The organism is Amycolatopsis sp., from assembly GCF_036008905.1.
Taxonomy (GTDB): Bacteria; Actinomycetota; Actinomycetes; order Mycobacteriales; family Pseudonocardiaceae; genus Amycolatopsis.
Window position 1 is genome coordinate 1 of record NZ_DASYMU010000156.1, and the last position, 57428, is coordinate 57428.

The window sequence follows — 57428 nt, forward strand, 5'->3', positions numbered from 1 at the left end:
GACCACGGAGGCTGGTGGCGCTCGCCTGGGTGCGGTGCGCGGGGCGGCGGCCGGGCAGGCTAGTTTGCTCGGGTGAGTCTCCTCGATGATGTGGCCGAGCGCGACGGCTGGCGGTGCTGGGTGTGCGACGAACCGGTCGACCCCGACATGTCGGTGAACGACCCGCGGGGGCCCAGCGTCGACAGCCGGACCGCCGACCGGAAGGCCAAGGTCGCCGAGCGGCTCGCGCACCGCGGGTGCAACACCCGCAAGGGCGCGGTCAAGGTGGTCATCGCCTGGCCGGACCGCCTGTACGTGGTTGAACCCGCGCCGCTGATCACCGTTGCCGGGAGGCTGGAGCGCAAGGGGGGCCGCGAGATGGTGGCCCGTTGTCCGACCAAGCAGGACGCCCAAGAGGCGGCGGATTGGCTGGTGGACCGGTTCTCCCGACTGGTACCAGGGCTGCCGGTGACCGCCAACATCGAGGCGGGCGGCGGCCAGTTCCTCGTCACCCTGGCCACCGGCCGCCGCTGACCGGGGATCACCAAGCGCACACTCGCGTCGAGCTGTCGCCCACATCGATCTCACCGCACCGCTAGCTGCTGTTGGCTCTCGCCGTCCGCGTTCACGACGCTGGAGCGGTTCGGCTGCGCGATACTTCGGCATGACACTTGACCGCGAATGCTGTGGTGGGCCGACGGCGTCGACCCACCACAGCATCTAGGTGGCGGTTCTCGGGGTGGAAGTCAGCGGGCCGCTGAATCTGGGCTCGGTTGCCTGTGAGCCACCGGGTTTGGGCTGACGGAGGAACAGTGTCAGCAGAGCGGACAGCAGGGCGATACAGCCCGCGAGCATGTACGCACCGCTATAGCCCCAAGCGCTGACGATCCCGGCCGCGAGCCCGCCACCGCCGACCCCGCCCACGAGTTTGGCGCTGTACACCAGGCCGTAGTTCGACGCGTTGTGGTTCTCCCCGAAGTAGTCCGGGACCAGCGACGCGAACAGCGGATAGAACGCGCCGCCGCCGACCCCGGTCAGGAACGCGAAGATGAGGAACAGTGTCTGGTTGTGCGTGTTGCCCGAGTAGAGCACGCCGAACTGCGCGACCGCGGCGATCACGAGCACCCAGGTGAGCGTCTGCCTCCTGCCGATTCTGTCGGACACCCAGCCGACGACCGCCCGGCCGGTCCCGTTGACGATGGACAGCACCCCGGCCGAGGACGCGGCGATGAACGGCCCGAAGTGGCTGGCCTTCGCGAACGGCACCTGGAAGTTGATCCCGAACAACGACACCCCGCCGATGATCACCAGGCACACCCACATCAGCGGAAGCATCCCGGTCCGGATCGCCTCCATCGGCGAGTGCTGCTTGGCCGCCGGCGGGTTCTTGGCGAGACTGGCGTTCTTCTTGGTGTTGCGGACCCAGTCGACCGGGTCGACTTCCTTCGGCCACCAGTTCTTGGGCGGGTCACGGAAAAGGAACCCGCAGATCCCGACGACCACCAGCATGTACAGCCCGACCAGGTCGAGGATCATCGTGTAGTTGCCGGGGTGCAGCAGCGAGGAGAAGATGTAGATGAACGGCACCGCGCCGTAGGCGAACCCGCCGTTGACGAATCCGGTGCGGGCGCCGCGTTTCTCCGGAAACCACTTGCCCACCATGTTGATACAGGTGGCGTAGACGAGCCCGGCCCCAGTACCGCCGAGAACGGAGTAGCCGATGAACGCCACGAGCAGGTTTCCACTGGTCGCGATGGTGAAGTAGCCGATTCCACTCAGGACGGCGCCGGCGAGCATCGCCGCGCGGGCGGAAACGATGTTCTTCTCCCGCAGCCGGCCGGCGGGGAAGGCAACCGCCGCCTGGAACACCGCCCAGATGCTCGCGAGCCAGAACGCATCGGTGAGGGTCCAGCCGTTCTTGTCCTCGAGGGTGCTGACCACCGCACCCCAGCCGTATTCGAAGACGCTGACCGCGAACATCGCGGCCCAGGGCAACCAGACCATCCAGGTCCGGGATCGCCCCATCAGGTCATGCGGGGTTTCGCCGACGCGGTAGACGCGGCCGTTGTGATCAGTGAGTTCTTGATATGCGGGTGATGCCACGGTCATAGGAGACTCTTTCGTCGTCGTTGACGGTGCTGCGCTGGGTCCTCCATCACGTTCGATCTCCGCCCGGCGCGGTCAACCGCACCTCGACGCCGTTTCCCCCGGTGTTCTCGCCCCGGTCCGTTCGGTTTACGAAGACATTCGGCCCTCCTTCGAGAAATTGGTCAGACCACGCCCGCGGTGCGCAGTTCGGTGACGTCGTGGGCGCTGTAGCCGAGCTCCGCCAGTACCTCGGAACTGTGTTCACCCAGCAACGGCGCGGGCACGACGTCCACCGGGGAGTCCGACAGTTTCAGCGGGCAGCCCACGGTTTTGAACCGGCCCCGCTCCGGGTGGTCGACTTCGACGACCAGCGACGGGTCCTCGATCAGCTCCCTTGTGGACAGGACCGGACCGCAGGGGATGTTGACGGCGTTGAGCTTCCGCATGGCCTCCCACTTGGAGCGCCGCTCGGTCCACGCTTCGATCAGCTCGAACACCTTGTCCAGTTTGGACAGTCGCGCCTCGGGCGTCCGCCACTCCGGGTCCCCGGCCAGCTCCGGATGTCCGATCAGTTTCGCGATCTTCGCCCAGCCGACAGGTTGGAGGATCAAGTAGACGTAGTCGTCCGGCCCACCGGGTGAGCACCGCACCGCCGACCCCGGCTGCCCGCCGCCGGAAGCGTTGCCGGAGCGGGGAACGGTGTCGGCGAAGGTATCGTTGGGGTACTCCCCCAGCTCGCCGTACGCCAGGCGCTGCTGGTCGCGCAGCTTCACCCGGCACAGGTTGAGCACCGCCTCCTGCATGGTGACGTGGACGCGCTGGCCCCGTCCGGTCACCGTGCGCTGGTAGAGCGCGGCCAGGATCGCCGCCACCAGATGGATCCCGGTGCCGGAGTCGCCGATCTGCGCCCCGGTCGCGGTGGGTGGTCCGTCCGCGAAACCCGTGGTGCTCATCGAGCCGCCCATCGCCTGGGCGATGACCTCGTACGCCTTGAGGCCCGCGTACCGGCCCGGTCCGAAGCCCTTGATCGAGGCGTAGACCAACTTCGGGTTCAGTTCCGCCAGTTTCTCCCAGTGAAAACCCAGGCGGTCGACCACGCCGGGGCCGAAGTTCTCGACCAGCACGTCCGCTTTGCCCACCAGTTTGATGAACACTTCCTTGCCCTGCGGGCTTTTGAGGTCGAGGGTGAGGCTGCGCTTGTTGGAGTTCAGCATCGTGAAGTACAGGCTGTCCACCTCGGGCAGATCACGTAGCTGGGTGCGGGTTACGTCCCCGCGCCCCGGCGTCTCCACCTTGATCACGTCGGCGCCGAGCCAGGCGAGGATCTGCGTCGACGACGGGCCGGACTGGACATGCGTCAGGTCTAGGACACGAACGCCCGCCAAGGCCTTTTCCATGGAACGTCCTCCTGCACACAGAAGAGAGTTGGGTTCCGACGATCGTAGATTGCATACCGTATGGAGTAGACACATCGTGACTCTCCTAGCCCCTGATGTCCAGAGGCAGCGAACAACATTTATCGCGGCATTCCAGTCAACCGGACATTCCACGCCGAAGAATTGTCCGAGGGCGGAATGGACATCCAGGAAGTCGCCGCAACAAACCCGGACGCCCTGTCACAGAACAGTCGTCCACCAGTGAATTCGGACGAAACCCGCCACGTTTTGTCCGAAAGAGAATACCGACGCCGCGAAACAGACCCGTTGTCCGACCCCGATCAACACGCAGGGCGACAGAGCGCTCCCGCCCACCCCAATAAAGTGACATGGCCCCATCCGCGGGGAACACAGCTACAGGAACGGGAAACACGGCTACGCCACCGGGCAGCACGCCCTGCTCCCCGGTGGCGTAGGGATCGGGTTTGCGGAACGTTTCTGCTGGTCAGGTGGGGGTCGTGAGGGGCTACGAGTGTTCTAACACCCGTAGCCACTCACGACCCTGCCGCGGGGGTACGAGCGTTTTGCCGGGTTGATCCCTATGATTCCGCCATGGCGCTCGAATTGTTCGCGGGAATCCCGGTGGCCGACTACGCGGCGGCCCTCCAGTGGTACGAACGGCTTCTTGGCTCCCCGCCGACGTACGTGGTGAGCGACACGGAGGCCCTGTGGGAACTCGCGGAACATCGGTCGGTGTTCATCGAGCACCGGCCCGAGCACGCGGGCCACGCGATGCTCACGGTTTTCATCGACGACTTCGACACGCGCGTCACACAGATCACCGAGCGGGGACTCGAACCCGCGGAGCTGGAGACCTACTCCAACGGCGTGCGCAAGGCCACCTACCGCGATCCCGAAGGAAACGAGATCGGGTTCGGCGGCGCGCCCTTGTAATCGTTGTCCCCCAAGGATTCGCGAGCCAACAGTGCCGTGAGGTCGGCGTGCGTGCTGCCCAGGCCGCCGAGCACGCCGACGCCGACCTCGGACACAGGGAGGTGAGTCAGTCGATCCGGGACAATCGGATCACGGGGAGTACCCGGTCGGTCTTTTCCTGGTACTGCGCATATCGTCGCTGGCTTGCGACAATGCGCCGCCACGCCTGCTCCCGACGTTCACCGTCGAGCTGTTCGGCCATTACCTTGTGCCGCCGTCCATCGACTTCGACAGCGACCCGGTCTGGATGGGCCGCGAGGTTGTGGTACCACGCCGGATTGGTCGCAGAGCCGCCCAGCGAGGCGACGACCAGCCATGCCTCGTCAGGCCCGTTGCCGGGAAAGTACGCGAGCGGGGTCTGCCGTTCCTTGCCTGATTTGGCGCCGATCGTCTGCAGGTAGAGAATGTCCATTCCTTGAAAAGTGTTTCCAGTACGCCGATGCAGCTTGACCATCGTGCGCTGAAACGGCCGCATCAACGTCGCCAGCGCGCGGGCTTTCGAACCGTGTGTCCCAGGTTCGGTCTTTTCGAAGTTCATGTTCGTTCCTTTCTGACATTCGCGGACAATGCGAAAGGGATAACGCCCTCACCCCCCGGCGGCGACCAGGCGGTAGCGGGCCATCATGCAGTCGTCCTCGTGGTCGAGGATGTGGCAGTGCCATACATATCCTTGTAACTCGTGGTGCCCGGATGATCGGAACTTGGCGTCCGGGTCGAACCCGAGTTCGTCCGCCGTCGGAAATCGCACCAGGACACGGGTGACCATGTTCGGCGGGCACGAGACTGTGTCCTTCGCACCCGATTCCCACGGCTGGGGCGCCTGTGGCCGGCCCAGGAGAAATCGTTCGGGCGACGGCGCCCAGGTGGTGCCCATCGGCGGCCGAGGGTTGGCGAGCGAGTAGCCGAGCACGTCGAAGGCTTGGCGGTTGAGCAGGCGCAAGTTGACCAGATGCAGATGGACTGGATGGTCCTCGATCGTCGAGTTGACGATCTCCCATAGCTCCGTGGTGCCCTGACTGGGCATCGCGATCGGCTCGTCGTGGAAGCACAGGTTGTTCAGCGACATGCCTGTCGGTGGCCATCGGTCGAGCTTGAGGTCCTGGGTGAGCGTGACGACCCGCGTACGGCTGGGCGCGTCCAATCGTGGAAGCGCCGCAGGTTGTCTTGCGCCTCCGCGTAGGCGTGCCGGCGGCAGGGTCGTATGGCCGCGCATCCCGGTGCCGACGAACCGCACGACGTCGTGAAGCACTTGAGCGCCGGTCGCCAGGGTGATCAATGCGGCCTCTTCGTGATCATTGGTCAATTGGACGTGATCGCCCTTGCGCAGACCGGAGAAGTCGACGACGAGGTCGATTCGCTCACCGGGGGCGAGCTTTATCGACGTTGTGAGCACTGGAGTGTCCAGTAAGCCACCGTCATTTCCGATGACCCAGAACGGCATCCGGTTATTGAAGGACAGCCGGTAACTGCGGAAGTTGGACGCGTTGAGAGTGCGGAACCGGTAGAGGCCACTGGCGACATTGCAATATGGCGAAACCTTCCCGTTGACTGTCAGACGGTCGCCGATCTGGCCGCCATCCCAGTGACCTTGGGGAACAAGGGCGACTGTGCGGTAGTTCAGCGATCCGTCGTCGTGGAACCGGCGGTCGGCCAGAATCAGCGGAATCTCGAACTCGCCACTGGGCAGGCCCCAGGTGTTCGCTGAGTCACCGGTGTCGAAGCCGTCTCTCAGCAGGTACATCCCCGCGAGGCCGGCGTAGACGTTCAGCCGGGTAATCCCCATACCGTGGTCGTGGTACCACAGGTTGGCCGCCTGTTGCCGGTTTCGATGCAGGTAGGTCCTCGACGTACCGGGCAAGAAGACGTCCTCCGGATGTCCGTCCATATCGGGCGGGGTGACGGCTCCATGCAGGTGTACCGATACATGCGGCTTGGCGCGGGTCTCCTCGGAGGCGCCGTCCAGGCTCGGATCCACGTCAGCGGCGAACAGGTGCCTCCCGAGCTTGTTACGGAAGGTCAACTCGACCGGTTCATCGGTTTGTGCCTCGATCGTGGGACCGAGGTACTCCGCACCGCCGTACGACCACGTCGGAGCAGTGCCGAGATCGCGATGGAAACGATGGGTTGCGGCGGCTATCGCCATCGTTCGGTCACCGCGAACGGTCGGTGGCAACGGAAGTTCGTCTAGGTAAGGGACGAGGTCGGGCGAGGGAAAGGTCCGCGGATCAACCTGCCGTGAAGTGCTGGCCCGGCCCACGGTCGCGGGGCCGCTTCCGTTGAGGACCAGCAGACCGAGGCCGACTGCCAGCAGTCGACGCCGTGACATGTCATGTGACATCACCATTCGATTCCAGCAGGCCCGGTGGGGCCGCCGGCCACCCTTCTTCAATAAGTGATCGAGTGCTATCACTTACGACGGTAGCATACCTAATAGACGACTATCACTTGATATGGTTGCGGAGTGGAACCTACGTCAGGACTACCTCTCCGGGCCGACGCGGCACGCAACGTCCAGCGCATCGTCGAAGCTGCACATGCCGTATTCGGCCGAGGTGGCCTCACCGTGCCGATGGACGAGATCGCCGCCGAAGCCGGGGTCGGGATCGCCACGCTCTACCGCCGGTTCCCGAACAAGGAATCCCTGGTTAAGGCGGTCCTCGATCAACGATTCACCGATCTGATCGTTCCAGCCCTGGAACGTGCACGACGGGAGACCGACACAAGAAAGGCGGTACTCCTCGCACTGGAGGCAGCCGTGTCCTGCGCGTCCCGGGAACAACACACCATCGCCGCCGCGTCCAACATCGGGGCGATGACGATGGACCTGGCGTGGCGGTTCTTCGAACCGGTGGGCGACTTGATCCGGCGCGGCCAGGAGCAAGGCGTCTTCCGGGACGATCTGGTCGCTCAGGACGTGCCGAGAATCGTGTTGATGCTCGTGGGCACGCTGCCGTCGTTCGAGGCGGGATCAGACGGGTGGCGGCGTTACGTCGAACTGGTGATGGACGCACTCGCTCCAACAGGAACGACGGCTGAGCTACCGCCGCCGATGCCGGTGCGAGATCACTCCCCGCATCTCTAGGCCTACGCCGAAGACGGTCAGTTTGTCGGCGTCCTGCTCGGCAAGCATCTCGCGGGCCGTGGCCAGGGACTCACTCGACCGGGGCGGAATAATAAGCGGGGTAAAGTCCGTTTATGCTCGTGTGCGGCGACACCGCCGACACGCCACCGGGACCGTCCCGGGAGCCCCGCACCGACCTGGAGAAGCAACTGATGAGCCTGTTCCGTCTGGACGCCAGCATCCTGCCCGGCACCTCGACCAGCGCCGAGCTGGCCGACCTGCTGGAAGCTGAATGGTCCACCGCCCACCCCGGCGAGCCGGTCGTCCGGCGCCACCTCGGCATCGATCCACTGCCGGCCGACGCCTGGATGCTCGCGACCACCGCCGGCTTCACGCCCGACGGCGAACGTACCCCAGCCCAGATCGACGCCCTGGCGCTGGCCGCCGATCTGACGGCGGAACTGACCGACGCTGATGCCGTCCTGCTGGCGATCCCGCTCTACAACTTCGGCGTCTCCCAGCACGTCAAGACCTGGATCGACCTGGTCGGCGCCGCGGCCGGACCCGCCGCCGCCGGCCTGCTGAAGGACAAGCCCACAGCGCTGGTCACCGTCCGCGGCGGCGGTTACGGACCCGGCACGCCCCGCGAGGGCTGGGATCACTCCACCCCCTACCTCCGGCGCATCCTCGGCGACTTCTGGCAGGCCGACCTCACCGTGGTCGAACGGGAACTCACCCTCGCCGCCACCACCCCTGGCATGGAAGGCCTCAAGGACCTGGCCGCCCAACAGCACACCGAGGCCCAGGAGGCCGCCCGCCACACCGGCCGCACCCTGGCCGCCAAATAGCTGATCAGATCAAATGCGGAGAGGGCTGCCGCGGACAAGACACACCCGGGATCTGCTCGCCGACCGTGACCGGATCGGACTCCTCGCGGAAGCCCCCTTTATCGGGTGTACACAACAGGACAGCTGCGTACCGACATCGTCGTCGGAGATCCGATGGTGGCCCTCTCCCAGCCGACACGGCGGCACACACCAGCCACCGATTTGATCCACACGAACAACAGCCCAGAAAGCCAAGCCCTCACCCAGTCTTCCGGTATTGCAGGACGCTGCCGAAAGGGTGGTGAACGTTCTCCCGGAATACTGCGTGGAATTGGTGCGTCAGCTCACCACAACCGTGACCCGGCGACGGTAACCGCCGCCAATTGCACGCGGATCGGCCGGCCCTGGTCCGGTGGCACCGCGACTTCCGTCAGGTCCGGCAGCCAGCGGAAAATCCGTCAGCGCCCGACCAGGACTCGTCGGATTCGTCGGCGGATTAAGCTGAAAAGAAGGCGACTCGATCTCAGCCGCCCGCGAAAGGCGGAAGCACGTCGACCGTCGCGCCCGGGGAACCCGCGCGCACCTGTCAGGTGCGGCAATCTCGTTCACCAGAAAGCTGCAGCTCCGCAGTACGGAGCCCAGCCCGCTCCCGTGCCGCCCGCCCAACGCGGACACGTGGACCTGCTCAAACAGAGGGCGTTTCTCAACTTTGGCCCCGCGGTTTAGGGGAACCTTGCGCTGAGAGGTGTCCGTGGTGGGACATGCCGTCGATCAGGGCTGCGATCAGGCGGGTGAGAGTGGGTTCGAAGTCGATACCGATGTGAGCCATGGCGGGTTCTTCGGCGTAGAGGCGGGTGAGGGTTTCGGCGGGGTGGCCCGCCTGCCACAGCGGTGCAGTCATCGCGATGACCCCGATGATCAAGTCGCTCGCCTGGTCTTGGTTGAGTGTGCTGGCTGCGGCAATTGCGTCGACGAGGGTTCCTACAGCGCTGATGGTGACGCTTTTGAAGGCGTGCACACGCTCGAAGGAGACCTCGCGTTCGAGGTTGAGTGTGACATGGGTCAGCAGGTCGCAGAAGAGTCGGCGCTCGGCGAGCGTGGCCGTCAGGATGCGGGCCAGTTCGCCCGAGGTGACGTCTTGGCGGCCTGCCAGTCGCGTGGCGATGTCGTGAGCCCAGTCGCGGTATCCCTCTTCGGTGAGGGTGAGCAGGATTTCTTCGCGTGAGGCGTAGTAGCGGCGTACGGCTGAGGCATGCACGCCGGCCTGGGTGGCGATCGCCGTCAGGGTGACCGCGCGCACGCCGTCCCTGGTGCCCAAGGTGCGGGCCGCCGCCACGAGGTCGGCCGCTCGCTGTTCTTTGTGGTGGCGGGAGTAGGCCCGTTGGAAGGTTTTCGTATCTGGCATGCATCGATGATAGCAACGCAATGCCCCTGCGTTGGACAACGCACGGGCATTGCGTTAGTGTCGGTGGTGTCGACGTTCGCCGATGGACAGCACGAACTTCACGTCCGCGGTCATGCCGGAGCAGGTACGGAATGTATGCATCCCGCGTCCGAGAAGGCCGAACGGCTGGGCCGTATCAACGGTGGCCGGTGTCTACGCGACAAGCGCAAACCTCGAAAGCAAGAGAAAAGAAAACCACCATGACGTTGGAATCTGATGTCCGCTACCTGCTGGATCGGTTCGCGATTCAAGATGTGATTGCCAAGTACGGCCTGGGGCAGGACCTGCATCAGGGCGACAACGAGGACCAAAACATGCTGGCCCAGTGGGCGGAAGTCTTCGCCCCAGACGCCGTTATCGACGCCTCCGACGTAGGGCTGAGCGCCGAAATCGGCCTGGCAGAGTTCGTCGACTTCATGCGCGGCAAGGACCGCAAGCGCGACCAGGGGCTCGGCAGGTTGTTCGGCTTGTGGCAGCACCGTGAGGGCCATGCGACGGTCACGGTCGACGGCGACACCGCGACCGCCATCTCGCCCTTCTTCCATACGCACGAGACGCGCGACGGCACCGCCAACGTCATTCACACCGGCCTGTGGCACGACCGGCTGGAAAGGCGTGCGCAGGGGTGGCGGATCGTTCACCGCCGTCTGGAGGACGGCTTCTTCAACACCTTCCAGCGCATCGCCAACCCTCACGACCTCGTCGAGCGCAACCCCGCAGACCGATAGCCGAACCGGCGCCGAGGCACGGACCACCCCGAACTCCCGGAAAACACCAAGGAATCAGTATGAAGACCGTCAATCAACACTTCATCAATGGCCGTTTCGTCGACTCGCACGGCCAGGAGACCGTCGACATCCACAACCCCGCGACCGGTGAACTCATCGGCCGCTCGACCTACGGCGACGAGGTGGACGCCGAGCGGGCCATCGCCGCGGCCAAGGCCGCGTTCCCCGCGTGGTCCGTCACGACCCTCGACGAGCGCCGGGAGTACCTCCAGCGCCTCGCCGACGCGCTCACCGAGCGTATCGACGAACTGGCGGCGATGACCGTCACCGAATACGGCGCCACTCCCCTCTTCGCCGGTGCCATCGACGGCCAGGCCCGTGACTTCTTCCTGCTCGCCCAGGACCTGCTCACGCCGGAAAACTTCCAGGAGACCCACAACACGGCCACCATCACCAAGGTGCCAGTCGGTGTCGCCGGCCTGCTGACGCCGTGGAACGGCAACCCCTGGTTCGTCTGCGGCAAGGCCGCATCCGCGCTCGCCGCCGGCTGCACCGTGGTGATCAAGCCCAGCGAACTGAGCATGCTCCAGGCACAGATCGTCATGGAATGCTTCGCGAAGGCCGGCCTGCCCGCCGGTGTGATCAACGTCGTCAACGGCCTGGGCGCGGTCGTCGGCAACACCATCGTCCACAGCCCCGACGTCCAGAAGCTCTCCTTCACCGGTTCGACCAAGGTCGGCAAGCAGATCGGCCGCGACGCGACCGAGACGATGAAGCGGGTCACGCTGGAGCTCGGCGGCAAGTCGCCGACGATCATTCTCGACGACGCCGACCTGAAGAACGCGGTCGAGTTCGCCCTGAACGCCGGTTTTATGAACACCGGACAGGCGTGCATCGCCGGAAGCCGCATCCTCGTTCCCGAGAGCCGACTCGACGAAGCAAAGCAAGCGCTCAAGGCCGGCGTCGAAGCCCTCACGATCGGCGACCCGATCCAGCCCATGGTGTCCACCGGGCACTACGAACGTGTCCAGAGCTACATCCGCAAGGGTATCGAAGAGGGCGCCGAGCTTCTGGTCGGCGGCGAGGGCAAGCCGGCGGGCTTCGAGGCGGGCAACTACGTCAAGCCCACCGTCTTCGTCGGTGTCACCAACGACATGACGATCGCCCAGGAAGAGATCTTCGGCCCCGTCCTGTCGGTCATCACCTACCGCGACGATGACGAGGCCGTCGCGATCGCCAACGACGTCGATTACGGCCTGCACGCCTACGTCTACGGCGAGGACAAGAAGCGCGCCCGTACGGTCGCGAACCGCCTGCTCGCCGGCCGAGTGATGATCAACGAGATGGTCGACGACCCGACCAGCCCCTTCGGCGGATTCAAGATGTCCGGCATCGGACGTGAGTTCGGTCTCCACGGCCTTCAGGCGTACCTCGAAACCCGCACCGTCTACGCCACCTGAAGCAGCGCACAGCGGTGCTGGTCGCAGCCATCGACAAGCGCGGCCGCGACCAGCACCGTCTCGTAGGTGGCGTCCTACACGAGGAGTCAGCCGACGTCAGCAGCGACAGTGGTACCCGGATCGCGCCCGGCCGGCGAGTCTCCGCCTGATGCCGGGAACGCGTGACAGCTCACCGTTCGGCTGTCTCTCCTGCGAACGGGCGGGTCGTCTGCGCAGATGTCCGTCGCCAGTGGGCACTGTGGCCGGAACGGGCAGCCGGCTGTCGGGACCGGCGCAGTCACGGCCGGGGCGCCGGCCTGACGCCGATTGCGTTGCTCAACGGGATCAGGGACCGGCCTTGCCGCCAGCAGACGCTGCGTGTACGGATGCTGCGGATCGTCACAGATCTCGGCGGCACTGCCGCTTTCCATCACCTTTCCCGCGTACAGGACCACCACTCGATCAGAGACGTGCCGAACAACTGCCATGTCGTGCGAGATGAACAGGAGCGCGATGTTCAACTCCTGTTGCAGGGATCGCAGCAGATTGAGGATCTGAGCCTGCACCGACAGATCGAGCGCGCTGACCGCCTCGTCGCAGATGATCAGCTTCGGCTCCAGCAGAAGTGCCCGTGCGATCGCGATCCGCTGGCGCTGACCGCCGGAAAAGCCACCCGGATACCGGTCGGCATCGGCAGCGGTGAGACCGACGCGCACGAGCGCCTCACCAACCTTGTCCGCACGCTCTTTCCGGCCGAGCTTCTGATGCGCGAGGAGCGGCTCCTCGAGCGTCTTTCCAATGGTGCGCATCGGGTTGAGCGAACCGAACGGATCCTGGAAGACGACCTGGATGTGCTGGGTGAGGGCACGCCGGCGGGCAGCACCGGCGTGCGTGATGTCCTCACCTTCGAACACGATGCGACCGGCGGTGGGCCGCACGACCCCGAGGATCGCGTTCCCGAATGTCGACTTGCCCGAGCCGCTCTCACCCACGATTCCGACCGTCTCGCCGGCCGCGATGTCGAGGTCGACGCCCTCGACGGCGACGAAAGGAGGTTTGCCCCTCCCCCGCGAGTATCCGACCGTGAGACCGCGGGTCGTGAGCAACGACGTAGCTGGGGTGGTCATCGGCCCGCCAATAGCTGCTCGGTCCGGATGCAACGCGACGCGCGGTCGTCCGGCAGGGGGGTGAGGAGGATCGGTTCACTGGCGCACGCGTCCGTGGCCAACGCGCACCGAGGTTCGAAATGGCATCCGCCGGGCCACCGGCCCGGCTCGGGAACCCGGCCCGCGATGGTGGGCAGCGGTTCCCCGGCCTTGACCAGTTGCGGGTTCGATGCCAGCAACGCGGCGGAATAGGGGTGGCCGGCGGCGGTGTAGATCTGCTCGACGGTGGCGGACTCGACGATCTCACCGGCGTACATGACCAATGTCCGGTCGCAGACGTCGGCGAGCACTCCCCAATCGTGGGTCACGATGATGAGCGCCATGCCGAGCTGCCGCCGCAGATCACGGAGCAGCGCGAGGATCTCGGCCTGAACGGTGACGTCCAGTGCGGAGGTCGGCTCGTCGGCGATGAGCAGCTTCGGCTCGGCCGCGATCGCCATGGCGATCCCGATCCGCTGTGCCATCCCGCCGGAGAGCTCGTGTGCGCGGCGCGACAGGATCACCGCAGGATCAGGAAAGCGCACCATGCGCAGCAGCTCCGCCGCCCGTTCGTCAGCCTGTTTCCTGGCGAGGCCGGAGTGCCTGATGATGACCTCGCGCAGCTGGCTGCCCACGGTGTACGCCGGGTCGAGACTGCTGATGGCGTCCTGGGAGATGAGCGCGATCCCCGATCCGCGGATCTGCGACAGCTCCTTCTCCGTCAGGTGTGTCAGATCTTTGCCGTCGAAGTGCACCGCGCCGGCCGTGACACGTCCACCGGCCGGAAGCAGGCCGAGGATCGCCTTGGCGGTGGTGCTCTTGCCACAGCCCGATTCGCCGACTATCCCGATCGACTCCCCCGGTTCGATCGTGAAGTTGACGTCTCTCAGCACGGGGACGTCGACACCACCTCGGCGGAGCGTGACGTCGAGGCCGCGCACCTGGAGGAGACCGCTGCCCGGTTCGGCGGAGGAGGCGGGGTGGCTGGGCGCCGGCGCCCGCAGGGCGACCACCGGGACGGAGCGGCCGACGGTCGCGTCGCGGATCGCGTCGCCGAGGAGGCTGAAAGCCAGCACCGTGATCGCGATCACGGTGCCCGCCGGGACCAGCAGCCACGGAGCCTGGGAGCTGACGCGGGCGGCCTGGCTGACCATGTTCCCCCAGCTGGGGCCGCTGGAGTCCGGTCTGAGCAGGCCGAGGAAGGACAGACCGCTCTCGATCACGAGCGCGCTGGCGCAGAACAACGAGGTCTGCACGATGATGGGGCCCGCCAGGCTCGGCACGATGTGCCGGCGCATGATCGTCACCGCCCGCAGCCCGGAGAGCCCGGCCGCGGTGACGAACAGCTCCCGGCGGCAGGCCAGGGTCGACGCGCGGACGATCCGCAGGAGGCCGGGCGCGTGGAGGAGTCCGAGAGTGACCATGGCGGCGAGATCGTTGCCGGGGAAGATCGCGACGACCATGAGCAGCACGACGATTCCCGGCACCGCGAACACCAGATCGGCTACGCGAGTGATGATCCTTTCGGTCCACCCGCCCAGATAGCCCGCGGCGATCCCCAGTGGCACGCCGACGACCAGCGACGTGAGAACCGCCGTCGCAACGTCGAACAGCGCGACACCGCCACCGTGGAGCAGGCGGCTGAACACGTCCCTGCCGAGCTGGTCCGTCCCGAGCCAATGCACGCCACCAGGACCCGCGAGGACACTGGAGAGGTCCTGCAGGTTCGGGTCGCCAGGGGCCAGGATGGGGGCCGCGAGCACGGCGATCACCAGCAGCAGGAGATAGACGCTGCACACCAGCGCGATCGGTCTGCGCAACACCGACAAGCGCGCTCGCGACCGGGTCCGCGGCGGACTGACCGGGCTAGGGGCCTGGTTGGCGATCGTCGTCACGACTTCACTCCGGCTGTCGGGCTGAGGATGCGGTAGGAAATGTCCACGAGAAGGTTCACGACGACGACGATTACCGCGAAATAGAGTGCGACGCCTTCGATCATCGGCAGGTTGTGGGTGAGGCTGGCGTTGACGGCCTGCTGGCCGATGCCGGCGATGGCGAAGACGTTCTCGATGAACACCGTGCCACCGAGCAACCCGACGAACATCAGCCCCAGCGTTGTGACCACGGGGAGGGCGGCGTTGCGTAGTGCGTGTTTGAGCACGATCGACCGCATCGGGAGCCCGTGCGCGCGCAGCGCGATGATGAAATCCTTCGCCAGCACACGCATCATCGAGTCGCGGGTCTGTCTCGCGATGAAGGTCGTCGACCCGGCGGCGAGCGTGATGACCGGCAGCGCGATGCTCAGCGCCCAGCCCGCCGGGTTTTCGGCGAGAGGCACATAACCCGTTGCCGGGAACAGCGGGATCCTGACGGCGAAGACCTCGATCAGCACCAGCGCCAGCCAGAAGTTCGGCACCGCGAAACCGATTGCGGTCGCGGCGTCGAGTGCCCTGCCGATCACGCCGCCGCGCACCGCGCTCACCACACCGGCGCCGACGCCGAGCACCGCGGCGACGACGAGGGTGACGATGATGATCGAGAGGCTGGTCCCGAGCTGGCCGTTGAGCGTGTCGGCGACGGGCTGCCCGCTGAACAGGTCCGTTCCCAGGTCACCGTGCAGCACGTTCGTCAGCCAGTGCCAGTACTGTTCCGGAAGAGGCCGGTCGAGACCGAGCTGGTGCCGCACCTGTTCGTACTGCATCGGTGTGGGGTTGGTCTGGTCGCTGAGCACCGCCTGCACCGCGTCACCCGGTGCCAGTGAAGCGAGCACGAACGTCAACGCCGTCACCGTGAACAGCAGGACGAGCGAAGATGCCAGCCATCGGAGTGTCGTACGGATCATCGCGGCATCCTTTTGTCGTCGAGCAGTGTCGATGCGGCCTTCAGACGGCGGGCTGGACCTCGTAGATCGAGACGTAAGAGGTCGGTGTCGTGGTCGTCCCGGTGATGTTTTTCGACGCGTAGTAATAGAGGTTCTGGCTCACGATCGGAACGAACCAGGCCTGCTGGACCAGGTACGCCATGATCTGCCTGTCCAGGCCGGCCTTTGCCTCCGGTGACGCGGCCGCGCTCTGGTCGTAGAGGCTCTGCAGAGCGGGGTCGACGGTGCGGAACGGGTTGTACAGCGCGTTCGGGAGATAGAGGTAGCTGCCCTCGGTCGCGATCGGGACGCTGAAGTTGGCGGTGAATGCGGGCGCCTTGGCCTCACCCAGCACCGTGGTCCGGTAGGCGCTGGCGTTGGTGATCTCGTTGACCTTGACCGTCAGTCCGGCCTTCTCCCACTGCTGCGCCACGGCCTGCGTGGCGAGATTCAGCCCGCCTCCGGTTGTGGTGGACAGGTCCAGCGTGAACCCGTTGGGATAGCCCGCCTGCGACAGCAGATCCTTCGCTTTCGCGACGTCGTATGGATAAGTGTGCTCGAGGGCCGCGTCATACCCGGTGGCCCCCGGCACGCTCACCTGCACCGTCGGGGCGCCACTGTCGGCGTACAGGGCCTTGGCGATCGACGCTCGGTCGGTCGCGTAGTTCAAGGCTTGCCGCACCCGGACATCTGCGAGCGGTTTGGCCAGCTTTCCCTCGCGGTCCGCGAGCGTCACGGCGACGACCAACTGCGGTGCGCTCGTCACCGTCAGGCCCGCTCGTTTCGCCGCGGGGACAGTGCCTTGGTCACCCAGTGAGAGGTTCACCTGTCCCGTCTGCATTGCGGCCAGCGTCGACTGCGGGTCGAGCATGACCTTGACCACGACCTTTTTCCAGTGCACTGCGGCTTTGTCGTAGTAGTTCGGGTTCGGCACATAGGTGTATTGGCTGCCGGCGACGGTTTGCGCCGGATCGATTTGGTAGGGCCCGGCTCCGAAAGTCGCGCCACCGAGCTTGGACGGATCGCTCAGGCCGATGGGGCTGACAATGTCTCCGGCGACGAAGTTTTGGCTGAGGTGCTTGGCAAGATCCGGGTCGGGTTTCGGGCTCCTGACCGTGACCTCCAGCGGGCCGGTAGCGGCGAACTCGTAGCCGGTGAACATGGGCGCCTGCGGCCCCGCGGCTTTCATCAGGTAGCTGAAGTGATCGACTACACCCTGCGCCGACAGGGCACTCCCGTCGGAGAACTTCACGTCGGGACGTAGTGCGAGGACGAATGTGGTGTTCCCGGTTCCGACGTAGCGCCATGACAAGGCCAGACCCGGTTGCAGATCTCCCGCGGAGTTCTGAACGATGAGCGGCTGGTAGGCGAGAGCGGCATAAAAACGATCGGAAGTCGTCTCTTTCGTCGGATCGAGAGTCTTCGGCGCGGCCGGCTGGGCAAGGGTCAGCACCTCGCCGATCTTCCCACTCGGTTTCGGCTGACCGGCTCCGGAACCGGTGACAGCGGTTCCCCCGCAGGCACTGAGCACGACAAAGGCCGCCGCCACCGCCAGTGCCATTCTCATCGAACGTCTCATTGATCGCATGGCTGCTCCTGATCTGAGATGCGGCCCGGCGGTGAACGCCGAACCGGCCGGATTCCCCCGTTACGAGACAATTACTGTTCGGCCGAGAAAACCCGCCAGCCGGTCCGCCGGCGTGGCGTCCTCGGGAACCGGGCTGATGGCGGCGATCGGCATGCCCTCGCGTGGCTTTCCGTCGAGCCTGGCGCGATAGTGCGCCTGCACCCGCTCCACTAGTTCTGCGTCGTAGTCGGTGGATCGGCCGGTAGCCCTGGCCAGGTCCCATAGATGTGCGACGAGGTCGGCGATGCGCCGTTCCGCCAGGTCCGCCACGGTCGCGGTACCCATGAAGGTGCCCTCGACGACGCGTTCGAGCGCACCCGGTGAGGTCAGCTCGGCGCGAGTAGCGGCCAGCGACTTGGCCAGTGCCTTGATCGGTTCGGCACCGACATGATCGGCGCTCCTGTCGGGTTGTGGCTCACCCAGGAAGAATGCCGTGACGATCAGGTCGCCGAGCACAAGGTGGTTGAGCACGTCGCGGACGTTCCAATCCGAACACGGCGTCGGCAATGAGAGCTGTTCGTCGGTAATCGGTCCGACTATGCCGTCCGTAATCGCGCCAGCCCGATCGAACGCCTGCAAGGTATCCATTCATCGACTCCAATTTCTCAGCGGTGAGGACTGTCGCGACGGCCTTACCGATCGGTTGCCCGGAGGGGTGCGGTCCGATCGACCGCGTAGGTGAACGACCACCAGCGCGGCTACGGACTCGAGTAGGGGCGAGCATCGAAACGACAGCGAACAGTTTCATCGCCACCAGAACGCTGGGTTCCGGCCGATCCGGTCGCTGGTGAATCCGAACGCGTCGCGCCGAGCAAGCCGCCGAACAGCCCCATGCCGAATATCGGGCAGAGCGAGGCTGGGTTGGCATGCGGGGGGCGCATTCGGCGCCGCATCAGTGCACTGACACGTCGTCACAGTGTCGGCTCGCGGCCACAGCACGGTTCGAAGGGCTCGTGCTTGGTCGGTGTCGGGTGTGCGCAGAAAATGAGTACGCACGGCGGCAATATGTATCCGCACGGCTTACGTATTTCGCGAGCACAGGTCTCGGTGAGCTGTACATCGCGAAACCTGCCAGCGCCTGTTTCAGCGCACGGGCACTAGGTCTCGCTGCGTGAGCTTGACCGGTGGACTTCGAGCAAGAGCACCAGGATCTCGAGGTCTCGTTTCGATTGCGACAGTCCCGCGCCTGCCGTGAGCTCGCGTACCACCAGTGCCGCAACGGTTTCCGACCACGCACGGCAACCTCGCCATCGCACCTGCTCCGCAGTCGAGAGTGGAGGTTCTGCCGCCTGGTCGGATGCTTTCTTGGGCATCAGCCCAAGCTTCCTGTGTCGACATTGACATGCCGCGCATTGTAGGCACCTCCCGTATTGACATGTCAAGTCACGGGAGCGAGCGCAGGCACGCTCATGACCGGGCCATCGGTCGTTTACGTGCGCTCCACAGTTGTGGGCCGCTCCTGGGCGACACGGGAGCGGAGGTCGCTGCGCGCGCGGGCAACGCCGGGAGCAACTCCGCAGGTGTTGCCCGCCCTCTCTGGGGACGGGCGGCCCAGGCCGGGTGATCGCGACCCGGTTCGCCATTTGGACCACTACCCTTATTTGACGTGTCAAATCAAATGGTCGATGATATCGGTCGTGGCTTCCAAGGATTCGAGGACCGAAAGCGTTGCGGCTGCTGCATTGGCGGGCGATGAGTTGCTGCTATGGCGTAATTTTCTTCAGTGGAGCGAAGGCGTGACGGCAGCGGTCGCACAGGCGCTGACCGTCGAGGTGGGCCTGTCGCAGCCCGACTACGAGGTACTCAAGCGCCTCCTCGAGGCCGATGGTGCGCTACCGCGCCAGTCGCTGGAGCAGAGCCTGTCCTGGTCACCGTCGCGGCTGTCGCACCAGCTGCGACGGATGGAAGCCAGAGGTCTGGTGGCACGCGCCGGTTCCGGGCACGGGCGTCAAGTGAACGTCGAAATCGCGAACGGCGGTCGCGGCGTCATGGCCGCGGCCGACAAGGCTCATGCGCAGGCGGCACGCCGGCACCTGCTCGACACGCTGCCCGCCGACGTACGGGGGTTCCTCTTCAGCCTGCCCGGAGTTCCCTCACCAGTTGACGGCTCGGCAAGCGACTGCGGTCGCTGACCGTCCGGCTCAGCGACCGCTGGCCAGTGTCCTGCGCTGGTGGGTGCGCCGTGTCAGCCCGGTCCAGGCCAGGACGTGGTCCTCGACCATCCGGTCCATCGGCGGCCTTATTGGACTGGGCGCGTGCTGGAGAAGCTGGGCTTCCACGAAGAGAGCCGACCGCGCGATACCGAGTTGCTGCGCGGAGAAATCAAGTATCCAGTGCTGATGGGCACCACCGCGGACCAATTCGCCGCCCATCGCCCGACTTTCACCGCCGCTCGCGGTGCCGAACACCTACGCTGACTTCCACCAAGTGGACGTTTGCCGGCTCAAACCAGCAGGACCAACCGACTGGCGTCCGGCGAGGCGGGGGTGCGACACCAGCCACCGCACCCCGCAAGCCGGGCCAGCCACGAGGGCTGGTGGGTGCCGACATTGACTTTTCCTGCCTCACCCACCGACGGATCCCCATCACCACGGCCAGAGCGGCGACGGTCAGCGCGTGGCGGTGGCTTCTGGACAATGGATCACCTAAAGTCCATGTCGGGAAAGTGAAGAGCCCTGACACCGTCGGACCGGCACCGGTCAAAGCCCGACCGCGCTCCGAAGCACGTAAGAGTAGTCGGTGCGATCCCGGCGACCGATGGTGATCCCGGAAGCCAGCTCGCCCTCGCCGCCTTCGATCAGCAACTGTGAATCCAAGATCATGACTCGATGCTGGATCCGCCACTCCCCGCCGCGCCGTTCGAACCGGTCCGCGTACCGGGCGAAGGCGAGCATCTGCATCCCGTGGCCCCCTGGAACGCCCTCGTGGACCCGAATCGCCGGATCCCCCTCCTCCGAGAGCCGCTGAACAGACATGACATTCGTCTCGACAACCGCGGTGTCGGGTCCGGCGAACTCAATGAGCATATTGCTGAGCGAATGGAGGCAGAACGGAATCGAGCTGTGCCTGCCGCTGATCCAGCTGATGAGCTCCTCGACTCCGCCTTCGAAGACCGACGGGCCGTGTGAATCCACCGCGTCCGGATGGAAGACTGTGCGCATGAGGTCGAAGTCGAGCCGGTCGACGGCGCGGCACCACCGATGCATCACATCCTCGATTTCCGCGCGGTCTGCCAGACGCTCGAGCGAGTACGATTCCTTCACCACGGTCAGTCCCTTCAGTGGGCGGTCCTCAACTACCCAGGTCGGTGGCGACAACGCGGACCGGGAAGAGTGTCACGACACTTCGGGTCTCCCCCGTCCCGTCGAGGTCGTGAAAGTCCATCCCGTGCTTCTTCCCCGCTCGGGCCGCAAACGCGAATTCGTGATCCGCCCGGATCTCGGTGTGAGCCCGGATCTCGAGCGTTCGCAACCGGTTCACCGGGTCCATGATGAACAACGTCGCCGCGGGATTCGCCCGGAGGTTTCCATCTTGTGGCGACTGTCATTGATCGAGATCTTCAAGGCACCGTCCTCCGGGTCGCTGAAGAAGGCCGTCGCCGTGAGCTGCGGTAGCCCGCTGACCCGGTCGATCGTCGCCAAGACACCGGTCTGCTGGTCGAGAAGATCCCGATGCGAGACCGGTATCGTGCCGTCGCGAGACAAATTCGCTCCATTTCGTCCGTAAATGGCATTGCACAACAGGAAACCGGGCGCCATGCCGCCCCGTGACGGTGCGCGTGCTACCGACATCACTACTGTCTTCGTGCGGACGTTCGTGCCTCTGAAGAGCTAAAACTATCACCGTTTGGCCTGGGCGTAAACAGTCACGCCCACAGTGGACAGTGTGCGACCGGACGACGGCAGAACGAGGCCTACCAGCAAGTCATGCCGCGTACGACGATTCACCTGGGCCTGCCCGCCGCTTACGATGCAGCTAATCATCCAACGTTCGCTTTTGTAGCCTTCGGCTTGTGCGGGGAACCTGCACGACAGCGGAACCTGCGGACAAGCCCGTCGCCGTTGAGGGCACTCTTCTCGCCAAGGCACTAGGGCTCGCTCCTCAGCGACGCCGCATTTAGCCTTCCCATCAATAACTGGACGGAGACCGGGCCCGAGGCCTTCCAGGCTGTCCACATCAGACCCGGCGCGGACGCGTTTCCCGAGGAGACGTTTTGGGGCCGGTAGTGTGACATCTCGACAGACGGTCACAACGCTGGGCGGTCGTCCACCGGACGGTCATCCACGATGGCAACGAGTCGCGGGTCCTCGAATCGGCGATGCCCGGTTCGAGAACCCGCGGCAAGCCAAGGAATCATGACTGGACTGCAAAGTGGCATGGCCTGTGCACCCGGCTATGCGTTGCCCTCGTCCCAGGATCCGCCCGGATTGGCCGTCGCTTCGGACCAGTACTTGGTAACGGTCAGCGAGTTGATCTTCCACGAGCCGGCGACATATTGATAAGTCTCGGCGTAGTGACCGAAGGAGTGCGTTTTGGTGATCGGCCTGCTGTCGTCGAACTGGTCCCTGCTCTCCATGGCCCACAGCCCGGAGGCCGCAGTCGGCGACAGAATGTCGATCTCATGGGTGTAGCCGTGATGGCATGATCGGACCGGCGTGGCATTGCCGGTGGTCAAGAGCGCCCTGATCGCATTCCGACCCGTGGCGAGGAACAGGTCACTGGCCGTGGCACCGGGAATTGCACCCCGGATGTCCATCACAGCCTCGTCTGTGAACAACTGAACGAACAGATCGATCGCCTCGTCCGAACCCGCCGGATAGGGCCTGCCGAAGGGATCGATCTTGTCCGCCAGCCGGAAGTACGCCGCCTTCAGCCGTCGGATCTCCTCTATCGCGATCAGACGATCGAGTGCGTCCATCGGTCACCCTCCTCCCGCACTGGACCCCCGGTTACCACATCCGCTCCAGCAACCGGCGGATCGCATCCCGGCCCCCGCCGTGCTCCTGCCCGAAGAACTCGAGTTCCACCACGGTCTGCTCGGCCACCACGTCGAACCCTGACATGTCGTCGACGACTTCACGCAGCCGTCCGGGCAGTCCGAGTTCCGCGATCCACGCCCGCAGCGCGGCGGCGCCCGCCCGGGCAGTGTCCTCGGCCCTGTCGTGCGCGGAGTCGTCGACCCCGAGAGCGCGGGCAACCGCCGAGACCTGTTCCGGTACCACGCCCGCGAGGTGCTCGATCACAGTCGGCAGCGCCACGCATGACGTGATCCCGTGACCGAGCCCCCAGTAGGATCCGATGCTGTGCTCCAGGATGTGACTGAGCCGGACACCGGTGTTACGCATGGTCGCAATTGACATCCACGCGGCGATCTGCGACTCGAGACGAGCCTCGAGGTCCTCGGGATGGAGCGCGGTCCGTTTCAACGAGGACATCAGACGCGGCAGTGATGCGGCTGCCAGAGCGTCTCCATAGGGATGCGGGGTAGCGCTCCACAGGGTCTCGATGGCGTGGTCAACGGCCTTGACTCCGCTGGAGAGCCAGAGATCGCGCGGAGTGGCGAGGGTGACCGCCGGATCGAAGACAACGGCCCAGGGGATCGCGCGTTCGTCCAGGACGATCGTCTTCGACGTCGATCCGTCCGCAACCATCCCCCCACCACTGTTGAACTCTCCCACCGAGAGAGTCGTCGGAATCATGATGAACGGGATGCTCGTTTCGGTCAGGCCCGATTCCGAAAGAATGGGTACGCCGTCGACAACGACGGCCCGTGCGGTGCCGCCCCCGGCCCGCAGGGCGGCAATCTTCACCCCGTCAGACACGCTCGACCCGCCGATGGCGACCACACAATCGGCGCCGGTTTCCCGAATCGTGGCTTCGAGTGCTTCCACATCGCCGACCGGCGTGTGCGCTCGAATCGGCCCGGCCACGGTGACCGGCCTGTCACCGAGGGACTTCCGCACCTGATCGACGAGATCGGTCGCCAGCACTGAGTTCGTCGTCGCGACGACCACTCCCCGCGAGCTGATCACATCGACCAGCCTCGGCAGTTGGGCAAGGGCCCCAACCCCGTGCACCACGCGGTCGAGGGCAGAAAACTCGAAGGTCCGGACTCCGGTGTCGATGGTGGCTGTCATTCCAGAAGCTCCATTGCATCTAGGGATAAAAGCTGTTCCATAGCACCGGACTCAGCTGTCCGTTGAGGATGGGTGTTACTGCCTCTGTCTCATCGCGGGGATCACCCCCATCACGAACTCGCGCCTGGCCCACCGTGGTCCTCATTCACGGATCCGAGTGGCGACGCGGATTCACCTGGCAATGTCCGACCGGAAGGATAATCTATCAGCGTTCGGACGCGAGCGTCAACGGTCGGCGAGCCGCCGACCTTGCACTCAGAACCAGACATCGTTAGCTTCGGTTCGCGGCATCGTGGTGATTTCGCGAACCGTGACAGGTCCTCGAAGGTACCGCGCAACACCGGCCGCGCACTGGTGAACGAGCTTCGCGGTACGCCAGCGCATACCAAGCTCCTAAAACAAACAACGTTTGGTATACTGGGTACGATCACTCCAAACTGACGGGAGAAGCTCCATGAAGCTCAGCCTCATGACCCTTGGGGACCAGGTGCCTGACCCCATCACCGGCGTCAGCGAAACGGCGGCCGAGCGTCACCGCGCGATCGTCGAGGCCGCCGCGATCGCCGACCAAGCCGGATTCCACGGCATGCACATCGGCGAGCACCATGGCCTCGAATACACGACATCGGCTCCGCCTGTGGTCCTCGCGGCCATCGGGGAACGCACGACCAACCTCCGCCTGTCCACCGCGGTCGCACTCGCTGCCAACCTCGATCCCGTTCGCCTCGCCGAGGACTACGCCACGGTCGACGCACTCTCCGGTGGCCGCTGCGAGGTCGTCGTCGGCCGCGGGAACTTCTTCGTCAACACCTACACCCTCTTCGGACAGCAACTCGACGACTCACACGACATGTTCCGCGACTCCATCGAATTACTGGTTCAGCTGTGGAGCGGCAAGGAGGTCAGCTGGCCGGGCTCCAAACACCGTGCCCCGTTCGAGAAGTTCACGCTGGAGCCCAAGCCCGTCAGCGAGGTTCCACTGTGGATCGGCGGCGGGGCCTCGGAGTCCACCTCAGAGCTCGCCGCCCGGCTCGGGCTCGATCTCATGCTCCCCAGCGCATTCGGCAACCCAGCGATGTTCAAGCCGGTCGTGGAGGCCTTCCGCGAGAAGTACGCCTCATACGGTCATGCCCGCGAACCGCGCATCGGTGCCTGCTGGCACGTGAACGTAGCCGAGACGTCCCAGGCCGCCCGCGAACGGTGGGAACCGCGTTACCGCAACTACTTCGAGCTGATGAACAGCATCATCACCCGAGTCAACCCGAACCCGCCGCCGTTCGTCACCAAGCCGTTCGACTTCGAGTTCCTCACTACTCGCGGCCCCGCGATCGTCGGCAGTCCCGACGAGGTCGCCGACCGGCTCAACACCGTCTCGGCGACGCTCGGGGCAGACACCAACCTGATCTACCTCGACATGGGGGGCCAGCCCGCCGGCGAGTATCGCGACATGGTCGAGCTCATCGGCGACCGCCTCGTCCCCCAGCTCGACTGAGCCGACCCGATCCGTGAGAGCCCAACCTCATCCGAAAAGAAGGACAAACGATGCGTGAGGCGGTCATCGTCGAAGCGGTCGGCAAGCCGAACGGTGCACTGCCGGGAGTTCACCCGATGTCGCGCCGCGAAAGCGGCGGGCAGGCCAACGCCACCATCCCGGAACTTCGATGAGCGCCGCCATCGAATTCGACGAGCTCCGCACCGCGGCCGGCCGCGATCTCGGCAAGAGCGAATGGATACGCGTCGACCAGCCGCGCATCGACATCTTCGCCGACGCGATCGACGATCATCAATGGATTCACGTCGACCCGGTGCGGGCAAAGGAGACACCCTACGGCGGAACCATCGCCCACGGCTACCTGACACTGGCGGCGGCCGCCACCCGCCTCGGCGACCTGCTGCAGGTCCGGGGAGCCACCAGCGTCATCAACTACGGCGTGGACCGAACACGTTTCCCCGCCCCCCTACCCGCGGGTCGCCGCATCCGCGCCCAGGCCACTATCACCCGCGTCGAGGAGATCCCCGATGGCCTGCAGGTCTGGGCGCGCGTCACCGCCGAGGGCGAGGGCATCGCCAAGCCGGTCTGCGTGGCCGACGTCTGCGTCCGCTATCTGCGCTGATGAGGAAGGTTCCATGATCGTCCGGATAACCCGGGAACTCACGCGGGTAAAGGATGCGAACGACTGCACACGATTGCACGTCGAAGCGCCTGACCTCGCCGACGAAGCCGTCGGCGAGGCTCTGGCCACTCACGGAATGGGCCGGGCGGGCGAGCCCGGACAGGTCTGGCTCGACGTCGGGGCGCTGCGCAGAGCCGCGCGGGCAGCAGCGTCAGTGCCCGGCTGGGACACCTCGTTCGACGCGATGCTCGGATACGCCAGGACGAAGGGGTGGCTGGACGCCACCGGCCGAAGCGTGGCCGCGCATATCGAACGGAGTACTTCGTGAACACCCCAGACAGCGCCCAGACGTCCGTGATCGACTCCAGTCGTTTCCGACGGGTCCTCGGCAACTACCCCACCGGCGTCTCGGTGGTCACCGCGATCGACGAGGACGGGCAGCCGGCGGGCATGGCGGTCGGCACGTTCACCTCCGTGTCACTCGATCCACCCCTCATCGCGTTCCTGCCCGACCGCCGCTCGAGCAGTTTTCCCCGCATCCGCACGGCGTCCTCGTTCTGCGTCAACGTCCTCGCCGCCGACCAGGAAGATGCGTGCCGGGCATTCGCGACACGAGGCGGAGACAAGTTCGCCGGGATCAGCTGGAGCCCGGCACCGTCAGGGGCGCCCCGGCTGAACGGTGCGGCAGCGTGGATCGACTGCGACATCGAGAGCATCACCGACGCAGGGGACCACTTCCTCGTCATGGGCCGGGTCCGCGAGCTCGACGCCCCCGGGGACGCGCTACCCCTGGTGTTCTTCCAGGGCGGGTATGGACGGTTCTCGCCACATTCACTCGTGGCGATCCCCGAGGCCGACGTCGTTAGCCACCTCCGTCACGCCGACCTCGCGCGCACCGCGATGGAACGGCTGTCCGACGAACTCGAGATCGAGTGCACGGCCGTGGCCCCTGTGGGCGACCAACTTGTCGTCGTCGCGAGCTCCGGAAGGTCAGCCAACGGAACCCGGCCCACTCGGGTAGGCCAGCGATCGCCGTTCCTCCCGCCGCTCGGCCCGTTGTTCCTGGCGAATGCGGACTCGGCGGCGTTCAACCTCTGGCTGAGCCGCGCAGATTCCCCAGACGAGCAACTGCGCGACGCACAACGCGCCCGGCTCGACCGCGTACGTCGACGCGGTTGGTCCCTCAGCCTCACAGGCACGCAACACACCGCGTTCGAACGAGCCCTCGGTCGCTACAGCAACGGTCACCGCACATCCGAGGACCTCCACGAAATCCAGCGGCTCGCTGTAGCCGCAGACGACCTGTTCGACCCCGCGGACATCGACGACCGAAAGACCTACGACGTTCGCTCGATCGCCGCACCCGTGACAGGCAGCGACGGCACGCCCGTCCTGCACCTGGCGCTCTGGGGCCTCCTGACCGGCCTCACCGGAGAGTCGGTCACCGCCTACATAACCCGATTACGCGCTGCGGCAGACGACGTGAGCCGGACGATCAGAGCGCAGGTCCGGTAATTCTGCGGATCGGCACCTTCTCGCCGCAGGCGCGTTCGCCGTGTTTCTCCGTGGCGACCGACCGCAGCGGCGTAATGGCACTCGGGCCGGGTGCCCGCGAGCCACGGCCCGCCGACACCCGGCCCGACGACGTCAGGAGAGCAACTCCTCATCGCTGAGGTCCTTGGACTGGGACGAACCAGCGACCTGATCAGCGCCGGCACGCCGGGCGCTGACATTCAACTTGATTTCGGGATAGGAAGCAGTGATTCCCACCAAAGTCCGTAGCGGGGGTGGCCCATCGAACTCCAGATGTTCGACCTTGTCGAGGATCGTGTTGACAAAGATCGATCCTTCCAGGCGAGCCAGCGCCGCACCTACGCACAAGTGACGTCCGTGGCCGAAGGCCAGAGACCGGGGAGCCTCATGCCGGTCGAGCTTGACTTGATCAGGCTCCGGGAAGACTTCCGGATCTCGATTTCCGGAACCCCAGAGCAGCAGCACCTTCTCGCCGGCCTTGACCTGCTGGCCGGCAACCTCGGTGTCGACCGCGACCGTGCGCGCCGTAAGCAGCGCCGGGCTGTCGATCCGCAATACTTCCCGGACGAACGCCTGGACCAGTGAGCGGTCCGAGCGCAGCCGCTCGAACCGTGCGCGGTCCTCCGCCAGTCGGAAAGTCAAGAAGCTCAAAAGGTCAGCGGAGGTATCTGAAGCGCCGGCGATCATACTGATCAACGTCGAGGTCAGCTCCCCCTCGGTGAGCTTCCTCCCGTCGATATCCGCGGCCATCAAGTTGGCGATGACGTCGTCGTCGGCCGGATCCTGGCTGATGCGATCGGAAAGGCAGCGCCGGATGTATCCGGTCAACTCCGGCAGGCCGTCCCGCATGCCCTCGCCGTGTTCAGTGCGGTTCGAGACGAAGAAGCCACTGTCGATCATGTCGTCGATCCACGCGATGATTCGCGGCACGTCAGCGGTGGGCAGGTGCAGGAAATGTGCCATTACATGCCCGGGAAGCACTTTGGTCACGCCGGCCACAATGTCACCGCCGGCGCGCGCCACGAAGTCGTCGATCAACCGCTCGGTGGTCTCAACGATGAAGGGCGCGGCCGTGCGCATGGACGCCGGCGTGATCGCCTGTTTGATCGCGTTGCGGATCCAGCTGTGGCGCGGGGGGTCGAGTTCAAAGGTGAACCGGTCCTCCTCGGCCACCACGACCCCGTCCAGGCGGCCGCCGTTCTCGTTCAGAAAATGGTCAGTGTCCATTGCCACGGTGCGAATGTCGTCGTGGTGGCTGACCACCCAGCCGCCGGTCGCCGACCTTGCGACCGGACAACCAGCCCGAAGCTCTTCGAATTCCGAGAAGCGAAAGTCTCTGGTCTCGAAAGGATTGTAGTCAGCTTGATCCGCATGAGGCTTCATCTGGAGCCCGTCCTCTCAGCTCTTGGGCAACGGTGCCCAGTCGCAAGCAGTCGAAGTAACCTAACACTGACAGGTTCATGCTCGCAACCAGGGCGACTTCGCCGAAGTTCCAGGTCACCCAGGCAGCGCAAGGCTCTAGCGATTGACCAACATCCGGCCATTCCGGCACAGTCGGCGACGGACTGACTTGACGGCTAAACACAACGTTGATAGTTTCTTCGCCGGGTGACGGGCGTCACGCTGGGATCTCTCGGCCGCCGACGCTTACTCACGCCTTGAGCATGCGACGTAAAGGTTGCGGCGCAAGAACCGGCTCACACCGGAAACGTGGCAAGAAGGTGATCATGCGGGTACGGATCAAGGAAGATTCCTGCCAAGGACACGCGATGTGTGCGCTGACGTGTCCGGAGGTCTTCCAGACCAATGAGGACACGGGTCATGCTTTTGTGGTCAGCGAGTTCGTGGCCCCCGAGGTCGAATCGCGCGTGCTGATCGCCAGGGACAGCTGTCCCGAGGAAGCGATCGAAGTCTTCTGAACCGTCCGGGGACGGGACTACGTCAGCCACCGGTCGTGCACCCAACGCAGGGAGTAGCCAATGAGTGAGACCACCAGCAAGTCGGCCAAGCAGTGCCCAATGGCGTTCGACCACCACGGCGAGCACCACTCGCGCCACTGGCCGGAGGTGTACGGCGAGCTGCGTGAGACCTGCCCACGCCCGTGGGTGGACCAGTACGACGGGTTCTGGGTCGCGACAAAATACAGCGACATCCAGAACATCTCGCAGCGCACCGACGTCATCAGCTCGGTCAAATCAGCCGACCCCGACACCGGCACGGAAACCGGCGGCGTCACGATTCCGACGTTGCAGGGTGCTCGCAGCATCCTGAACGAGCTGGACTCGCCCGAATGGGACAGCGTCCGCGGCTTCATGACTCGCCGGTTCTCGCCCAAGGCCGCGAACAACCTGAAAGCCCGGACCGAGCAGCTGACGAACATGCTCATCGATGACGTCATCGAGACCGGCCGGCTGGATTTCGTGGAGGACCTGACCAATCCGTTACCCGCCATAGTGACGGTCGAGATTCTCGGCTTTCCGATCGACGAGTGGAAGGCGTTCTCCGATCCGATTCATCTGTTCGTGTCCTTGCCCAGAGACGATCCGCGCCTTGCCGAGGCTGCCGCTGGGATCCTGCGCTTCCGGGAGCGGGTGGACGAAGAGATCGCGCTGCGCCGTGAGCAACCCCGAGACGACCTGCTCAGCTACTTCGCACATGGCACGATCGACGGCAGCCCGTTGTCGGACGATCTCATCCAGGATCTTGCGTGGCAGATCATGTCCGGCGGAGTCGACACCACCGGTTCAGTTGCGGCGAACGCTCTCTTGTACTTGGGCCGCAACGCGGAGCAGCGTCGATGGCTGCGCGAAAACCGGCAACACCTGCCTCGTGCATGTGAGGAGTTCGTGCGGTACTTCACCCCGATTCAAGGAGCGGGCCGCACCCTCAAGCACGACGCGGAGATCGACGGCTGGCAGCTGAGCCAGGGTGACCGGCTCCTGCTGGCCTACGCCTCCGCCAATCGTGACCCGGCGATATTCGACGATCCGGAGGAAGTAAAACTGGATCGGACGCCGAACCGGCACATCGGTTACGGCGTAGGCCAGCATCGCTGCCTTGGCGCGTTCATGGCACGCATGATGTTTCAGTGCATGCTCGACGTGGTGCTCCGTCGCATCCCGGACTACGAGATCGACGAGAGCGGTGTCGCCGGCTACCCCAGCGTCGGCTTCGTGAACGGTCTCGTGCATGTGCCGGCGACCTTCACCCCGGGCAGCGTGCAGGCCGACGAGGGAGCGTAATGGCTGAACTCGCCTCGAAGGTCGCGCTCGTCACCGGAGGAGCATCCGGCATCGGACTAGCTTGCGCACGGGCAATCGTGGCCGAGGGCGGCAAGGTCATGATCGGGGATGTCTCGGACGACGCGGGCCGTGCGGTCGCCGACGATCTCGGCGCCGCCGCGTCGTACGTGCACCTAGACATCACGAGCCCAGCGGACTGGGCCGATGCCGTCAATGCCGGCCTGACCACATTCGGGAAACTCAACGTCCTGGTGAACAACGCCGGAATCATTACCGGCGGTGCGTTGGGCGAGTATTCGCTGGACGACTGGAGACGGATCATCGACGTCAACCTGACGGGAGTCTTTCTCGGCATGTCAGCCTGTGTCGGCGCATTAAAGGAATCCGCCCCGTCATCGATCGTGAACATGTCCTCCGTCGCGGGACTGCAAGGCGCGGCAGGATTTCACGGGTACTGCGCGTCGAAGTGGGGAATTCGCGGCATCACGAAGTCGGCCGCTCTTGAACTCGCTCCATTCGGCATCCGCGTCAACTCTGTCCATCCCGGCACCATTCGCACACCGATGACCGCTGATGTTCCCGAGTCCATGGCGGACAACTCGGCGTTCGGCCGGTTCGGCGAAGCCGAGGAGGTGGCCAACCTGGTCGTCTACTTGGCAAGTGACCGTGCCTCGTTCTCCACGGCGGCGGAGTTCAAGGTCGACGGCGGGGAAAGCGCCGGCTAGTGCTGTGTCCTGTATCGAATGGGAGAACCGCTGAGTCATGAAACTGTATCGCCTCAGCGAGCCGAGTTTGGCTGGGCTCGACCTCGTCGACGAGCCCGAGCCGCAACCGAAACCGCGTGAAGTTGTCGTCCGGATTCGCGCAGCCTCTCTCAACTACAAAGACCTCCTCTTCGTCAAGGCTGTCGAAGAGGGTGGCATCCCCCTGTCACGTCCCACAATTCCCTTGTCCGACGCCGCCGGTGAGATCGTGGAGCTCGGTCCGGACGTCACCCGGTTTGCCGTCGGCGACCGCGTCGCACCCGTCGTCGTGCAGGACTGGTTCACCGGGCCACTGCCGGCCGATGCCATGAGGCGGGCACTCGGTGTCGGGGTCGACGGGGTGCTGACCGAGTTCCGTGCCTTCGACCAGAACAACCTGGTGTCCCTTCCTCCGTCGCTTTCCTTCGAACAAGGCGCGACGCTGCCGATCGCCGCGGTGACAGCGTGGAACGCCGTGGGGGACGTCCGGCCGCACCAGAGTGTTGTCGTGCTCGGGACCGGTGGTGTCGCGCTGTTCGCTCTGCAATTCGCCAAGGCATCGGGAGCACGGGTCATCGTCATTACGTCACGTGATGAGAAAGCGGATCGAGCCAAGACTCTCGGTGCGGACGACACCATCAACTACACTCGCCATCCCGATTGGGAGCGAGAGGTCCTCGCCCTGACCGGCGGGCGAGGCGTGGACCATGTCGTCGAGACCGTCGGAGGCTCGTCCGTCGAACGCTCGGTGAAGGCCACCGCCATCGGCGGGTCGGTGTACTGCATCGGGCTGATCGACCGTGGCGGAATCGACCCGTACAACATCCAATTCCGCGCTGTGACTGTCCGCGGGATCCGCATGGGATCCCGCGACCAATTCGAGACGATGAATCGCCTCATCACTCAGCAGGCGATACAGCCGGCAATCGACAACGTCTTCGCGTTCGCGGATGCACGGGCCGCGTACGAGCGCATCCACAGCGGACAGCACTTCGGGAAGGTCGTGATCGCCGTGGGCTGACTCCACAACGCGACGATGTGTCAGAAACCGAACGACGTCCAGGAGCTGATCGATCGCGAGACGGCCAGTCATACAGGCAGAACTGGCCGGTTACGCCTTCGCTTTCCGCTTTCGGTTGCCTGCCGCCGGGGGCGTCTGGCGCGTCCCGCGGACAGCCTTGGCGCCGGCCGCGTTCTGACGCAGCCGTTTGACCTCGGCAGCGGTCTCGACCGCCGAGGTCGCCGCACCGAGAATGGCCTCGAAGACATCCTGGCTGCTGAGAATCCGAGCCTGTCGCGCCCGCTCCGTGGCGCTGTCGCCGTCCACCGCACCAGATTCACGGTCGGGCTCCCCTGTCTCTTGCAGGGCACTCACGGTGGCCAGCAACTCCAGCAGTTCCATCAACGGAGCGATCACGTCGAGCGCAACGCCCTCCTGCTCCAACCGCTCGTAGCTCGCCTCGACCTCGTGCGCACCGATCCCGAGGCTTGCGCGCCGGAGCATCACGGGTATCAGCTCGGGATGCGCCACGAGCGCCTGCCGGGTCCGGTAGGCGTTCAGCGGCAACCAGACCCGCCAGTTGTCGCTTTCGGTATGCGGCGACGTGACTCCGGCCAATGCCAGTTGCGTGACTCCTTGGAGGATGTCGTCCTTGTTCTTGAAATGATGGTAGAGCGAGGCACCGTTGACGTTCAGCGCGTCGCCGAGCCGCCGGATACTGAGTGCGTCGAGCCCCTCCGCGTCCACGATCTCGAGAGCTGCTTCGAGCGCCCGTCGGCGAGAAATCAACGGAGTCTTCGGTCGGGCCATCGGTGTTGCCTCCTGAACGATTGTCGAGCGTAATCAATCATTGCAGACGGGACCTACGGCATTCATAACGCTGGACACGACTGGCCGCGCCGACCGGGCCCGAATAGCGATCACCGAGGGGAAACGCGGGCAGCGACTCATGGTCCAGGACACGGCCCAGACGGCCTCCGCGGCGCACTTGACGCCGCCTATTGCGCCGCCGCCAAACACGGCGTGCTCAGGCTGATGACAAGCGCCGGAACTCGGCACGCAGGTTGCCGGCACCCGGCGGCCTCAGACCATCAAGACCACCTTGCCGACCGCGCGACGCTCACTGAGGCTCGCCACGGCGTCTGCCGCCCGCTCGAGGGGAAATGCCGAGTCCGGCTCCGGGGGCTTGATCGCTCCCTTCTCGACGAGCGCGGTCAGGCCGGACCACAGCTCGGCGAGCTGGTGTGGATGCCGCTGCATCCACGCGCCTGCCGCGACGCCGACCAGGGAGATGTTCCGCAACAGCAACCGGTTGATCTTCACCTGCGGGATGGCGCCGCCGAGGAACCCGATCACCAGCAGCCGTCCCCCCGGTGCAAGAACCCGCAGCCCGTCGTCGAAGCGATCGCCGGTCACGGGATCGAACAGGAGATCGACGCCGGCAGGACCTGCGATGTCCTCGACTGCCAGCTTCCAGTTGTCCGCGGCCACGGTGTGATGGGCGCCGAGCGCGCGGGCGTGCTCAGCCTTGGCCGGCGTGCTGGTGACGGCGATCGTCCGCAGCCCGAGCGCGGAACCGACTTGTACCGCGGCCCCACCGATGCCACCCGCGGCTCCGTGCACAACCAGGGTCTCCCCCGGCTTCGCGCCACCGCGGGTGACGAGTCCGAAGTAGGCAGCGACATGGTTGAGGAGCATGAGCGACGCCTGAGCGGCCGACAGCTGTCCAGGGACGGCGAAGGCCGCGTCCACGGGCACCGCGACCCGCTCCTGCCAGGCACCCGACGGCGTCACCGCGATGACCCTGGTTCCGAGCAGATGCTCGTGTCCGGGCGGAGCGGACACCACCGTGCCGACGGCCTCGCTGCCTGGCACGAACGGAAAACTGCGGTTGACCTGGTACTGCCCCGACAGCTGCAACACGTCAGGATATGCGACCCCCGCAACCTCGACCGCGACCAGCAGACCGTCGCCGGCATCGGGTACCGGCATCGACTCCGTGCGAAGCTCAACCGAACCGCCGGCCTCGACCGCCAGGATCGCACGCATCGAGCCGTTCTCCGCCGGTCCAGTCGTCCGGGTACTCATGCCAACACCTCTCCGTAGCGTTGTCGTGCCTTCTCCAACCGCGTGTCGATCAGCTCGGACGGCCACGGCCCTTCGGCGGGCTTGTGCGCCTTGAGCAGGCTTTTGGCCAAGTTCATCTGGTGCACCTCGACCGGGCCGTCAGCCAGGGACAGCGCGTAGACCTGCTGAACCCACTCACCAAGCGGCAACTGATTCGACAGACCGAGTGCCCCGTGGACCTGGATGCACCGCGACACGACCTCGTGCAGAGCCCGCGGCGCGGCGACCTTCACACCGGCGATGACCTCACGCGCGGCACGCTCATCCGAGTGATCGACAGTCCAGGCGGCGTGCATCACCTGCAGGCGGAACTGATGCAGCGCCTGCCAGGACTCGGCGACATGGGTCTGGACGATCTGCTTGTCCGCGAGCAGCGAGCCCTTGGTGTGACGGCTCAGCGCTCGCTCGCAGGTCATGTCGAACGCACGCTGGCACAAGCCCACGGTGCGCATGGCATGGTGCAGCCTGCCACCGCCCAGCCTCACCTGGGCCACTGCGAACGCCCCGCCCTCGTCGCCCAGCAGGTTCGCCGCCGGCACCCGGACGTCGCGATAGTGGACCAGCGCGTGGGATCCGGTTCCGACGGGCTCGCTGAAGAGACCGAAGTTCTTCTCGATCTCGATACCCGGGGTGTCCGCGTCGATGAGGAACATCGACATGCCGCGGTGAACGGGCTGGTCGGGATCGGTCACGGCCATGACGATGAAGAACGAGGCCCACCGGGCGTTGGACGAGAAGAACTTCGTGCCCCGGATCACCCAGTCGTCGCCATCACGGGTGGCCGTGGTGGTGAAGACACCTGGATCAGCACCGCCGTGCGGCTCGGTCATCGAGAAGCAGGAGAAGATCTCACCGTTCAGCAGCGGTTCGAGAAAACGCTCCCGCTGGCTCGCGGTGCCGTATTTGGCGAGGATCTCGGCGTTGCCCGTATCGGGCGCCTGGATTCCGAAGATCACCGGTCCCCACCACGAACGACCCACGATCTCGTTGAGCTGTGCCAGCCGGACTGCGCTCCCACCGGAACCACCCAGCTCCGGAGGCAGGTGATAGGCCCACAGGCCGTGCACCCTGACCTGCTCCTTCAACGGCCCGACGATCTTGGCGATCGCCGGGGTGGGCGGGGCGTAGTGGCGGCCGGGCAAGAGCAGGTCGAGGGGCTCGATCTCGTCGACGACGAACCTGCGCGCCCAGTCGAGCTGATCCGCGAAGTCGGGATCGGTGGAGAAGTCGTAGGCCACGGCGTGATCACTCGCTCTCGGTGAGGGCCTGGGCGGCCGCATCCAGCAGGGGTTCGATGACCTCTGCGGCGCGTTCCTTCCTGGCGTCCGGTGCCGGTGACCGGCGGTTGTGCTTGACGATGAGCGCTGTGGCCGCGGCGCGCTTGTAGAGCACGAGAGCGTCGAACCAGCCCAATCCGTGGACCTCCACTCCTCGCGCGGAGGTATAAGCCGTGATCATCTCAGCACGCGTCGGCACCCCGGCAAGGGTCCGCCGAGCCGTGGGCGAGGACGAATCGGACAGGTGCAGCAGCCAGGCAAGATCACATCGTGCGTCGCCAAGGCTCCAGATCTCCCAGTCGATGACCGCGGCGACGGCGCCGCCCCGGCAGATCGTGTTACCCAGCCGGTAGTCGCCGTGCAGGACCGCCACCGGGCCGGTATCCGGGATGCGCTGCCGAAGCAATTCCTCGCATCTCGCGGCGCCGCCGCGCAAGTCCTCCGGCACAGCGGCGAACACGCGTGCCCACTTGCCCAACTCGTCACCCGGGCTCTCGGCAGGGCCGGCACTCGCGGTGGTCACCGAATGATCGAGCGGCATCGTGTGCAACGTGCCCAGGACCGCGGCAGCATGCAGGTAGCGCTGTCGAAGCTCGGGGTGGCCGGGGAGGTCGGGCACCTGCTCGTCGTCGAGCGGCTCGGTGCTCTCGCCAGTGACGAACTCGGTAGCGTAGAGGGGCGGCACGTGCGGAGGTGTCCCCGCGTCGGTGAACAGCACGGACGGCACCGGGACCCGCCCCCAGGCACGCAGGAGTTCGATCATCCGGGCCTGCCGCAGCACGTCGCGGTTCTTCGTCGGCGGAACCCCCGCGACGGCAACCTTGACGATGATCCTGTCCAGATCGGCGGCATTGTCCAGCTCGGCAACGCAGGTAATCCCGGACAGCCCGGCAGGCAGGCGTTCGAGCCGGCGCACCGCGGCACCTGGCCGGAGTGCCTGCAGGTGCGGGGCAAGTCGCCCGGCAAGCTCTGTCGTGTCGAGGCCCCCGGTTGTCACCGCGCCCACTAGGCCTCGCCGCCATTGACGGGAATGATCGCGCCTGTTGTGAAGCTCGACGCGTCGCTCGCAAGATAGAGCGCCGTTCCCACGATCTCCTCCGGGCGCCCGACGCGGCCGAGCGAGTGCCGGGCCACCTGTTCCTCGATCACGCTCATGTCCCAATGCCGGGAGATGTCGGTGGCGAACGGCCCAGCCATGATCGCGTTGACACGGACGGTCGGGCCCAGCCGGCGCGAGTACGCCACGGTCATCGTGTTGAGGCCCGCCTTCGCCGCGGCGTACGGCACAGTGGGGCCGTACGGGTTGACCGCCGCCATGCTACTGACGTTGATGATCGAGCCCGATACGCCGTCGGCGACCATCCGCTCCCCCACCAACGCGGTGAGCCGAAACGGGCCCTTCAGATTCACCGCCAATACCTTGTCGAAAAGCGCCTCGGTAACCGCGGACTCCGAGTCGTACACCGGCGACATGCCGGCGTTGTTGACCAGGATGTCGACGCGGGGAAAGACCTCGTAGACTTTTCGCACCAAGTCGTCGATCGAGGCCCAGTCGCCGACGTGGCACGCCAGCCCGATCGACTTGGTTCCGTAGGTGTCGCGTAGCTCGGCCGCGAACTCCTCACAAGGCTCGAGCTTCCGGCTTGCCACCACCACGTCCGCGCCGGCGGCGGCAAAGGCTCGGCACATCTCCCGGCCCAGCCCTCGCGAACCACCGGTCACCACCGCGACTCGACCCGACAAATCAACGCGCACCATGGGCAATGTCCTCCAAGAAGAGTGGCGCGTCAGGGACATACGCCGACCCGTACCGTGGCATTAATCTAACAGTGTTTGCCTTGGCGGGCAACCGCACCTATGTCGCGTAGCCACTGCGGCGACCGTCGACGAATTCCCCTCGCGCGTCCCGTGCCTCACCGGTCATGTTCAGCTCGAGTGTGTAGCTGAGCTCCTGTCGATAAGCCGAGCGGATGTCACGGCCGATACTCCCGGCCATCGCCGCCTTCAGACCTCGAATGACGGAAGTGCGCTTCGCGGCGATCGTCGCCGCGAGCTCACGGGCGGCCGCAGGCAGGGTTTCGGGATCGACGAGCCGCAGCACACTGCCGTAGCGATGCATCTCCGTCGAAGTGAATGGCTCGCAGGTGAACATGGCGGCCCGCAGCCGCTTGTCGGGGAGAAGCCCGATCGCCTGCACTATTCCCGTCGTGGCACCGTTATCGGCCTCGGCGAGCACGAACGGCACGTCCGGGGCAGCAAGCAGCACGTCGCACACGCCGGCGACCAGCACACCGAGCCCGATGCAGTAACCGTGGACAGCCCCGATCACGGGCACCGGGCACTCGGCGATCGCCAGGGTCAGCTCGAGGGATCCGCGGGCATGGCCCAGGATTCCCTCGAAACCGGGCAGGTTCTGGACTTCCTTCAGGTCGCCGCCCCCGCAGAAGCCGCGCCCCTCCCCGCGCAGCACAACAGCCTTGACCGCTGATACGTCCACATAGGAGCGCAGGATCCGAGCCAGCTCGGCGATATCGGTCAAGTTGTACGCGTTCACCGGCGGGTTCTCGATAACGAGCTCCGCAATGCCGCGTTCGTCGACTGATTGATGGATCATGTCGTCTCACCATCCGGAATTCGTACGGTTCCCGCCGCGACCAGCGCGGCGATCTCGTCGTCTGCGAATCCCGCCTCCCGCAGGACGCCACGCGTGTCGGCTCCCCGGCCCGCCGGACTGGGGCGGAGCCGGCCCGGGCTCTCGGACAACCGCGGCGCGGGTGCGGCGGCGATTCCACCTTCGTGTTCGACAATGGTTCCCCTGGCTCGCAGGTGGGGGTCTTCGGCCAGCTCATCGAGCTCGAGGACCGGAGTGCCGCAACCGTCGATGGATGCGAACACCGCCGTCCAATGGTCGCGGTCGCGCTCCGCGAATCGCCCGGCCACGCGTCGGCGCAGCGCCGGCCACGTCGCGGCGTCGCCCTGCGCGACGCGGCCCCCTTCCTCCGCCAGGTCGAGCGCTGCCAAAAACTGTTCGTAGAACCGTGGCTCGATGGCGCCAACGGCGAACAAGCCGCCGTCCGCGCACCGGTAGACCCCATAGAACGGCGCCGCGCCGGACAGCAGCCCGCGGCCGCGACCCGGCCAGATCCCGGCGTTGTACTCCCCGAGTTGCGGCGAGTTGAGCAGCGCGGATCCGTCCACTATGGACGCGTCGACGACCTGGCCCCGTCCGGTGCGGATCCGGTCGAGCAAAGCCATGACGATACCGGCGAAGGCGAACATCGAGCCACCGGCGATGTCTCCCAGCATCGCGAGCGGCGGCGCGAGCTCGTCCCCGCCGAGAACGCCGAGGGCACCGGAGATCCCGATGTAATTGACGTCGTGCCCGGCCCGCGTGCGGTACGGGCCCTCCTGCCCCCAACCGGTGAGCCGCGCATAGATCAGCCGCGGGTTGCTGGTACACAGGTCCTCAGGGCCGAGCCCCCGGCGCTCCATTGTACCGGGCCGGTTGCTCTCCAGCAGGACGTCTGCGCCATCGGCGAGGCGCGCGATCACCTCCGCACCGCGCGGCGCGCGCAGGTCCACCACGACCGAACGCTTCCCCCTGGAGAAGAAGGCCGCGGGGTCCAGCCCGGGAGCATCCGGGCGCTCGACCGCGATCACGTCGGCGCCGAAGTCAGCGAGCATCATCGAGCAGAACGGGCCCGGGCCCAACGCACTCAGATCCAGCACCCGAACTCCGCACAGCGGGCCGTCCTTGGCGTCATTCTCGGTCACCACAACAACCTAACACCGTTCGACGCAAGTGTCCTCGCCGCCGTTGCCTTTCGATCCAATCACCGTTAGATTTGTAGTTGAGGTGAGGTCATGACGCACGAGACCCTGTCTCGATCACTCCGGATCGAGGATCTGTTGCAGCTGCGCGAGCGCGCGGAGCGGCTCTTCATCGGGCGGGACGTGTCGCAGCCGGATCAGCACTATCGCCGCGGGCTGATCGCCGCACAGTCGGCCGTGGCCGCCGGCCATACCGTCGACACGTCATGGCGCTGGATCCACTCGGTACACGCCATGCACCTGGCGGCCGGGGATCCCGCCCTCGAAGTGGAGTATCTGGTCGAGACGCTACGTGAGACGAGCGACGTCTCGACACGGCTCGTCCGCGCGAGACAAGGAACCACGACGCTGGCCGTGACGACCGTCGCGTTCCAGACCGTCAGATCCGGCCGCCCCCCGGTCCATCAGCTCGGCACGCCGGAGGACTGGCCCGATCCGCACAAGCTGGCCCACGCCGGCCCCGCGGTCAGCGTCCTCGAGTTCCGCGATCTCGAACCCGTGCACACCGCCACCGCCCGCAGCTGGGTGCGGTGCACGGAGGAGCTGCCTGACCTGCGTCAGATTCATGCCGCCGCGGTCGTCTTCACGGCGGATCTCCTGATGGCTCGTGCACAGGTTCCCGACGGCGTCTCATCCCCGTTGTCGGCCGAGAGCGTTGACCTCTCGGTGCGTTTTCACCGCACCTTCCGCGCCGATGACTGGATGCGACATGAATGCAGCGTGCCGGTCGCCGACGAGTACCGGGCCTATGTGACGGGCACGTTCAGCTCCCCGCTCGGCCGGCTCTTCGCGACCGTCTCTCAGGAGCAGACGTTTCTGCCCATCGATCCGGCCTGACCGGCCGCATCCGAGCCGTGGCGTCGCCAACCGCGACGCCGAACCCGACAACAAAAGGAGCGATCCCCATGTTCCACCACGTCGCCGTGGCGTCGAAGGACGTTCACAAGTCGCACAAGTTCTACACGGAAGCGATGGGCTTCAAGCTCAAGAAGGTCGTCAAGCGCCAGACTCCGGAAGGCGGCTGGACCAAGCACATCTTCTACGACACCGGGGAGGGCCAGTACTTCGCCATCTGGGACCTGCGCGGCATCGAGGGGGTCGTCGTCGAGCCGGACCAATGGCGCGGCGGGATCGTCGGCGACCTCCCCTACTGGATCAACCACATCGCCTTCGACTGCCACGACATCGGGGGGCTGGAGACCGCCAAGGACCGATGGCTCGACCTCGGGTACAACGTGCTGGAGGTCAAGCACGAGTTCATTCACTCGGTCTACACCCGTGACCCCGACGGCACGCTGGTCGAGTTCACCTTCGACACCCAGCCGCTCACGGCGGACGACGAGCGCGAAGCGGCCGAGCTGCTGGCGGACGACACGCCGGCGCAAGTGCCGGACTACGAAGGCGTCCAGCACCGCTCGCCGAACTTCCAGGCACGCCGTGCCGCGGAGAAGGCCGCCGAGCAGGACATCTCGCACGCTGCCACCGCCATCTGATGGTGCCTCCTTCTGCCCCGCAGCCACTCGCCGGCGTGCGCGTCCTCGAGCTCGGCAACTACATCGCGGCCCCCACCGCCGGCCGGCTGCTCGCCGATTTCGGCGCCGAGGTCATCAAAATCGAGCGCCCCTTGACCGGCGACGAGGTGCGGCGGTGGCGGCTGCACTCCGGCGAGACCTCGCTGCTGTATCGCACCATCAACCGCAACAAGAAGTCCGTGGTGCTCGATCTTCGAACGCCAGAGGGACGAGCCGCGGTACTCGGCCTCGTCGCACGCTGTGACGTGGTTCTGGAGAACTTCAGGCCGGGCACACTGGAGCGCTGGGGACTTGGGCCGAACGCGCTCGACTCGGTCAATCCGGACATCGTGCTCGTCAGGATCTCGGCGTTCGGACAGACCGGGCCACTCGCTGACCGGCCGGGCTTCGCCGCCGTCGCCGAGGCCATGGGCGGACTTCGCGCGCTGGTGGGTGAACCCGACCGTCCACCGGCGCGGACCGGTGTGTCAATCGGCGATTCCATCGCCGGCCTCTACGCGGCTTTCGGCGCCATGATGGCGCTCTACCGGCGGGAGACGGCCCGGCCGGCAGACGAGCGCCGCGACCTCGTGGAACGAGTCGTCGACGTGGCGCTGAGCGAATCGGTGCTGTCGATGATGGAGTCCCTGATCCCCGACCACTCGGCCCACGGCGTCGAGCGGCGACGCACGGGAGGCCGGATGGAGGGCATCGCCCCGTCCAACGCCTACCCGTGCGCCGATGGGAGCGAGGTCGTGGTCGCAGGTAACAGCGACGCCATCTTCGGCCGGCTCATGGCCGGCATCAGCAGACCCGATCTGGCCGCGGACCTCGGGCTTCGCGACAACGCCGAGCGATGGCGGCGTCGCGACGAACTCGACGACGCGATCGCCGCGTGGACGTCACAGCGCAGCCGGGCGGAGGTGCTCGCGATACTGCAGGCAGCCGATGTACCGGCAGGCCCGATCTACACGGCCGCCGACATCTGCGCCGACGAGCAGTACCGGTACCGGAACATGATCCAGTACTTGCCGGTGGACGTCGGCGAGGACATTCCCCGCGAGGTCGGCTTCCCCGGCATCGTCCCCGTCCTCGGCGACCGTTCCTTGCCGATCAGGTCGGTGGGACCCGATCTCGGCGAGCACACCGCCGAGGTGCTCGCCTCGATCCTGGAGTCGACACGATGACCGCATCGGCCCACTTCCCGACCGCCGACGCACTGCGGGCAGTAACCCTGCGCGACGTCACCCTGCGCGACGGATTGCAGCTCACCGGCAAGCTTCTGTCCACTGAACGCAAGATCGCCCTCGCCCGCGAGTTGCTCCGAATCGGCGTTCCGCAACTCGAGATCGGCTCGTTGGCCAGGCCCGATCTGGTGCCGCCCCTCGCCGACACGCTCGACGTCGTCGCCGCACTCGACGAGGAGGAGCGACACCGGTGCTGGGTATGGGTGGCGACACCACGGCACGTCGAGAGAGCGCTCGCGGCCGGTGCCCGCAACCTCCAGTACTGCCTGTCCGTATCGGACGCGCACAACCGGGCCAACGTCGGTCGCGACACGATGGCGAGCCTGGAGGCCATCCCCCGCGCCGTGGAGATGGCCGATGCCGCGGGAGGCCGCGTCCAGCTCTGCCTTGCCACGGCGTTCACCTGCCCGTTCGACGGCCCCGTCGAACCGGACAGAGTACTCGAGATCGTGACCAGCCCGCTCGCACAGGGAACATCGGACGTCGTCGTGTGCGACACGCTGGGCCAGGCCTCCCCCGCCGAAGTGGGCGCACTCGTGAGCGACGTGCGCGCCGCGGCGCAGGGCCGGGGCCTCGTCTTCCATGGACACGACACCTGGGGTCAGGGAGTGGCAAATACGCTCTCGGCGATCGCCGCGGGCGCTGACACCGTCGACGCCACCCTGCGAGGATTGGGCGGATGCCCGTTCGCACCGGGCGCGAGCGGCAACACCGCGACGGAGGACCTGCTGTTCGCATTGCGTCCAGACTGGTTCGTGCCATCGGCGCTCGAGCGCCTCATCGACCTCGGCGAGAATCTGCTCTCCGAGTTGGGCGAGCCCAACCGATCGCGGGCCGTCCAAGGAGCGCGGGGCGGGGCGATGGCGTTCCCGTGGTCGGTCGCTCGCTCTTGATTACCCGCGCGCCGCTGTCCGCGAGTTGACATGTCGCGGACAGCGGCTCGAGCTGCATTTTGCGGTCGACATCTGTTTACTGGGTTCCGATGGTGAGCGCGTCTTCGGCAGGACGCTCGCCGTTTTTCCCGGCCACCGGGGCCGCGTGCCGCACGAGATTCGGCACGATCTCGTCGAGATCGGTGACACCCCAGCCCGACTCGCTGCGCGCTACAGGACCGGTGGTCCAGCCGTCGACGATCCCCACGAAGCCGCCGTAGACAAGAAAAACGTGACCGGACACGGACTCAGCCTTGTCGTCCGCGAGCCACCTGACAAGCGTGCTGACATGTTCCGGCGCATAGGGGACGAGTCCTGTCGCCGTCGCCGATGCGCCGGCCTGAATACGTGGTATGTCTTGCGTCATCCGCGTCATCGCGCGCGGCGCGATCGCGTTCACGGTGACGTCGTAGGAAGCCAACTCCCGAGCGGCGAGCGCCGTGACACCGGCGACACCGGCCTTGGCCGCGGAGTAGTTCGCGTTCCCGATGCTGAACAATCCCGACGGTGACGTGGTATTGATAACCCGGCGCTTCTCTCCGGTCGCGGCCGCAGGCGACGCTCGCCAGTACGAGGCTGCGTGACGCATCGGCCCGAACATCCCGGCAAGGTGCACGGCCAATACCGCGTGCAGATCATCTTCCGTCATATCCGCTATAGGTCCGTCGCGGACGATACCCGCGTTGTTGACCAAAATATCGAGACGCCCCAATCGGTCGACGGTGTCGTGAATGAGTTGCTCGCTGCCCGACCAGGTGGCGATGTCGGAGGTACTGGCGATCGCCCGACCACCGGCGGCGCGGATCTCGTCGACCACCCGTTGTGCCGCAAGCTCCTCGGATCCGCTCCCGTCGGTAGCCACCCCGAGATCGTTCACGACCACAGTCGCGCCGGCCGCGGCCAGGGCCAGCGCGTGACTGCGTCCAAGGCCTCCGCCAGCTCCCGTGACAATGGCCACTCGGTCAACAAGTCCATTATCAACGTCCATGGCGACCATATGTGCTCCTACAGTTCTTCTATCGTGTGCATTCCGCCATCGGCGGACCTCAGGCGCGGCATCACCAAACGCTGATGTGCTGCCGGCCTTCTGGCTCATTTGTCACCGCGTGCGCCACGGCCTCCACCTCAACTGGTGACGCGGTGTTCACGACGGAACGCGTAGCTGGCATCGTCCATCGAGTGAAGGGCCACCGTGACCGCAGCCGGAAAACCGTTGTCCGCAGGGACAACCCGGTGCTCAGAGGTCTCGAAGATCACCAGGCGATGGGCGATACGCCACGCACCGTCACGTCGCTCGAACCGGTCGATTAAGCGCGCCAACGCCTGGTGGTCCTCGACAAAACCTTCGTCCAGATCGGGGCGCAACGAGCGTTGCGACGACCTGACGTAGGTCTCGGCCAGCGCCACGCTGCCGGTGACGAATTCGATCGAGATATTGCCCAGGAAATGTACGGAATGGATGATCGTCTGGTGCCGAACACGGAACCACTCCAGGAATTCCTCCACCCCGCCCGCGAAGAATCCGTGGTCGTCGTAGGCGTCGGGGTGATAGACCGATCGCAACAATTCGATGTCGCAGCGGTCGGCGCCGCGGGCATAGGCCATGAGAACAGCCCGGATCTCCGCCTCGTCGGCGAGCCGGCGCAGCACCTCCCCCGGCACCTGGTCCCGATCTGCTGACTCGGTAATTGAATTGCTCATCCGAAGCTCCCTTGTTTCCGAATTCAGACGGCGAGACCGGCCAGCTGCCCTTCGGTGAAGGCCTGCCAGGCGGTTCTCGGTGCATTGGCGTCCCCGACCAGCTGGTGCGGGATCTGCAGGCGGGTCAGTTCCGTCGCCAGCCCGGTGTTCGGCACCGGTGGGACAACAGCGACGATGTAGTGGGCCCGTTCGTCGAAGGCCCGGTCGCGGCCGCTCTCGCGGACGAGGTGGACGACGTCCTTGTCCACGGACTCGATCGTGGTGCTGACGTGGACGGCCTCGAGCGTGTTGCGCAGGAGGCCCGGGATTTCCCATCGCTGTGTCGGCCCGACGAAGGGCGCGACGACCTCGAAGCTGGTGGCGAAGGTGACGCGGCATCCCCGCTTGTGCAAGGTCTCCGCCACGAGCGCGGCCTCGCTGGTCCCCATTCCGTCGTAGACGAGGACGTCTCCGGAGATCTCCGAAGTGAGGGCGTCAGCCATCGACAGGACACGACCGGTCTCACCGCCGGGCAGCGCCTCACCACCCGTTAGCGATCGGGCGCCGGTCGCGAGAATCACCGAGTCCGCTCCGCTGTCTCGAAGGAGCGAGGCGTCCACGGGAGTCTCCAAATGCAGGGTGACACCGGCTTCGACGAGCTCGCTGGCCAGGTAGTCGAGTGCCGCAGTCAGTCGCGCGGCTGCAGTGTGCTCGGCGAGTCGCAGCTGCCCGCCGACGACAGAACCGGCCTCGAACACCTCGACTCGGTGGCCCCGGCGGGCAGCGATCTCCGCCGCCTTGAGCCCGGCCGGTCCGGAGCCGACGACGATCACCCGCTTCTGCTGGGGGGCCGGTGTCGCGGCGAACTCGCGCTCGCGCAGCACCTCCGGGTTGTGCATGCACCCGATGTCGACGGTCCCAGCCAGACGGCGATCGACACAGAGGTTCGCTCGTACGCAAGGGCGCACGCGTTTCGACTGACCACTCCGGACCTTCGCGACCAGATCGGGATCAGCGATGTGGGCCCTGGTCATCGCGACGAGATCACACTGGTTGTTGGTCAGCAGCTTCTCCGCGACAGCCGGCGAGACGATGCCGCCGACACCGACGACAGGCACGTCGATGTCCACCAGGCTGCGCAGACGGTCCAGGAACGAGATGTTCGGCGCCTCGGGGTAGCGGTAGCCCGGCACGGAAACCGTGTAGCTGCGGTTGCCGTCGCCCACAGTGGTGTTGACCATGTCCACACCACCTCCAGACAAGATCCTGCCCAGGTCGCGCGCGATCTGCTCGGCGCCGCGACCGCCCGCGGCCGGGGAGATGAGGTCGTCGGTGGCGGTCCGGAAACTCAGCACACCGTCGGGACCGATCGCCTCGCGGACCTGCTTGACGATCGAGCGGGCGAAGAGTGTCCGGTCCTGGCCCCAGCGATCGTCACGGGAGTTCGTCGCCGGGGTCAGCGACTGCTGGATCAGGTAGCCGTGTCCGGCGTGGACCTCAACCCCGTCGAAACCCACCTCGGCCGCGAACCTCGCGGTATCGCGATAGGCGGCGACGACGGCCTCGATCTCCTCGTCGGTCATCCGATGACTCGCTTCGCCCGCCAACGACTGACCCTCTTCGAAGCTCCACAGCGGCGGCATTCCGATCCCGGCGTCGGTCCGTCCGAACAGGCCGAGGTGCGCCAGTTGCAGCAGGAGTGCGGCGCCCTCGGCGCGCACCACCTCGACGAGCCGGCCATGGCGGTCGACCGTCTCCGCGGTGATCGGAACCAGCGGGTTGGGGATCACGGGCTGGGCGATGAACAATCCGACGCCACCCGCCGCCCGCCGCCGGACGTACTCGATGTACTGCCCGGGGCTCATATCCGGGTCGCGAAACTTCGTCGTCGTGCCGTGTGCGGTCACGACGACGCGGTTGCGGAGCTCGATACTGCCGACGCGCAAAGGTGACAGCAACGTCGGGAACTCAGTCTCCGTTGACTCGGGCATGCGTCTCCAATCCTCGGTCTGGTGGTGGGAAACCGACATCGCGGGTAGCCGGCCCGGATGGGCCGTGGCACCTCGCGGTCTTGATCATTCGGCGGTGACCGAGATCGCTCCTTCCGGGCAGTTCTCGGCGGCCTCATTGACGAGCGGACGGAACGAGTCGTCGTTTCCGGCGTCGAGGACGGTTCCGAACCCGTCGTCACCGACGGCGAACACGTCGGGGCAGATCATCGCGCAGATGCCGTGTCCCACGCAGCGGTCAGGATCGATGGTGGTCTTCAACGGCCTACTCCTCGGTGATCGTAAACAAAAGGGGATCCCTGCCGGTGTCGTCAGGCATCGAGCACCGGATACCGCATCGTCATGCCGCCGTCGACGACCAGGGTCTGACCGGTGATATACGACGACTCGGACGACAGCAGGAACGCGGCGACGTTCGCGACTTCGTCGGCGGAGGCCAGACGTGCCAGCGGCACGAGCGCCTCCAAGGCGGAGATCCGCTGCGGATCGGCGTCCGCGAAGATCCGCGTCGCCACCGCGCCAGGGGCGATCGTGTTGCACCGGATCCCGTCCTTGCCGTACCCGACCGCGATGGAACGGGTCAACGACAGCAACGCCGCCTTCGAGACGCCGTAGGACAGACCGACGGCCTTGCCCCGCAACGCCAGGACCGAGGATGTGAACACGATCGAACCCGGCTCGCCCGCTCGAAGCATCGACGGGATCACGTGCTTGCACGCCAGCAGGTTTCCACCCACGTTGACCTGCATGACCTTCTCCCATAGTTCGACCGGCAGGTCCGCAAGATCGACTCCGTAGCCAAGCTGCGAAGGGGAGGTCACCGCCGCGTTCCCGAACAGCAAGGAGACAGGGCCCCACTGGTCCTCCACCGCCGGTACCGCACGAGCCCAGCCGGCCTCGTCGGCGACGTCGAAGGCAAGGTTCATGGCGGATCCGCCATCCTGGTTGATCTGTTTCGCTACCGCCGCCCCGGCGGCCTCGTCGAGGTCCGTCACGACGACCTTGGCTCCCTGCCGCGCCAGGGTCTCCGCGGTCGCGGCGCCGATCCCGTTCCCTGCGCCGGTCACCAACGCCACTGCACCAGCAAAGCGACTCACGTCTTCACCTCTGTCCTTCTTGGATGGTTGACCTGACAGACCTCCCGGTCCGTCCGGACTCAGTGGTCAGGGCTGGATGCGCGGGGAGAGCAACACCGGCACCTTGCCGCTGCTGCCTTCTCGGACCGTCGGCGAGAACCGGATGGGCATGGAGTAGTAGGTGTTGATGCGGTCCACGACCTCGAAGGCCGGGTGCACCGTAGTGGGCTCGATCTCGAAGTCGGGTATTCGACGCAGAAACTCACCCACGAAGCACTCGACGTTCGCGCGGGCCAGCAGCGCCCCGATGCACCGGTGCGCGCCGGCCCCGAAGGACAAGTGCGGGTTCGGCGTTCGGGCCAGGTCGACCGAGCCCGGATCGTTGAAGACCTCGTCGTCGTAGTTGGCTGACGAATACGCGAGAAGGACCCGGTCACCCTGGTGAAACTCGTGGCCGTCAATCGTCACCGGCTCCACCACGGTGCGGGCCAGGCTGGACGCCGGCGAGTAGTACCGGAGGATCTCGTCGACCGCGACCGGGATCGCCGAGGGATCCTCGCGCAGCCGTGTTCGCCAGTCCGGGGCGGTGGCGAGGTGCAGCAGCATGCTCGCGACGGTGGCGACTGTGGTCTCCTCCCCGCCGCCGACCAGCATCATCACCAGCTCGGTCGCGACTTCCTGGGTGATGGGGGCACCGTCAACCTCAGCGGCAACGAGGTCGGCGACCAGACCCGGCCCGCCGTCCCGTCGCTGCCGAACGATCTCCTCCTGCAGGTGATCGTGCAAGTAGGCGAAGAGCGCGGCCCGTTCGGCCTGCTTCGCGATGCCCACCTCCGGTCCCTTGACCTCGGCGCTGCCACCTGCGGCAGCGTGTTCCTCGTCGAGATCGCTCTTGTAGGCGTGCCAGACGTCCAGCGGCAGACCGAGCATGTCGAGCAGGACCGTCCGCTGGAAAGGGCTGGCAAGGTCGCCGATGACGTCGCACGCTCCTTCCTCGGCGATCTGGTCGATCGCCCAGTTGGCGATCTCGACGATCCGGCTCCTGCCCCGCTCGATGGCCCCGCGGGTGAACCATTTGTTGATCAGGCGACGATATTTGGTGGATTCGGGCGGATCCATCTCGAGGAACCCGATCCGGACCGGCCTCGACGGGATCCCGATCCCGCCTTCCAGCGAGCCGTCCGCGGCTGTGGTGCGGCCCGAGGCCAGCCGGCGGAAATCGGTCGCCGCGGCCAGCACGTCCGCATGCCGGGTAAGCACCTCGTAACCGCCATAGTTGTCCGAGTGCACAACCGGGCAGGAACCGCGGGCCTCCGCGTAGACCGCACGCCAGTTCTCTGCATGCTCACGACTGTGATGGTCGAACATCGCGACACCTCGTTTCAAATTCGGTGACGGCCTGCACCTCATCGGCGGGTCCGCCGATCCGGCGCGGTCGGGATTCTCAGTGGGACAGCTCGCCCGGGCCCACGACCACCGCCTCCTTTTTCGCCAGCGACGTTTGCAGCTGGTCATGCGCGGCCAGGTAGGCGTCGAGGATCCGGTCCTCCGACTCGTAGTCGAGCCACGGGTGATAGTTCGGATACTGCTCGTGGCCCACGGGATTCGCGGTAAGCCACGCCACCGTCTCGGCCAGGGCGAGCCGGGGTGACACGACCTGCTGGTAGCCGAGCTCGCGACGGGCCTTGCTGATGTCGACGAGCGCATGGGGGCGGCCGCCCGGGGCCACGAAGTCGTCGAACGCGGACCGCCCGATCGACGATGGCACGCCGATGAAGTCGATGCTCCGTCCGGCAGCCTCGGCGATCAGCTCCCCGAGCTGGCGCACGGTGAACTGCTCGTCGTCGGCGATGTTGTAGTACTGGCCCTCGGCAACGTCGGGGTTGTCGACGATGGCCAGTACCAGCTCCGCCGCGTTCCGGGCGGCGCAGCGACTGACGATCCAGAGACCGTCGTCGGGGACGATCATCCTGGTGCGGCCGTCGAGCAGCCGCTTGAGGACGGGCCACTCCCACGGAATGCTGTTCCGTGGACCGTAGACCTGCGGATACCTGACTCCGGACACGCGGTACTCGCCGGCCGCGCCCAGCGCGAGGACGGAATCTTCGGCCCTGCGGATGGCGGCCGCCAGACGCGGTTTCCCGTTCTCGGGATCCACCAGCGGAGCGTCCTCACGGGCCAGGACGGCCATCCCGGTGGGCGAGGTCGAGGCAGGGTCGCCCATGCCTCGGTACACAGCGATCCCGCTGGTGCAGACGAGATGGTCGCAATGCCCCCGGACCGCCTCCCCGATGGCCCGGACACGACCGTAGAGACCGAGGGCGACATCGAAGTGACGCCCCTTGAGCGCCTCGGACAACGCGTCCGACGAGTAGGGGTCGGTGTGGATGTGCTCGACGTCAGCGGGTGCGCCATCCTCGTGCAAGCCACGATGGAGCAACACGACCTCGTAGCCCCGAGTCTTCAAGCCCTCGACGATGTGCGGGCCGGTGGGACCGGTGCCGCCGATGACAAGTGCCTTCATGCCTTGCTCTCCGCCGGCGCAGACTGCTGCTGGTAAGTCGCGCGTATCCTCGGCAAATCAAGTTTCCCGGTGGCATTGCGCGGAAGCGAGTCCGTCATCACGACCCGGGTGGGGACCTTGTAGCGGGCCAGCCGATCGCCGCAGAACGCGGCCAGATCGGCCGAGGTCAGCTCCACACCGCCGTGGGACACGACGATGGCCAGCCCGGTCTCCCCCCACCTGCTGTCCGGAACCCCGATGATGGCGATTTCCGCGATGTCGGGACAGTCGGCGAGCACCGCCTCCACCTCGGCCGGGAACACGTTCTCGCCGCCCGACTTGTACATGTTCTTGAATCGGTCGACGGCATAGTAAAAGCCGTCATCGTCCCGGTACGCCGCGTCGCCGGTGCGGAACCAGCTGCCACTGAAGAACTCGTCGTGTTTGTGCTCCTGCCCCCAGTAGCCGCGAGTGATGCTCGGTCCCGAGACCCAGATCTCGCCGATCTCACCTGGCGTGGCGTCCTGTCCCTCCGGAGTGACCAGCCGAACCTGGGTGTGCAGCACCCGCCTGCCGATCGAGTCCGGCCGGCCCGCTGCGTGCTCCTGGGGCATCTGCATCACCGCCGGCCCGGTCTCGGTGGCACCGTAGACGCTCTGCAGTACCTGCCCTTTTGCGCGGAAGGCGTCCTGCAGCCAGGCCGGTATCCGGCTGCCGCCCATCTCCAGGTACTTCACGCCCGACAGGTCCGCCTCGGGCCACAGCGCGGACTCCGTGATCATCTTGTAGGTGGCGAAGACCCCGGTGATGTGCGTGACCCCGCGGGCCGGGTCACCGAGGGCGGCGGCCACCTGGTCTGCGTCGAACCGCCGGGCGACGGCCACCGACCCGCCGGCAAGCAGGATCGGGAGCGAGAGCGCTGTGAGCCCACCGCCATGGAACAGTGGCAGCGGGTTGAAGAACTTGCACGCGGGACCGTCGATCTGCTTGTCGCTCTGGCTGTTGAGGTAGTTCCAGATGATGTTCGCCGGGGTGATGATCACGCCTTTCGGCGTTCCGGTACTGCCGGAGGTGTAAAGGATGTGCGAGGGCTCGTCGAGCAGGTTCTCGGTGGACGGGCCAACCGGATCGGCGAGGCCGAGTTCGGATTCGTAGTCCAACTCGGCGTGTTCACCCAAGCCGCCCCAGGACAGCCGGGGAACCCCCGCCTCGCGCGCCAGCAGCTCGGCCGTCTCCCGGAGACTGTCGTCGTGCACAACCAGGGCGGGGGCACAGTGCTCACACAGGGCGGACAGCTCCGCCTGCGACAGGCGCCAGTTGAACGGGACGTAGATCGCGCCGATCCGCATGCAGGCGAACTGGAGCTCGAAGTTGCGGGTGTCGCTCTCGCTCAGCACCAGGACTCGGTCGCCGCGGTGCAGCCGGCCCGGGCCGAGCAGGACGCCGGACACCCGCGCCACGCGTTCCTCCAGTTGGCCCCAGGTGGTCGTGGCACCGGAGTCCGCGCTCTCGAGAGCCACACTGTCCGGCGCGCGTTGGGCGTGGTACGCAACCCAATCACCGGCGAGGTTCGACATCGTTATCTCCCACTCCAAGCCCATGAAGGGCAAGTCACACCGCGTGAAGGTCAGTCGTCGAATCAGGGACGACCACACATCAGCCAACGGCTCCGACTCCAATTAATCTAACACGGTTTGGCCAGTCGGGCCAACGCCCGCCTGACGCTGATACAAAGAACTGCTGGGGCACGCCCACGATCTCGCTGTCCCATGGGACGTAAGGGTTGTGCCCACCGACAAGGATCCGGCCGGACAGGCCATCGAGCGTTTCGCCGCCGAGCAGATCGGTGTGCTGCCGTCCGCCCTCACCACAAGGACGAACACGACGGTCCGCCGATCTCGCCGTGATACCGCAGTGGATCGAGCCGGTCAACGACGTCCTCAAAGGACAACTCAACCTCGAAACCAACGCACCCGAAAAGCGACCGTTGATCGCTTTGGAGCGCTGAACTCATGAGAAACACCCATCAGGACCCGGCCGATGCGGGCCCCTCGCACTACTCCTGGTTTACCGCGGCGCCATCCGAATCGCGCCGTCCAGCCGGATCGTCTCGCCGTTGACCATGGCGTTGCCGACGATGAACGCGACGCAGTCGGCGAACTCCGGAGGACGGCCCATCCGGCGAGGGTGTGGCACCTGATCGGCGAGGGACCGTTGTGCGGCTTCCGGCAGGCCAAGAAACAGCGGAGTTTCAAACATTCCCGGCGCGATGGCTACGACCCGGATCGCGTGATCGGCGAGCTCGCGTGCGATGGGCAGGGTCATCCCGGCGATCGCGGCCTTCGACGCACTGTACGCGGCCTGTCCGACGGAGCCGTCGAACGCTGCTACCGACGAGGTGGAGACGATCACCCCGCGATCGCCGTCGTCGAGCTCGTTGCCGGTCATCACCTCCGCGGCCAGCCGCAGGACGTTGTAGGTGCCCGTCAGGTTGACCGCGACCGTGCGGGTGAACCGGTCCAGCGGGCTGGCCTTCCCAGCACGGTCGAGAACTTTGATCGCCTCCGGGATGCCCGCGCAGTTGACCACGATCCGGAGTGGGCCAAGCCCGGCGGCGGCCGCGACGGCGTTGCGCACCTGGCTCTCGGAGGTGACGTCGGCGGGTGCGAATACCGCATCGAGCTTCTCCGCGACCACCGCGCCGTCGGAGCTCGGCAGGTCACAGACGACGACCTGGGCACCGTCGGCGCGCAGCCGCTCCGCCGTCGCCCGGCCCAGCCCGGAGGCACCGCCGGTCACGAGCGCGACCGCTCCCTCGACGTTCACATCGACATCCCGCCGTCGACGGGCAGTATGGCTCCCGTGAGGTAACCGGCCTCCGCTGAGGCCAGGAATCCCACCGCCGGGGCTATTTCGGCGGGTTCGGCGAACCGGCCGACCGGGATCGCCTGGGTCAACTCGGTGAGCTTCTCCTGCGGGATCCCGGCAACCATCGCCGTCGCGGCGTTGGGCGAGATCGCGTTGACCGTGATCCCGAAGCGGGCGACTTCCTTGGCTACGGTCTTGGTGAACCCGATGACCCCGGCCTTCGCGGCGGCGTAATTCGCCTGGCCGATGTTGCCGTGCAGGCCCGTGTAGGACGTGACGTTGATGATGCGGCCGTACGCAGCCGCACGCATGGCCGGCACCACGGCACGAGTCAGGTGGAAGGTGCCCCCGAGGTGCACGTCGAGCACCTGCTGCCACTGGGCGGCGGTCATCTTCCAGACCACGGCGTCGCGGGTGATCCCGGCGTTGTTGACCGCGACGTCGATACCGCCCGCCCAGCCGATGACGTCCTCGACCGCTGCCGCCACCGCGTCCTCATGGGCCACATCGACGGCGAGCGGTGCGATCACGTCGCTGCGCTCACCCCAGACGGCCTTCAGTGCGTCGGCGTCGAGATCGAACGGCGCGACCCGCGCCCCGGCCGCGGCGAAGAGGGCGGCGATTCCCGCCCCGATGCCTTGTGCGGCACCGGTGACAATCACGGTGCGACCGCTGAAATCGAATGAGATGCTCACGATCTGGGGACGTCCTTCCAGGGGGTGTCGCGGTCAGTGCGGGGCTCGCCAGGCAGCCCGAGGACACGTTCGCCAAGAATGTTCCGCAGCACCTCCGAGGTGCCTCCTTCAATGGAGTTGGCCAGCGAACGCAGGTAGGCCTTCCGGACGTCGGCCCCGCCGTGCACCGCCGCGAAATCCGGAGCGGACTCGGCATAGCCGTCGATGAGCAGCCCTGCCTCACCGGATAGATCGACGCACAGCTCGTAGATCGCCTTGTTCAGCTCCGCCATCTGCAGCTTCGCGATCGAGCCCGCCGGCCCGGGCGTTCGGCCGACCTGCGCGGCCGCGCGGACGTTGGTCAGCCGCGCGGCCTCGGCACGCGTCCACAGCACCATCAGCCGTTCCGTGGTGGCGGCGTCGACGCGACCGGCCGCGTGAGCGCCGGCGAAAGCCACCACCGCCTGCCCGATCGGCCCCTCGCCGCGCTCGGAAGGGCGGCCGCCGAGCGAGACCCGCTCATTGGCCAGCGTGGTCATCGCGACCCCCCAGCCGCCGCCGACCTCTCCGAGGACGTTCGCCGCAGGGATCCGCACGTCGGTCAGGAAAACCTCGTTGAACTCGGCTTCGCCGGTGATCTGGCGCAGCGGCCGAACCTCCACTCCCGGTGCGCGCATGTCCAGGAGGAAGTAGGTAAGGCCCTTGTGCTTGGTCACGTCCGGGTCGGTCCGAGCCAGCAGGATCGCGAACCGCGCGACGTGTCCCAGCGACGTCCACATCTTCTGCCCGTTCACAACGAACCCGTCCCCGTCGCGCACGGCCCGCGTGGCCAGTGCCGCGAGGTCGGATCCTGCGCCCGGCTCCGAGAACAGCTGGCACCAGATCTCCTCCCCGGAGAAACCCGGCCGCAAGTAACGCGCCTTCTGCTCCGCGGTGCCGTGCGCGTGGATGGTGGGCAGCGCCATCCCGAGACCGATCACGTTGCGCGCCGAATGATCCGCCGCACCCGCGCGGGCAAAGTGCGTCTCCACCCACGATTGCAGCGACGAGTCCAGCCTGCGGCCACCAAGACCGTCGGGGAACTGCACGAACGCCAAGCCCGCGTCGAACCGAGCCTCACGGAACGACCGGTCGGCGAGGACGTCGTCGGGCGCGGGGGCAGGGTGGTCCCGCAGGAACGTGGTGACGACCTCGGTGAGCGCCGCCGCGTCATCGGGAACACCGTGCGCGGGGCCGGTGGCGTCGAGGCCCGGCGCGATGGCCACACCGCCGTGGTGTACATCCAGCAGTTCGGCCAGCCGCGCCCGGTGCTGAGCGGGAGTGCCGAGGAGCAGCTGGCTGCTCTTGGCCCGCTTCAGGTACAGATGCGCCGGATGCTCCCAGGTGAACCCGATGCCACCGTGGATCTGAATCGCGTCGGCGGCCACCCGCTGGTAGGCATCCGAAGCCACAGCGCGGGCCAGACTGGCCGCCACCGGCAACTGCTCGGCGTCGTGCGCTGCCGTCCACAGCCCGTGATAGACGACCGACCGCGCGGACTCGATGTCGACCAGCATGTCCGCGCAGCGGTGTTTGATCGCCTGGAACGACCCGATCGCCCGGCCGAACTGGACCCGGGTTTTGGCGTACTCGACCACCGTGGCGAGAACGTGCGCCGCGCCGCCGAGCTGTTCCCCGGCCAGGTACAGGGCGGCGAGGTCGGCTGTGCGGTCCAACGCCGCGCCCGCGCCACCCTCGGTACCGAGCAGGACAGCCGGAGTATCCGTGAACCGCACCTCGGCCAGCTTGCGCGTGCCGTCCAGCGCGATGAGCGGGATACGGACGAGGCCGGCAGCCCCGGCGGGGACAGCAAACAGGCTCGGCCCAGCTGCGGTGGCCGCCGCGACCAGCACCAGGTCCGCCGTGGCTCCGTCGACGACCACCGGGGCCGTCCCGGTGACCGCCCACCCCGCTGCCGTTTCGACGGCGTTCAGCCCGCTCACCGACGGGTGGCGACCAGCCCAAGCCAATGTCGCGGCTGTGGTGCCGTCGGCGATGCCCGGCAAATGCGCCGCGGCGGCCTGCTCGTCGCCCAGCTCGAGCAGCGCGGTGGCGGCAAGGCCGACAGAGGCAAGGAACGGCCCGCAGAACAGCACCGCGCCCATTTCCTCGAACACGACCCCTAGTTCCATAGCGGTGGCGTCGCTGCCGCCGAACCGCGCAGGCAGGGCCAAGCCGTGCAGGCCGAGCTCCTGTGCGGCCCGGACCCAAACCGCGGGATCGTAGCCCGACTCTGTCTCCATCAGTCTGCGGACCGCGGTCTCGTCCGACCACTTCTCCAGGAACCCACGGACGATGCCCCGCAGCTCCTCGGCGTCCTCACCCAGGACGAAACTCACGTGTCGCCTAGCCTTTCCTGTCGGCGCCGCGTTCGCGGTGCTGAACAACTCCTCCGATGTGGCAGGCCGAAGCAGGCCGGCCGATCGGCGCGGTCCTAGGACACGGCCACGGGACACGCCCTAATCCGCCGCCTGCCTCGTAAAGGGCTGGGCGGGCGCAGTCAACTGCTGCCGGCAGAGGACCTGGGTCACGAGCTCGGTGTCCAGATACTCCTTGGACTCGACGATCTCCCCGTCGCGGAACCGCAACATCCAGAAGTAATGCTGGTTGTACACCTCACCGGACACGTGCCGCCCGTGTGACTCGACCTCGACGGCGACCCGGTCGCCATCGGCGATCATGCTGTGGACCTTCATCCGCAGCCCGTCGGGGAAGGGCGCGAAGATGCCGCCCGCGGCGGCCAGCATCTGCTGCTTGGTGTACACCCCAGAGATCGCCGTGGTCCCTGTCACGATGTGAATGCCGTCCTCGGCGTACATATTCGCGATGGCGACCGAGTCGTTGCGGTCATCCGCGTCCATGAACTGCCGGGCCAGAACCAGGTTGCGCTGCCGTTCGTCCATCATGGCCTCCTTGCCTGATGACTGCCGAAGTGCGCGATCGAGGCGCACATTACCATACATCGTTTGGTTAGGGCGTGCCGTTGTCAGCTGGCCGGTTTCGCGAAGAAGTCGGCGTTGAGCTTGCTGTACTGGCTCCACTCCGGAGGGAGATCGTCGTCGTAGTAGATGGCTTCGACAGGGCAGACCGGTTCGCAGGCGCCACAGTCGACACACTCGTCGGGATTGATGTACAGCATTCGCTCACCCACGGAAATACAGTCGACGGGACATTCCTCCACACATGCCTTGTCCTTGACATCGGTGCACGGTTCCGCGATCACGTAGGGCACGGTCTTCCTCTCTTTCAGCTCCCGACGGTCCAGATATCCTTGCCGCGCAACAGGCCCTGCAGGTCAGGTTTGCGGGCGTTGCGCGC

Annotated in this window: 55 protein-coding genes and 2 pseudogenes (1 of these 57 running past the window's edge); 22 read left to right on the plus strand and 35 right to left on the minus strand. The window is 66.2% G+C overall.

The features are described 5' to 3' along the window. The first annotated feature begins 72 nt into the window (after window positions 1–72). Window positions 73–513, plus strand: a complete 441-nt coding sequence (locus VGP60_RS27230; protein WP_327550961.1) for a hypothetical protein — start codon at window positions 73–75, stop codon at window positions 511–513. 186 nt (window positions 514–699) lie between these two features. Here VGP60_RS27230 and VGP60_RS27235 read toward each other — a convergent pair whose 3' ends face one another. Next, window positions 700–2088 carry an OFA family MFS transporter gene (locus VGP60_RS27235; protein WP_327550962.1) on the minus strand — a complete coding sequence of 463 codons (1389 nt, stop codon included), beginning with the start codon at window positions 2086–2088 and terminating at the stop codon, window positions 700–702. A 161-nt stretch (window positions 2089–2249) separates the two neighbouring features. Continuing rightward, on the minus strand, window positions 2250–3464 hold the full coding sequence (gene frc / locus VGP60_RS27240; protein WP_327550963.1) for a formyl-CoA transferase: 1215 nt from the start codon (window positions 3462–3464) through the stop codon (window positions 2250–2252). Between the two features lie 591 nt (window positions 3465–4055). Between frc and VGP60_RS27245 the strand changes: the two genes are divergently transcribed. Continuing rightward, window positions 4056–4397, plus strand: a complete 342-nt coding sequence (locus VGP60_RS27245) for a VOC family protein (RefSeq protein ID WP_327550964.1) — start codon at window positions 4056–4058, stop codon at window positions 4395–4397. A 106-nt stretch (window positions 4398–4503) separates the two neighbouring features. On the opposite strand, the gene VGP60_RS27250 is transcribed toward VGP60_RS27245, so the two are convergent. Then, complete coding sequence (locus tag VGP60_RS27250; protein WP_327550965.1) at window positions 4504–4974, minus strand: nitroreductase/quinone reductase family protein; 471 nt, start codon at window positions 4972–4974, stop codon at window positions 4504–4506. Window positions 4975–5022: 48 nt separating this feature from the next. Further along, entirely contained in the window at window positions 5023–6579 is a 1557-nt protein-coding gene (locus tag VGP60_RS27255; RefSeq protein ID WP_327550966.1) for a multicopper oxidase family protein, read from the minus strand. A gap of 318 nt (window positions 6580–6897) precedes the next feature. Here VGP60_RS27255 and VGP60_RS27260 point away from each other — a divergent pair, with 318 nt between their 5' ends. After that, window positions 6898–7518, plus strand: coding sequence for a TetR/AcrR family transcriptional regulator (locus VGP60_RS27260; protein WP_327550967.1), 621 nt, complete (start codon window positions 6898–6900; stop codon window positions 7516–7518). A 191-nt stretch (window positions 7519–7709) separates the two neighbouring features. Next, window positions 7710–8345, plus strand: coding sequence for an FMN-dependent NADH-azoreductase (locus tag VGP60_RS27265; protein WP_327550968.1), 636 nt, complete (start codon window positions 7710–7712; stop codon window positions 8343–8345). 682 nt (window positions 8346–9027) lie between these two features. Here the strand turns inward: VGP60_RS27265 and VGP60_RS27270 are convergent. Beyond that, window positions 9028–9729, minus strand: coding sequence for a TetR/AcrR family transcriptional regulator (locus VGP60_RS27270; protein WP_327550969.1), 702 nt, complete (start codon window positions 9727–9729; stop codon window positions 9028–9030). A 239-nt stretch (window positions 9730–9968) separates the two neighbouring features. Between VGP60_RS27270 and VGP60_RS27275 the strand changes: the two genes are divergently transcribed. Next, on the plus strand, window positions 9969–10496 hold the full coding sequence (locus VGP60_RS27275; RefSeq protein WP_327550970.1) for a nuclear transport factor 2 family protein: 528 nt from the start codon (window positions 9969–9971) through the stop codon (window positions 10494–10496). A gap of 59 nt (window positions 10497–10555) precedes the next feature. Beyond that, window positions 10556–11956 carry an aldehyde dehydrogenase family protein gene (locus tag VGP60_RS27280; protein ID WP_327550971.1) on the plus strand — a complete coding sequence of 467 codons (1401 nt, stop codon included), beginning with the start codon at window positions 10556–10558 and terminating at the stop codon, window positions 11954–11956. Window positions 11957–12042: 86 nt separating this feature from the next. Here VGP60_RS27280 and VGP60_RS27285 read toward each other — a convergent pair whose 3' ends face one another. The 5 genes from VGP60_RS27285 to VGP60_RS27305 all read right to left on the minus strand — a co-directional run bounded on the left by VGP60_RS27285 (window position 12043) and on the right by VGP60_RS27305 (window position 18155). Then, window positions 12043–13062: an oligopeptide/dipeptide ABC transporter ATP-binding protein gene (locus VGP60_RS27285; RefSeq protein ID WP_327550972.1), complete on the minus strand. Its 1020-nt coding sequence runs from the start codon at window positions 13060–13062 to the stop codon at window positions 12043–12045. Further along, window positions 13059–14975: a dipeptide/oligopeptide/nickel ABC transporter permease/ATP-binding protein gene (locus VGP60_RS27290; protein ID WP_327550973.1), complete on the minus strand. Its 1917-nt coding sequence runs from the start codon at window positions 14973–14975 to the stop codon at window positions 13059–13061. The genes VGP60_RS27285 and VGP60_RS27290 overlap by 4 nt, the downstream gene beginning before the upstream one ends. Next, window positions 14972–15922: an ABC transporter permease gene (locus VGP60_RS27295; protein WP_327550974.1), complete on the minus strand. Its 951-nt coding sequence runs from the start codon at window positions 15920–15922 to the stop codon at window positions 14972–14974. Before VGP60_RS27295 ends, VGP60_RS27290 begins: the two co-directional genes overlap by 4 nt. A gap of 40 nt (window positions 15923–15962) precedes the next feature. Further along, on the minus strand, window positions 15963–17507 hold the full coding sequence (locus VGP60_RS27300; protein ID WP_327550975.1) for an ABC transporter substrate-binding protein: 1545 nt from the start codon (window positions 17505–17507) through the stop codon (window positions 15963–15965). Window positions 17508–17588: 81 nt separating this feature from the next. Continuing rightward, window positions 17589–18155 (minus strand): TIGR03086 family metal-binding protein, encoded by a 567-nt coding sequence (locus VGP60_RS27305; protein WP_327550976.1) that lies wholly within the window; start codon window positions 18153–18155, stop codon window positions 17589–17591. A gap of 1049 nt (window positions 18156–19204) precedes the next feature. Here VGP60_RS27305 and VGP60_RS27310 point away from each other — a divergent pair. Further along, entirely contained in the window at window positions 19205–19699 is a 495-nt protein-coding gene (locus VGP60_RS27310) for a helix-turn-helix domain-containing protein (RefSeq protein ID WP_327550977.1), read from the plus strand. Between the two features lie 123 nt (window positions 19700–19822). Next, on the plus strand, window positions 19823–19984 hold the full coding sequence (locus VGP60_RS27315; RefSeq protein WP_414640416.1) for a hypothetical protein: 162 nt from the start codon (window positions 19823–19825) through the stop codon (window positions 19982–19984). A gap of 282 nt (window positions 19985–20266) precedes the next feature. Here VGP60_RS27315 and VGP60_RS27320 read toward each other — a convergent pair whose 3' ends face one another. Continuing rightward, window positions 20267–20833, minus strand: coding sequence for a nuclear transport factor 2 family protein (locus VGP60_RS27320; protein ID WP_327550978.1), 567 nt, complete (start codon window positions 20831–20833; stop codon window positions 20267–20269). A gap of 106 nt (window positions 20834–20939) precedes the next feature. Between VGP60_RS27320 and VGP60_RS27325 the strand changes: the two genes are divergently transcribed. Further along, complete coding sequence (locus VGP60_RS27325; RefSeq protein WP_327550979.1) at window positions 20940–21293, plus strand: hypothetical protein; 354 nt, start codon at window positions 20940–20942, stop codon at window positions 21291–21293. A 667-nt stretch (window positions 21294–21960) separates the two neighbouring features. On the opposite strand, the gene VGP60_RS27330 is transcribed toward VGP60_RS27325, so the two are convergent. Together VGP60_RS27330 and VGP60_RS27335 are read right to left on the minus strand one after the other, a co-directional pair. Next, on the minus strand, window positions 21961–22485 hold the full coding sequence (locus VGP60_RS27330) for a nuclear transport factor 2 family protein (protein ID WP_327550980.1): 525 nt from the start codon (window positions 22483–22485) through the stop codon (window positions 21961–21963). Between the two features lie 31 nt (window positions 22486–22516). Continuing rightward, window positions 22517–23704 (minus strand): iron-containing alcohol dehydrogenase, encoded by a 1188-nt coding sequence (locus tag VGP60_RS27335; protein ID WP_327550981.1) that lies wholly within the window; start codon window positions 23702–23704, stop codon window positions 22517–22519. Between the two features lie 454 nt (window positions 23705–24158). Here VGP60_RS27335 and VGP60_RS27340 point away from each other — a divergent pair, with 454 nt between their 5' ends. Genes VGP60_RS27340 through VGP60_RS27360 form a run of 5 tightly spaced genes read left to right on the plus strand, consistent with a single transcriptional unit; the run spans window position 24159 to window position 27333 of the window. Then, window positions 24159–25196 (plus strand): LLM class flavin-dependent oxidoreductase, encoded by a 1038-nt coding sequence (locus tag VGP60_RS27340; RefSeq protein ID WP_327550982.1) that lies wholly within the window; start codon window positions 24159–24161, stop codon window positions 25194–25196. A 50-nt stretch (window positions 25197–25246) separates the two neighbouring features. Next, window positions 25247–25369: a hypothetical protein gene (locus VGP60_RS27345; protein ID WP_327550983.1), complete on the plus strand. Its 123-nt coding sequence runs from the start codon at window positions 25247–25249 to the stop codon at window positions 25367–25369. Then, window positions 25366–25818 carry a MaoC family dehydratase gene (locus tag VGP60_RS27350; protein WP_327550984.1) on the plus strand — a complete coding sequence of 151 codons (453 nt, stop codon included), beginning with the start codon at window positions 25366–25368 and terminating at the stop codon, window positions 25816–25818. The genes VGP60_RS27345 and VGP60_RS27350 overlap by 4 nt, the downstream gene beginning before the upstream one ends. Before the next feature lie 13 nt (window positions 25819–25831). Beyond that, window positions 25832–26146 (plus strand): hypothetical protein, encoded by a 315-nt coding sequence (locus tag VGP60_RS27355; protein WP_327550985.1) that lies wholly within the window; start codon window positions 25832–25834, stop codon window positions 26144–26146. Continuing rightward, window positions 26143–27333, plus strand: a complete 1191-nt coding sequence (locus VGP60_RS27360) for a flavin reductase (RefSeq protein WP_327550986.1) — start codon at window positions 26143–26145, stop codon at window positions 27331–27333. The genes VGP60_RS27355 and VGP60_RS27360 overlap by 4 nt, the downstream gene beginning before the upstream one ends. A 132-nt stretch (window positions 27334–27465) precedes the next feature. Here VGP60_RS27360 and VGP60_RS27365 read toward each other — a convergent pair whose 3' ends face one another. Further along, the gene (locus VGP60_RS27365; RefSeq protein WP_327550987.1) at window positions 27466–28734 is read right to left on the minus strand and encodes a cytochrome P450; all 1269 of its coding nucleotides are present in this window, start codon (window positions 28732–28734) and stop codon (window positions 27466–27468) included. Between the two features lie 344 nt (window positions 28735–29078). Between VGP60_RS27365 and VGP60_RS27370 the strand changes: the two genes are divergently transcribed. The 4 genes from VGP60_RS27370 (at window position 29079) to VGP60_RS27385 (ending at window position 32357) form a co-directional block, all read left to right on the plus strand. Continuing rightward, window positions 29079–29270 (plus strand): ferredoxin, encoded by a 192-nt coding sequence (locus tag VGP60_RS27370; RefSeq protein ID WP_327550988.1) that lies wholly within the window; start codon window positions 29079–29081, stop codon window positions 29268–29270. A gap of 147 nt (window positions 29271–29417) precedes the next feature. Then, the gene (locus VGP60_RS27375; protein ID WP_327550989.1) at window positions 29418–30593 is read left to right on the plus strand and encodes a cytochrome P450; all 1176 of its coding nucleotides are present in this window, start codon (window positions 29418–29420) and stop codon (window positions 30591–30593) included. Next, a complete protein-coding gene (locus VGP60_RS27380) occupies window positions 30593–31318 on the plus strand; it encodes an SDR family oxidoreductase (RefSeq protein WP_327550990.1) in 726 nt (241 codons plus the stop codon). The genes VGP60_RS27375 and VGP60_RS27380 overlap by 1 nt, the downstream gene beginning before the upstream one ends. Before the next feature lie 37 nt (window positions 31319–31355). Further along, a complete protein-coding gene (locus VGP60_RS27385) occupies window positions 31356–32357 on the plus strand; it encodes an NAD(P)-dependent alcohol dehydrogenase (RefSeq protein WP_327550991.1) in 1002 nt (333 codons plus the stop codon). 90 nt (window positions 32358–32447) lie between these two features. On the opposite strand, the gene VGP60_RS27390 is transcribed toward VGP60_RS27385, so the two are convergent. From VGP60_RS27390 to VGP60_RS27420, 7 genes are all read right to left on the minus strand, one after another. After that, complete coding sequence (locus VGP60_RS27390; RefSeq protein WP_327550992.1) at window positions 32448–33146, minus strand: helix-turn-helix domain-containing protein; 699 nt, start codon at window positions 33144–33146, stop codon at window positions 32448–32450. A gap of 273 nt (window positions 33147–33419) precedes the next feature. After that, on the minus strand, window positions 33420–34424 hold the full coding sequence (locus VGP60_RS27395) for an NADPH:quinone oxidoreductase family protein (protein WP_327550993.1): 1005 nt from the start codon (window positions 34422–34424) through the stop codon (window positions 33420–33422). Then, the gene (locus VGP60_RS27400) at window positions 34421–35701 is read right to left on the minus strand and encodes an acyl-CoA dehydrogenase family protein (protein WP_327550994.1); all 1281 of its coding nucleotides are present in this window, start codon (window positions 35699–35701) and stop codon (window positions 34421–34423) included. Before VGP60_RS27400 ends, VGP60_RS27395 begins: the two co-directional genes overlap by 4 nt. Before the next feature lie 7 nt (window positions 35702–35708). After that, window positions 35709–36737, minus strand: coding sequence for a phosphotransferase family protein (locus VGP60_RS27405; RefSeq protein WP_327550995.1), 1029 nt, complete (start codon window positions 36735–36737; stop codon window positions 35709–35711). Window positions 36738–36745: 8 nt separating this feature from the next. After that, entirely contained in the window at window positions 36746–37462 is a 717-nt protein-coding gene (locus VGP60_RS27410; protein WP_327550996.1) for an SDR family oxidoreductase, read from the minus strand. 133 nt (window positions 37463–37595) lie between these two features. Then, window positions 37596–38354 (minus strand): enoyl-CoA hydratase-related protein, encoded by a 759-nt coding sequence (locus tag VGP60_RS27415; RefSeq protein ID WP_327550997.1) that lies wholly within the window; start codon window positions 38352–38354, stop codon window positions 37596–37598. After that, window positions 38351–39514 carry a CaiB/BaiF CoA-transferase family protein gene (locus VGP60_RS27420; protein WP_327550998.1) on the minus strand — a complete coding sequence of 388 codons (1164 nt, stop codon included), beginning with the start codon at window positions 39512–39514 and terminating at the stop codon, window positions 38351–38353. The genes VGP60_RS27415 and VGP60_RS27420 overlap by 4 nt, the downstream gene beginning before the upstream one ends. A 90-nt stretch (window positions 39515–39604) precedes the next feature. On the opposite strand from VGP60_RS27420, the gene VGP60_RS27425 reads away from it, so the two are divergent. The 4 genes from VGP60_RS27425 to VGP60_RS27440 all read left to right on the plus strand — a co-directional run bounded on the left by VGP60_RS27425 (window position 39605) and on the right by VGP60_RS27440 (window position 43222). Continuing rightward, window positions 39605–40408: an acyl-CoA thioesterase gene (locus VGP60_RS27425; protein WP_327550999.1), complete on the plus strand. Its 804-nt coding sequence runs from the start codon at window positions 39605–39607 to the stop codon at window positions 40406–40408. A gap of 68 nt (window positions 40409–40476) precedes the next feature. Next, on the plus strand, window positions 40477–41064 hold the full coding sequence (locus VGP60_RS27430; RefSeq protein WP_327551000.1) for a VOC family protein: 588 nt from the start codon (window positions 40477–40479) through the stop codon (window positions 41062–41064). Next, window positions 41064–42269 (plus strand): CoA transferase, encoded by a 1206-nt coding sequence (locus VGP60_RS27435; RefSeq protein WP_327551001.1) that lies wholly within the window; start codon window positions 41064–41066, stop codon window positions 42267–42269. The genes VGP60_RS27430 and VGP60_RS27435 overlap by 1 nt, the downstream gene beginning before the upstream one ends. After that, a complete protein-coding gene (locus VGP60_RS27440) occupies window positions 42266–43222 on the plus strand; it encodes a hydroxymethylglutaryl-CoA lyase (protein WP_327551002.1) in 957 nt (318 codons plus the stop codon). The genes VGP60_RS27435 and VGP60_RS27440 overlap by 4 nt, the downstream gene beginning before the upstream one ends. A 76-nt stretch (window positions 43223–43298) precedes the next feature. On the opposite strand, the gene VGP60_RS27445 is transcribed toward VGP60_RS27440, so the two are convergent. The 14 genes and pseudogenes from VGP60_RS27445 to VGP60_RS27510 form a co-directional block, all read right to left on the minus strand. Further along, entirely contained in the window at window positions 43299–44258 is a 960-nt protein-coding gene (locus VGP60_RS27445) for an SDR family NAD(P)-dependent oxidoreductase (RefSeq protein WP_327551003.1), read from the minus strand. 128 nt (window positions 44259–44386) lie between these two features. Next, complete coding sequence (locus VGP60_RS27450; RefSeq protein ID WP_327551004.1) at window positions 44387–44962, minus strand: nuclear transport factor 2 family protein; 576 nt, start codon at window positions 44960–44962, stop codon at window positions 44387–44389. A 23-nt stretch (window positions 44963–44985) separates the two neighbouring features. Next, window positions 44986–46932 carry an FAD-dependent oxidoreductase gene (locus VGP60_RS27455; protein WP_327551005.1) on the minus strand — a complete coding sequence of 649 codons (1947 nt, stop codon included), beginning with the start codon at window positions 46930–46932 and terminating at the stop codon, window positions 44986–44988. 84 nt (window positions 46933–47016) lie between these two features. Continuing rightward, window positions 47017–47211 carry a ferredoxin gene (locus VGP60_RS27460; protein WP_327551006.1) on the minus strand — a complete coding sequence of 65 codons (195 nt, stop codon included), beginning with the start codon at window positions 47209–47211 and terminating at the stop codon, window positions 47017–47019. A gap of 50 nt (window positions 47212–47261) precedes the next feature. Next, the gene (locus tag VGP60_RS27465) at window positions 47262–48017 is read right to left on the minus strand and encodes an SDR family oxidoreductase (protein ID WP_327551007.1); all 756 of its coding nucleotides are present in this window, start codon (window positions 48015–48017) and stop codon (window positions 47262–47264) included. Window positions 48018–48113: 96 nt separating this feature from the next. Further along, a complete protein-coding gene (locus VGP60_RS27470) occupies window positions 48114–49394 on the minus strand; it encodes a cytochrome P450 (protein WP_327551008.1) in 1281 nt (426 codons plus the stop codon). A 76-nt stretch (window positions 49395–49470) separates the two neighbouring features. Further along, on the minus strand, window positions 49471–50550 hold the full coding sequence (locus VGP60_RS27475) for an NAD-dependent epimerase/dehydratase family protein (protein ID WP_327551009.1): 1080 nt from the start codon (window positions 50548–50550) through the stop codon (window positions 49471–49473). After that, a complete protein-coding gene (locus VGP60_RS27480; protein WP_327551010.1) occupies window positions 50547–52106 on the minus strand; it encodes an AMP-binding protein in 1560 nt (519 codons plus the stop codon). Before VGP60_RS27480 ends, VGP60_RS27475 begins: the two co-directional genes overlap by 4 nt. A 490-nt stretch (window positions 52107–52596) precedes the next feature. Continuing rightward, complete coding sequence (locus VGP60_RS27485) at window positions 52597–53355, minus strand: SDR family NAD(P)-dependent oxidoreductase (protein ID WP_327551011.1); 759 nt, start codon at window positions 53353–53355, stop codon at window positions 52597–52599. Beyond that, window positions 53352–54092, minus strand: a complete 741-nt coding sequence (locus VGP60_RS27490) for an SDR family oxidoreductase (protein ID WP_327551012.1) — start codon at window positions 54090–54092, stop codon at window positions 53352–53354. The genes VGP60_RS27485 and VGP60_RS27490 overlap by 4 nt, the downstream gene beginning before the upstream one ends. After that, entirely contained in the window at window positions 54089–56449 is a 2361-nt protein-coding gene (locus VGP60_RS27495) for an acyl-CoA dehydrogenase (RefSeq protein WP_327551013.1), read from the minus strand. Before VGP60_RS27495 ends, VGP60_RS27490 begins: the two co-directional genes overlap by 4 nt. Window positions 56450–56569: 120 nt before the next feature. Then, window positions 56570–57016 (minus strand): nuclear transport factor 2 family protein, encoded by a 447-nt coding sequence (locus tag VGP60_RS27500; protein WP_327551014.1) that lies wholly within the window; start codon window positions 57014–57016, stop codon window positions 56570–56572. A gap of 98 nt (window positions 57017–57114) precedes the next feature. Continuing rightward, a pseudogene (gene fdxA, locus VGP60_RS27505) lies at window positions 57115–57342 on the minus strand (ferredoxin); the annotation flags it as partial. A 14-nt stretch (window positions 57343–57356) separates the two neighbouring features. Beyond that, window positions 57357–57428, minus strand: a pseudogene (locus tag VGP60_RS27510) (2-oxoacid:ferredoxin oxidoreductase subunit beta) (its annotated part continues 424 nt past the right edge of the window); the annotation flags it as partial.

Bases quoted from the DNA above. Each gene is read 5' to 3' on its own strand.
- VGP60_RS27475 (WP_327551009.1), bottom strand. From the start codon at position 50,550: ATGAAGGCACTTGTCATCGGCGGCACCGGTCCCACCGGCCCGCACATC.
- VGP60_RS27335 (WP_327550981.1), bottom strand. From the start codon at position 23,704: ATGACAGCCACCATCGACACCGGAGTCCGGACCTTCGAGTTTTCTGCC.
- VGP60_RS27470 (WP_327551008.1), bottom strand. From the start codon at position 49,394: ATGTTCGACCATCACAGTCGTGAGCATGCAGAGAACTGGCGTGCGGTC.
- VGP60_RS27255 (WP_327550966.1), bottom strand. From the start codon at position 6,579: ATGGCGATAGCCGCCGCAACCCATCGTTTCCATCGCGATCTCGGCACT.
- VGP60_RS27365 (WP_327550987.1), bottom strand. From the start codon at position 28,734: ATGAAGCCTCATGCGGATCAAGCTGACTACAATCCTTTCGAGACCAGA.
- frc (WP_327550963.1), bottom strand. From the start codon at position 3,464: ATGGAAAAGGCCTTGGCGGGCGTTCGTGTCCTAGACCTGACGCATGTC.
- VGP60_RS27355 (WP_327550985.1), top strand. From the start codon at position 25,832: ATGATCGTCCGGATAACCCGGGAACTCACGCGGGTAAAGGATGCGAAC.
- VGP60_RS27285 (WP_327550972.1), bottom strand. From the start codon at position 13,062: ATGACCACCCCAGCTACGTCGTTGCTCACGACCCGCGGTCTCACGGTC.
- VGP60_RS27395 (WP_327550993.1), bottom strand. From the start codon at position 34,424: ATGAGTACCCGGACGACTGGACCGGCGGAGAACGGCTCGATGCGTGCG.
- VGP60_RS27390 (WP_327550992.1), bottom strand. From the start codon at position 33,146: ATGGCCCGACCGAAGACTCCGTTGATTTCTCGCCGACGGGCGCTCGAA.
- VGP60_RS27385 (WP_327550991.1), top strand. From the start codon at position 31,356: ATGAAACTGTATCGCCTCAGCGAGCCGAGTTTGGCTGGGCTCGACCTC.
- VGP60_RS27350 (WP_327550984.1), top strand. From the start codon at position 25,366: ATGAGCGCCGCCATCGAATTCGACGAGCTCCGCACCGCGGCCGGCCGC.
- VGP60_RS27480 (WP_327551010.1), bottom strand. From the start codon at position 52,106: ATGTCGAACCTCGCCGGTGATTGGGTTGCGTACCACGCCCAACGCGCG.
- VGP60_RS27450 (WP_327551004.1), bottom strand. From the start codon at position 44,962: ATGAGCAATTCAATTACCGAGTCAGCAGATCGGGACCAGGTGCCGGGG.
- VGP60_RS27425 (WP_327550999.1), top strand. From the start codon at position 39,605: ATGACGCACGAGACCCTGTCTCGATCACTCCGGATCGAGGATCTGTTG.
- VGP60_RS27305 (WP_327550976.1), bottom strand. From the start codon at position 18,155: ATGGATACCTTGCAGGCGTTCGATCGGGCTGGCGCGATTACGGACGGC.
- VGP60_RS27270 (WP_327550969.1), bottom strand. From the start codon at position 9,729: ATGCCAGATACGAAAACCTTCCAACGGGCCTACTCCCGCCACCACAAA.
- VGP60_RS27430 (WP_327551000.1), top strand. From the start codon at position 40,477: ATGTTCCACCACGTCGCCGTGGCGTCGAAGGACGTTCACAAGTCGCAC.
- VGP60_RS27295 (WP_327550974.1), bottom strand. From the start codon at position 15,922: ATGATCCGTACGACACTCCGATGGCTGGCATCTTCGCTCGTCCTGCTG.
- VGP60_RS27415 (WP_327550997.1), bottom strand. From the start codon at position 38,354: ATGATCCATCAATCAGTCGACGAACGCGGCATTGCGGAGCTCGTTATC.
- VGP60_RS27265 (WP_327550968.1), top strand. From the start codon at position 7,710: ATGAGCCTGTTCCGTCTGGACGCCAGCATCCTGCCCGGCACCTCGACC.
- VGP60_RS27245 (WP_327550964.1), top strand. From the start codon at position 4,056: ATGGCGCTCGAATTGTTCGCGGGAATCCCGGTGGCCGACTACGCGGCG.
- VGP60_RS27235 (WP_327550962.1), bottom strand. From the start codon at position 2,088: ATGACCGTGGCATCACCCGCATATCAAGAACTCACTGATCACAACGGC.
- VGP60_RS27445 (WP_327551003.1), bottom strand. From the start codon at position 44,258: ATGGTCGCCATGGACGTTGATAATGGACTTGTTGACCGAGTGGCCATT.
- VGP60_RS27435 (WP_327551001.1), top strand. From the start codon at position 41,064: ATGGTGCCTCCTTCTGCCCCGCAGCCACTCGCCGGCGTGCGCGTCCTC.
- VGP60_RS27370 (WP_327550988.1), top strand. From the start codon at position 29,079: ATGCGGGTACGGATCAAGGAAGATTCCTGCCAAGGACACGCGATGTGT.
- VGP60_RS27345 (WP_327550983.1), top strand. From the start codon at position 25,247: ATGCGTGAGGCGGTCATCGTCGAAGCGGTCGGCAAGCCGAACGGTGCA.
- VGP60_RS27455 (WP_327551005.1), bottom strand. From the start codon at position 46,932: ATGCCCGAGTCAACGGAGACTGAGTTCCCGACGTTGCTGTCACCTTTG.
- VGP60_RS27275 (WP_327550970.1), top strand. From the start codon at position 9,969: ATGACGTTGGAATCTGATGTCCGCTACCTGCTGGATCGGTTCGCGATT.
- VGP60_RS27500 (WP_327551014.1), bottom strand. From the start codon at position 57,016: ATGATGGACGAACGGCAGCGCAACCTGGTTCTGGCCCGGCAGTTCATG.
- VGP60_RS27250 (WP_327550965.1), bottom strand. From the start codon at position 4,974: ATGAACTTCGAAAAGACCGAACCTGGGACACACGGTTCGAAAGCCCGC.
- VGP60_RS27330 (WP_327550980.1), bottom strand. From the start codon at position 22,485: ATGGACGCACTCGATCGTCTGATCGCGATAGAGGAGATCCGACGGCTG.
- VGP60_RS27280 (WP_327550971.1), top strand. From the start codon at position 10,556: ATGAAGACCGTCAATCAACACTTCATCAATGGCCGTTTCGTCGACTCG.
- VGP60_RS27440 (WP_327551002.1), top strand. From the start codon at position 42,266: ATGACCGCATCGGCCCACTTCCCGACCGCCGACGCACTGCGGGCAGTA.
- VGP60_RS27340 (WP_327550982.1), top strand. From the start codon at position 24,159: ATGAAGCTCAGCCTCATGACCCTTGGGGACCAGGTGCCTGACCCCATC.
- VGP60_RS27380 (WP_327550990.1), top strand. From the start codon at position 30,593: ATGGCTGAACTCGCCTCGAAGGTCGCGCTCGTCACCGGAGGAGCATCC.
- VGP60_RS27300 (WP_327550975.1), bottom strand. From the start codon at position 17,507: ATGAGAATGGCACTGGCGGTGGCGGCGGCCTTTGTCGTGCTCAGTGCC.